This window comes from Acinetobacter baumannii (assembly GCF_009759685.1).
Taxonomy (GTDB): Bacteria; Pseudomonadota; Gammaproteobacteria; order Pseudomonadales; family Moraxellaceae; genus Acinetobacter; species Acinetobacter baumannii.
The window spans coordinates 2,650,825-2,708,495 of the sequence record NZ_CP046654.1 but is presented as its reverse complement, the minus strand read 5'-3'; the positions used below and the strand labels follow the sequence as shown (position 1 = coordinate 2,708,495).

Below are 57,671 nucleotides of genomic sequence, written 5' to 3'. Positions count from 1 at the left end.
ATCAAAGTCTTCGACTAAAGCTAGTGAGTATTGTCCGTCAGCACTTTTCCATAGTTTATTATTAATTTTTTCTCCGACTGAAAGAGCTATATCATCTATTTTTATTTGACCATTCCCATCTAGATCATAAATAGAATCTTTTCCAAAATTTCCATTAAAAATATAGGTATCATTACCTTTTTCATCGACTAAATTATCATCACCCTCTCCACCATCTAAAATATCATTCCCCACTCCACCATTCAGGTAGTCATTGTCTTCAGCACCATTTAACGAATCATCATCGCTCCCACCATATAAGGCATCAGAATATTTTGTTCCAGTAATTGAATCATCACCATCACCAGAAACAATAGAAATACCTTTTTGAGTTAATAAACTCTTCGCCAAATTTATAAGGTCAATTAATTGTTCATTTAAATTTAATGAAGAAGGTAAATTGGCTATACTCAATAGAATTGATTTTTGTAAAACTAAATTCGTTAACTCTCCATCGCCCAAATTATCTTGTTTACTTGAGCCGTAAATGATTGCACGTCCAGAATTATCTACATAACTAATAATATCATTTTTAATTAAAGTTTCTAATGCTTCTAAAAGCTTTCCAGCATCTGGAATAGGTATATTATTAGGTAAAGATGATGAATAATCTTTAGCTTCCGTAATTAAACCTTGCAAATAATTTTCTTGTTTTATTAGAGATGGTAAATCACTTTTATCAAGATCAATTTTCTGCAATTTGTCTTTATCATCAAATATTATATTTACAGTCTTTCCTATATGATAGGGATCAATCGCACCTTTTGTAAGTAAGTTCGTTAATTGAGCAACACCGTTACCAGATTTATAATCAAAGTTATCATCTATAGGAATTATCGAAATATTTTTAATTTGAAAAGATCCATCTTTTCCAACAATAAACTGTGCATCTGGATTAATAGTAAAGGACATTGAACCGAACACGTAAGATCTATCAACATAATCATTACTATTTGTATCAAGACCATAATTTAAAACACTAAGCTGAGTTTTTCCATTATTAGGATAATCTTTATAACCAAGCGCATCAAAAAGTTCACTTGTATAATAAACTTTTCCAACTATTAGTTTATCAGCATACTCACCAGCTAAAAATTTTCTTACTGCTGTAACATTGCCTAAACCTACATAACGTCCAGCTCCAGTGGCCATAAATTCTATTGAATTTATATGGACTTCAGTTGCCAAGTTATCACGATCAGAAGAAATAATTTTATCATCAAGTAAATTTTCTGGTTTTTCGCGCTGCCCATATAAATAATAACTGATCATTTCAAACATATTAATAATAGAACTCATACACACCCCTTAACTAAAAATAATCATATTTTAAAAACATTGCTTAAAAAATTAAAAAAAATCAAAAGATCACTTCAACACCCCTACTATAAAAAAATATTTGAATTAAAAAATTAACCTAAAAGTAAAACAAATCATCTATATATTTTATAAAATCAATATTATCAATATACTGTTTAAAACAAATAAATTTTAAATTAATATAGTTTATTTCTTTTTCTTAATGAGATATCTTCACCACTTTGAGTTTCACTAGAGTTAAATACTTGCTCTTCTTCTGAAATAGTGCCACATGCAGTTACCAATATTCTCCTCACAAATGGATATATATCTTTTCTTAGAGAAGCCACACTCATACGTACCCCATATCTTTGGATTTGTTCTGGCTCATTAAGTGCTAAATTTTCATATAACTTCATAATATAAACAGCATCAATATCTTCACCATTAATTTGATTTAAATTCAACTTAGGTTCTTTTGTGCTATATAATTTTTCACCTCCTTTCATTCTTTTCCAATTTCCTACTATTTTTAAATCTGTTGCTTTAATTTCTTTTGAAATTTCTTTATTATCACAACAAAGCTTGTTAAATGAATATGCTTCTATACTATAATTACCATTACTTATTTTTTTTAAACTTGAAAGTGGAAAAATTATTCCACCAGAAGTTATTACAGAATAGTTCATTGGCAAGTTTTTTACATAATCAATATCCACACGATTATCTTTTGTCCATAAACTTTTTAAATTATTCTTATTTTCGCTTAAGTCTTTGCATCTTCTTTTATCTTTCTTACAATCTTTATTATCATAATATTCCTGCATTGTTGCCACTGCCACAATACCCATATTATCTTCGAATGTTTTATCTAATTTTGAAGTACTTATCACTTTAATAACTTTCCCCTTATTATTAAAATTAAATTTAGAAATATACATTGCATTATCATACACATTAAATCCTTCACGACCCTCTCTAATCCAATGTTCCATTTGTATAGCCAAAAAATCTGCTTTTAAATTTATTAACTTTTCTTCATCCGTAAGATATTTATTCTCACTTGTACAAAAGCCTTTTTCTTCATTTTCATTAATTATATATTTTTGATATTTATTATTTAAAAACTTAAATATCAAAAAAAACACAAAAACAGCTAAAAAAAATATTTTATATTTCTTCACTTGCAACCTCTTTTATTTTCAAGTAGTCTATTTGGCCTTATTTTCTCTACTTCATTAAACAAACTAAATGTCTGATTCATATAATTGACAACACCAGATATTTGTTCAATATAATGCATAAGCTCCGGAGTTTTTTCTGCTTGAATTAACTTAACTGATCGTGATGGATCAAAACCATCAAACTGACAGTAAAATAAAGGATCACCACGTTTTAATATTAAATCCTTTGATGTGTCGTGCCATTCAAACGCCCACATTAATGGTCTAGGCCAAATATGAATTGGAAACCGTCCACTAAAAATAGTTCCAGGTAAGGGATTTTTACGATAATGTCCAAATGCATCGAGTTGGGTTAAATACACGACTTCATCAGCTATAAAACAGTAAGGTAATCTAAGTTGAAGAATTGGCACTTGGGGTGTCCGCCATTCATTTTCATTTACCAACGTTAGCAACTCACGTAATTTATTGGCTCGAACAGGTGACTGGTCGCCTAATACATTAACTAAAGTCGGTTTTCCGTTTGCATCTCGGGCGAATCTTAAATGAAAATCAAAAGGACAATTCACCACGAAGTAGCGACTTTCAAGTTGTAATACTGCAGGACAGCGACTCGCTGACTTCGCATGCTTGGTTTCAGATTTTGAACGCATTCGATAAGGTGGTTCATAAAGTAATGCAGACTTATCATCTACCAGAAACCAACCTACCTGGATTACGCCTTCCCCTATGATCTTATCTTGATCATCAATTGTAAAATTAAGATACATTCAGAATTCATATTTTCATTTTCAATACATTATTTTAACACTTACTATACAAAACTGTCTGTATACTTTCACCTCAAAAGAATAATAAATATCAGAAAAATTATGTTCTTATAGCTAGTATTTGTTCTGGTATCTTTTTTATTATTAAATCTTAAAAAATTAAAGAATCTGTATTACATTCAATTTACTTAAACTCACGAAAAGTTAGAAAACAATATGTTAAAAATCTTAGGGCGTGATAATTCTATTAATGTTCGCAAAGTCTTATGGCTATGTGACGAATTAAATCTTACATATGAGAGAGAAGATTGGGGAATAGGTTTCCGCTCCGCTCAATCTCCTGAATTTTTGCAATTAAATCCTAATGGTCAAATTCCAGTGATTTTAGATGGCGACTTAGTCCTTTGGCAGTCGAATAGCATTATACGTTATCTAGCAAATGCTTATGATAAAGACCATATACTCTACCCAACTCAAGCTAAGCAAAGAGCTATTATTGACCAGTGGATTGATTGGCAAGCTATAGAACTGAATAACAGTTGGACTTATGCATTTATGTCGCTCATTCGACATTCAGCCCTTCATCAAGATCCGAATTTGTTACAACAAGGTATTGATCAGTGGAATAAACAGATGCAGATTCTCGATCAACAACTTGCAAAAACTCAAGCCTATGTTGCAGGTACTGAGTTTACCCTAGCCGATATACCAATTGGGCTGTCTGTGCAACGCTGGAAAGCAACTCCTTTTGACCATCCAGCGCTTAAACATGTCGACCAATATTTTGAACGTTTAAATCAGCGTAAAGGCTTTTTAAAATGGGGCAATAACGGTCAACCTTAACCTCTTAAAATTAAGATGAGTGATGGCGCTTTACGATGCCATCACTTAAAAGTTGATAAACCTGTTTTAAATCATCTCGATTTGCTTGGGCTAATAAGCTTTGATGCATTACCAAGATATTCTGATCTCCTCGCATTGCAGGTCCTGTTTGCATTTGCTTTGGATCATTTTCAGTAGCTTTTTTTGCTGTTTCCAGAATTAATGGGTAAAGAAAGCCAAAGTCGACCTGCTCCGCATCTACAACTTGCTTTGCCATATCAAAACAATAATTACTAAAATTACAGGCAAACACGGCTGCCAAATGCAAAGTTAAACGCTGTTTGGAGGTGTATTGATACACTCGCTTACTTAGGCTATTTGCTAAATCAGAAAGTATGACTAAATCGTCTTTATTGGTCGCCTCTACAAATAATGGTGTGGCTTGCCAATCAACGTCTCTTTCAAGACTGAATGTTTGCAGAGGATAAAACACCCCTGCTTTTTCATGAATATTACTGATGACTTGAATGTCTGTGCTACCCGAGGTATGGACCATAAGCGTTTCTGGGAATATCTCATGTACCTGCTTTGCAAGCTCAGCAATAGCACTGTCTGAAACTGCCAGAATAATTAAATCAGTAGGTTGAAATTCATGAAGAGACTGACAAGCCTTTGATTTAATCTGTTTAGAAAATTTTTGGGTTTTCTCAAAATCACGCGCATAAACTTGTGCGATGTGATGACCTTGAGCCAACAGTACCTTTGCCAAATGAAAGGCAACACGCCCACTCCCTAACAAACTAATTTTCATGCCAACCTAACAATATTTATTTCTATAAAAAAAGCTTCTCAAAATGAGAAGCTTTTTTCAAATTAGAATTCAATAAAATCTGTTTTTTATTGAGCTACTGAAAACTCAATACGACGGTTTTTAAAGCGTCCTTCTTCGGTCGTATTGTCTGCAACTGGCTGTTCTGAACCATGGCCTTTAGCAACCAGTTTAGAAGCATCCACTCCTTTAGAAACTAAATAATCTACTACTGCTTGAGCACGTCGTTGAGAAAGCGCTTTATTAGCAGCGGCATTCCCTGTTGAGTCGGTGTGACCGCCTACATCTAATTTAACACCAGACACTTTATTTAAAAGGGTTGCTGCTTGATCAAGAATAGCTTTGTTATCTGCAGGAATGTCACTTGAGCCACTCGCAAAGTTAATAATTTGTAAATTAAGTGCTTTAACTAGTGCGTTTACATCTACATTATTCGGGTCAATTGCAGTTAAGGCTGTTTGCGAAGCACTTAAACTGTTGCTTACAGACTGTTCAGCTGTTTCTGGTGCTGAGGCAACAACTTCAGTATGTGGAACAAGTGCTTTTACTTTAGCAGTTAACGCTTCTAACGCTGCAGCATCACCTGCTTTCAATGTAATCTTGTCACCCACCCATTCTAAAGAAGCGTTTGGAATACCTTTTAATGCACCTAACACTCCTGCTAAAGCATCCTTATCGGTAAAAGCAGCCGCATAAGTTTGACTTGTATCAACATCACAATCTTTAGTAGCTGAAAAGACTTGTTTAACTTGAGTTTGTAAAGTCGCCAAGAAACCTTGATCGCCAATTCCAGCCTGACACTGGCTCACGGCACCTTTATCATCGGTACTTAAAGTTAAAGTAGCTGGAGCAGCCGCAGCCTCTACACCGCTTGCAGCTTTAGTTTCAGGTACAGGTGTAGCTTCTTTATGCTGGCAAGAGCGCCACAACCAAGCAATTAATAACCCAAGAATAATGAGCGCAATAATGGGTAAAAAACCACGAGATTTGCCCGTAGTCTCTGTTGCTGCTGCAAGTGGCGGTGCTGTCGATGAAGTTACAGAAGATAAACCAGCTCCAATACCTAATGGAGCTAATAAGCCCACGGCCCATCCTGGTAAATATGAACGGATCGTTTCAGCATGCTGACGTAAATAGTTCACAATACTTTGTTGATCATTTCCGGCTACGTCAGAAATAGCATTAAGGCTCGGTTTTAATGCGCTATTGAGGGTATTTTCGATTTCATTATTTGGTGCTGTACCGCTTAAATGGGTAAGCACAGTATTCTTAATTTGCTCATTATGAGAAAAAAGATCGGATAATGACGGAGCCAAACTGTTTTTCAATTGTCCTATAAGATCAGGTTTAGCAGCTAATAATGAAAGTAGAATTGGATAAAACTTAGATAAAGCGTTTGTTTTTTCGCCGAGGTATCCATCCTGATTATTTAATATTGTTGAAGATACTTTTTCTTTAAGCAGTTCTATAGGGTTTATCGACATTGGTTATTCTCCCGAATCTTATACGTCGTAACCAGCAACTTTTTGATTATTCAAATACTTCTCTTTGCTGATAGTTTTTTATTCTAATGCGCTCGAAATCTTTTGTTGTTTTTTAAATAATTTATATACAATTTTCCATCTAGTATTTACAAAACAGGCAGATCATTATGATCTACCTGTTTATATTTTATATTGGCATTTTGCGGCTTAAAATTAAACAGCAAAAGTTTGTAAGACTTTACCTGTAAGCTTTTGACCCAGTAAAGGGGTGTTTTTCCCTTGAGATAAAATAGTGTCTTTACTTACAGTCCAGCTTAACTTAGGATCTACTAACACCCACCCTGCTTCAGCTTGCCAACGTGCTGTCATATTTGCTACCTGGGCAGGAGCACTTGTCACTTTAGTTACCCATTCTAAAGGTTCAAATAGACCTTCATTAATGAGCTGAATACCTAAAGCCACATAAGTATCAAATGCAGTAATACCCGGTTGGGTCTCTGCAAATGGAGCCATTTTGGCTGAACTGCTTAAAGGCTCATGGTGGGTACAGATTGCATCAATTACACCCTGTTTTAAACCTTGGCGTAAAAGCTCTTTATCTTGCTCAGAACGTAATGGTGGACGAACATGTGCAAGTGAATTAAAGCCATCAATTAGTTGCTCAGTTAAATGTAACTGATGCATCGCTACATCGGCAGTAACCGGTAAACCTTTTGCCTTTGCAGCACGAATTAATTCGACCGAAGCACCACAAGACAATAAACCAAAGTGAGCTTTAACACCTGTCGCTTCAATCATAAGTAGATATTTTGCAATCGCTACGGTTTCTGCAATTGCAGGAATCATTGGTAAACCTTGACGTGATGCAATAAAACCTTCATGAGCACAGCCATCTTTAGCAAGTTGTGGCTCTTCAGCATAGAAAACGACGGTTAAACCAAGACCCGCAGCGTACTCTAATGTACGAACAACGACATCGTCATTTTCAAAAGCAGCATTCGCATTTGAAACAGCAGTACAGCCACCCTTTTTTAGGCCTGCCATATTTGCTGGTTGCTTACCATTTAGACCTTGAGTCTGGGCACCGATGATATGCATGTGAATACCACCATCATGCCAAGCTTTTTCAATTAAGCCGTGAATGAGCGCACCGTTGTCTTGTACAATCGGCTTTGAGTCTGGCGGCGTAATGACGTGCAAAATACCGTTAGCACGTGCAGCTTTACCTTCTGATTTCAACGTTCCATGCTGCTGTTGACCCGGTTCACGCAAACGTGCGCACAAATCAACCATAGTTGGCATTAACCATTTACCCTGACCATCAATAGTTTGTTCAACTTGGTCGACTGGAGCAACGAGTTTACCGTCTTGAAGATATACAGTTTGTACGCTATCTGTTTTTTGGATTGGGTCTAACACACGTACATTTTCAATTTTTACAATACTCATGTGATCCATTCCTTACAACGCAATCGCTTCAATTAAACCTTGTTCTTGGAGTTGCCCTTGCATAGACAACGCCAGCACAGCCATACGAACTGCAATACCGTTAGTGACCTGTTTTAAAATCACTGACTGTTCGCCATCAGCAATACTCGAATCAATTTCTACACCACGGTTCATTGGTCCCGGATGCATAACAATACAGTCCGGTTTAGCCAAGCTAAGGCGCTCTTTGTTTAAACCGTACATTCTGTAAAATTCAGATTGCGAAGATAATGCTGGTGAATCGATACGTTCATTTTGAATACGTAAAGCAATAATCACATCACAACCGGTAATGCCTTCATCCATGTTATTGAACAAACGAACATGGTCGCCATATTCTGAAAAACCAACTGGTAATAAGGTGTTCGGCGCAATCACACGGATATCTTTACATCCGAGTGTTTGAAGTGCAGCTACATCTGAACGCGCAACGCGAGAGTGTTTAATGTCACCAATAATGGCAACACTCAAGTCTTCAAATGGTTTTTTCGTCTCACGGCGAATAGTGAGCATATCGAGCATCGCTTGCGTTGGATGGGCATGACGTCCATCTCCGGCATTAATAATTGCGACTTTCGGACATACATCTTTAGCAATAAAATGTGCAGCACCTGAAGATGAATGACGTACAACAAAAATATCGGCAGCCATTGCTTCGAGGTTCCAAAGCGTATCTCGTAAAGTCTCACCTTTTGACGTGCTTGAACGTGCAATATCAATGTTCAATACATTGGCAGACAAACGTTTTGCTGCTGCTTCAAAAGTAGTACGAGTACGGGTGGAGTTTTCAAAGAAGAGATTCATAACCGTCCGACCTTCTAAAAGCGGGCGGTTAATTAAATTATTATTATCATCTAAAAAGCTTTGCGCGGTATCTAAAATCTTAGTGAGGTTTTCTTTTGAAAGGCCCTCAATCGTTAAAAAATGTTTTAAATTTCCGTCTTGATTGAGCTGAACCTGGCTCGGTTGATGCAACGCTGCAATATGCATAATGGATTCCTATGGGTCGAATCGCGAAAACGTGCATAGTGTAGCTGAATTCCGTTCTTTTCGCAGAAGAACTTTACAGAATAAGGCCCTAAATTGACCAGAAAATTTAGAGCCGTGCTCATATTACCTTAAAGCACCAATATAATGATGTGGAACTTGTGCCCGATAAATGTCTTCGGCTGTGATTTCTGATTCTTCACTAGTTTGAATACTTACTGTCATTTCTTTTTGAGACTGCTCTGGTATTGAATCCGTCAATACCATTAATCGTTCAACACAGCGTTTTAATTCATCATCTTCTGCTTCTAGTGCCAGTGCAATTACATATTTCGCATAGTCTTTATTTTGAACAACATACATTGCATCTATCACCCGCCCCGTTACTCTGCGCATACGCACATAAATTTGAGTAGCTAAGGTGAAAGCTTCTGCATCCGCTATAAAACCATTCCCCATCACATCTTTCATTTATATTCCCCTATGTTTTCAAATCATGAAATTGGTTAAAAACCATCAATAATGATTAATTAAATAAGTTTTATTTCGAAAGATTTAGCAAAATACATACCAGTTTTTATATTTTAAGCTTTAAAAATCAATTTATTGGTTGCCAAGTGATAGGTTGCAATAATTTAAAAACTTTTAGACACCAAAATACGTTAAACTTTGCATCGTTAATATTTATATGTTTTGGTCAATCGAGTTTATGAATACCTCTTTACGTTTAAACCACTATTGGATTACTTGTGCTGATGGTTTAGAAACCCTCTTACAAGAAGAAATAGAACAGCTTGGCACCAAAGTGACAGAACGTAAAGCAGGACGTTTAATCATTGAAGGAACGCTTGAACATGCTTACCGTATTTGCATGTGGTCACGTCTTGCTTCACGTGTTTTACTTCCAATTCATACTTATGAACTTGAACGTACCCACGATGCGCGTGATGTAGCAGAAGAGCTTTATGAAGGTGCAATTAGTTTTGATTGGTCACTTATTTTTGCACCACAAAGTACCTTTGCAATTCGCTTACATGCAGAGCGTGAAATTAAGGTAAATACGCAGTTTGCAACCCTTCGTGTAAAAGACGGTGTTGTTGATTCCTTTATGGAAGCTGTAGGTCGCCGCCCAAGTATTGATACCAAACAACCAGAAATTACATTATATGTGCTTGCGGGCAAAACCGAGCATACCTACTGTCTAGATTTATCTGGTGATTCATTACATAAACGCGGCTACCGTCGTTTCATGACAGATGCGCCAATTAAAGAAAACCTCGCAGCGGCAATTTTACAAAAAGCCAAGCTTCAGGAACGTAACCCGGAAATTGTACTTGACCCAATGTGTGGTTCAGGCACATTTATTATTGAAGCATTAATGATTTTAACTGATCGTGCGCCGGGTCTTGTACGTCGTTTTGGTTTTAATGGCTGGCATGGTCATGACCGTGAACTTTGGCTTTCACTCAAAGCCGAAGCAGCAGAGCGTCATGAAAAAGCACTTGAACAACCGTTACCTAAGTTTTATGCATACGATGCTGACTGGGAAGCTGTAAAAGCAACACGCGAAAACATTATTGCAGCAGGTTTTGAAAAGCTACTAGGCGATATTCAAATTGAAGAGCGCACTTTAGCAGACTGGCCAGATTTCGGTGCTGAAAATAAAACTGCTTTTATCGTTACCAACCCTCCATATGGTGAGCGCTTAGGTGACAAAGCTTCTAACCGTTCTCTTTACTTAGGCTTATCTGCCCTCTTACAAAAGAACTTCCCAAATCAATATGCAGCAATCATTGCCGCACAAATTGAACAAGCGGATGTTTTAGCATTTGAAGCACCAGAAACATTACGCTTAATGAATGGTAAATTACCGATTTATGTTCGTTTCGGTACAGTTAAACCTGAAAAAGTCACTCAACCATTCTTGGCAAACTGGCAAGCTCAACCTGTCGAAATGGAAGAAGCTCAAGACTTTGCTAACCGTTTGCAAAAGAACATGACTGCCTTGAAAAAATGGGCAACCAAAGAAAATATCTATTGCTTACGTTTATACGATGCAGACCTCCCTGACTTTAACCTTGCTGTAGACTTATATGGCGACCGTTTACATGTTCAGGAATATGCACCACCTAAAAAGATTGATCCTGAAAAAGCAAAAAAACGTTTTAACTTAGCGCTTGCTGCTATTCGTGCGGTAACAGGATTAAATCGCGATGCAATCTTTATTAAAACACGTGCGCGTCAAACTGGTACCAATCAGTACACCAAACAAAGTACAGCCAATAAACGTTTCATCGTGCAAGAAGGTAAAGCTAAAATTTTAGTGAACCTGACTGACTACCTTGATACTGGTTTGTTCCTTGACCACCGTCAAATGCGTTTACGTATTGCTCAAGAAGCACGTGGTAAGCACTTCTTAAATCTTTATAGTTATACCTCGACAGCCAGCTTACACGCGGCCTTAGGCGGCGCTGCAAGTACAACCAGTGTAGATTTATCTAATACTTACTTGAGCTGGTCAAAAGAAAACTTCGTTTTAAACGGTTTAACGGTAGATCATGCAGACGAACAGCATATGTTCTTTGCAAGTGACTGTTTTGAATGGTTAAAAGAAGGTCATGAACAATATGATCTTATTTTTATTGATCCGCCAACATTCTCTAACTCTAAAAAGTTCCACGGTACTTTTGATGTGCAGCGCGATCACGTCTCTTTAATTAAACGTGCAATGAACCGCTTAACAAGTGAAGGTACACTTTACTTCTCAAATAACTATCGTGGTTTTGAGATGGATGAAGAGATCGAGGCTTTATATGACGTTGAAGAAATTACTTCTGAAACGATTGGACCCGATTTTAAACGTAATCAAAAAATCCACCGTGCATGGAAAATTCAGCATCCTGGATTAAATTAATCTGAATTTGAAAAAGGAAGTTATCATTACTTCACGGTAATGATAACTTCACCATGTACATTCTTTGACTCAAAATCATAACGTGTAAATCGATCAGCTCTTTCTGGCAGAGCAACCATTTCTAACTTTTTCTTCTCTTTTCCATCAATGACCTGATTTTGCTTTTGTTCTTGATAAGGTGATAACACACTTGTACGCAGTGAATTCCATCGAACCTGCTGTAAATAGTTATCCCCTAGTGTTTGCCGAACTTGACGTTGCTCTATTTCTGGCTTCTTCGCATCATCTTGAGCTTTCTCAATAATTACGGGTAGAGCTGCCGTTACTGCTCCTGTTTGAGTTGCAAGCGCACTTTCATTCATAGGCTGTGCGGCCCATAGATTCGTCGGTAATACCGCTATACAACTTAAAATTCCCAGCACACACCCTTGCTTATTGTTCATCATGTTCATCCTAAAATTGTTATTGTTTGTTATATCGAATCAAACTAACAAGTTTTTAACCTTGTCGCAATGTTATAAAGAAACTTCCCGATAATTAGCATTGATCATTTTAAAACCTGAAATTCTTCACAGGCTTTTTGTGAATATTCAAATAGTTTTATAGATTTTTATCTTAGACTTGAACCATACCCTTAGATCACTTAACGTGATTTTATAATTTATTTGTAGTTAGATTTATTCATAAATAAACACCATACGAGGTGGAATAATGCTTCAGCAATGCTGTCAGTTATTAGAAGACCGTTTACTTAAAGTCGCATTTATTGAAAGTGCCAGTTCAGGTTACTTAACCAGTCAGTTTTCGATTCATAAAAATAGTGGTGCTGATATTTTACTGGGTGGATTAGTCAGTTATGACCCCAGTATTAAAATCAGTGTTTTAAAAGTTGATCCAAAGTTAATTGAAACCTACACAGCAGAATCGCCACAAGTAACTGAAGAAATGTGCAGGCTTGGTCAAACCCTATTTCAACAAGCTGACATTGTTGTGAGCTGCACAGGTTTATTAAAACCTGGCGGAAGTGAAACCACGGAAAAACCTGTAGGTACTTTCTTTATTTGTATTTCTTATCTAGGACGTATTTATCATTATCATTATTTTTTATCAGGTCATGCCGAACAAAAACTTAAAACTCTCACACAGAAAGTAGCAGATTCAATTATTGCGCTTATATCTTCAAATCAGCATAAAAGTTAAATATAAAAAAAGAGAATATGTTTCCATATTCTCTTTTCGGTTTTAGCAGAAAAAAACTTAGCTGAGTTTCAGCTTATCAAACACTAAGTGACCATTTTCGCCTTTAACTAAAATGGTATCACCCGCAACAAAGTCACCTGACAAGATTTTTTGAGCTAGTGTATTTTCAACCTGTTGTTGAATTGCACGTTTCAATGGACGCGCTCCGTATACAGGATCAAAACCAGCGTCAATCAATAAGTCAAATGCACTGTCATCTACAGTTAAACTCATATCACGATCAACAAGTCGTGAGCGTAAGCGGTCCAACTGAATATCGGCAATGCCACGAATTTGTGCTTTTTTGAGTGAATGGAAAATCACCAGCTCATCAATCCGGTTAATAAACTCCGGACGGAAATGCTGACTTACCGCATTCATTACAATAGTACGCACTTCATCATCAGTTGCACCTTCACCAAGTTCACGTACATCTTGTGAACCCAAGTTCGATGTCATCACAATAACCGTGTTTTTAAAGTCCACTACACGACCTTGTGAGTCGGTTAAGCGTCCATCGTCTAACACTTGCAGCAAGATATTGAAGACATCTGGATGCGCTTTTTCAACCTCATCAAACAACACTACGCTATATGGTTTACGGCGAACAGCTTCGGTTAAAACACCGCCCTCTTCGTAACCTACGTAACCCGGAGGCGCACCAACTAAACGGCTGACAGAATGTTTCTCCATGAATTCACTCATGTCGATACGAATCATGGCATCATCACTGTCAAACAAGAAGTTAGCTAAAGCTTTAGTCAACTCAGTTTTACCAACACCTGTTGGTCCTAAGAACAAGAATGATCCGCTAGGACGATTCGGGTCAGACAAACCGGCACGTGAACGGCGAACAGCATTCGATACCGCAACAACTGCTTCATCTTGCCCTACAACACGGTCATGTAAAAACTCTTCCATATGAAGGAGTTTTTCACGCTCGCCTTGCATCATTTTAGCAACCGGAATACCTGTTGCAGCACTAACGACTTCAGCAATTTCATTTTCAGTTACTTTTGTACGAATGAGTTTTGGCTCTTCGTTTTCTTCAGCAACTTCATCTTGCTCCAATTGTTTTTGAAGCTCTGGAATTACGCCATATTGCAAACGTGCTGCTTCTGCCAAATCGCCTTCGCGCTGAGCTTTTTCAAAAGCAATACGTGCTTTATCAAGTTCAACCTGAGCTTGTTTAGTGCCTTCTACCAGTGTTTTCTCAGCTTTCCACACTTCTTCCAGATCGTTGTATTCTTTCTCGACTTCAGCGATCTGTTTTTCAAGATGAGTAACTTCGGCCTTACTGCCTGCGTCTTCATCTTTTTTCACCGCTTCCAATTGCATTTTCAACTGGATTAAACGGCGGTCAAGTTTATCAAGTGCTTCTGGCTTAGAATCGATTTCCATCTTAATACGAGAAGCGGCTTCATCAATCAGGTCAATCGCCTTGTCCGGTAATTGACGGTCTGTAATATAACGATGAGACATTTTCGCCGCAGCAATAATCGCTGAGTCTAAAATCTGTACGCCATGGTGAGTCGCATACTTTTCTTTCAGACCACGTAAAATCGCAATGGTATCTTCTACACTTGGTTCATCGACCAGTACTTTTTGGAAACGACGCTCCAAGGCTGCATCTTTTTCAATGTATTGGCGATATTCATCTAAGGTTGTTGCACCCACACAGCGCAACTCACCACGAGCCAACGCAGGTTTTAACATATTACCTGCATCCATCGCGCCGTCACCTTTACCAGCACCAACGAGTGTATGTAACTCGTCAATGAACAAGATGATTTCGCCTTCGTGTTTCGCCAAATCTTTTAAAACAGCTTTTAAACGTTCTTCAAACTCACCACGATACTTAGCACCAGCAAGCAATGAACCTAAATCTAACGATAAAACACGTTTATTCTTTAAGCCTTCTGGTACTTCACCATTGACAATACGTTGTGCCAAACCTTCAACAATAGCGGTTTTACCTACCCCAGGTTCACCAATGAGTACTGGGTTATTTTTAGTACGGCGTGACAAGACCTGAATGGTACGGCGAATCTCATCATCACGCCCAATCACCGGATCAAGTTTCCCCGATAAAGCCCGCTCGGTTAAATCAATCGTATATTTATTAAGTGAGTCACGTTGGTCTTCGTGATTATTACTCATGACTTTGTCACTACCTCGAATATTTTCAATTACTTTGCGTAAGCTGTCGGGAGTTACACCTACGGCACTTAAAATATTTTTTGTTTCACCAGTTTCTGCCAAGCCCAATAAAACCCAGTCAGTTGACAAAAATTCATCGCCAGCTTTTTGCGCGTATCGATCTGCCAAGTTGAGTGCTTTAACTGCTTCTGGGTTTAAATTGACATCGCCCGTCGGGTTAGCAATAGTCGGAGCATCTTTTAAAGCCTGCTCTAGCTTTTGTTTAAGTTCAGGTAACCGTGCACCTGCTTGTTGCAACAAACTAATATTGGACGGCTCTTCCAATAAAGTACTCAAAATATGAATACCTGCTATAGCTGTATGGTCTTTACCCATCGCTAAGGATTGAGCATCTGAGAGGGCTTGCTGCAAGCGGTTCGTAAATTTTTCAAATCGCATTCTTGTTATTCCTCACAACAAATTCGTACTTGTGTAATAGATGGGAACACTTTTTCGGATTTCAAATAAATTTTTATATATTTTTCATTAAGTTATAAAAAATACTGCGAGTAAAACTCGATTATAATATGGGTTTGTTTTGTATATATTTCAAGTACACTTCGGCTACATTTTATTAAATATCTTGAATATTTATATTTACTCTCATCTATTTTATGGTCTTCACAAAGACTTCATTGAGAATTCCCAAATTAAGAATTAATTTATCTTGCCAATTCCATCCTGTTTTTGAAATTAAAAATGCGCTTAAAACATATTATATTAACAACTTGTCTTTTTAGCTCGACTCTAGCAATGGCGGAGTTACCCCAAGACTCAAGAAGACCCGGTGGTATTGCAGTTATTCCTTTAACGTCGGATATTACTCAGGTCACTTTTCAACACAAACCGGTTTTAATTAGCCAAGAAGGACAGCAGCGTTATGCAGTTTTCGGTATTCCGTTATCTACTCCACTTGGTAGTGTTCAACTCGATACCAATAAAGCCCCTATTCAAATAGAAGTTAAATCTTATCCATATGCTGAGCAACGCCTTAAAGTTACCAATCAAGACTATGTAAATCCCAATCAAAGTCAATTAGATCGTTACGCTCAAGAAGCTAAAGAACAAAATGATGTTTATAGTTCATTTACGCAAAGTTCGTGGCAAGCCTTACCAAAATTTATACGCCCAACTTCGGGAAAATTTACCAATTCTTTTGGTAAAAAACGCTTTTTTAATGGTGAAGAACGTGCTCCACACTCAGGTCTAGATATTCCAGCACCAATAGGCCAAAAAGTAGTTGCTCCAGCAGACGGTGTAGTCGTTCAAACAGGTCATTATTTTTTTAATGGGCAAACTGTATTAATCGATCACGGTCAAGGCTTAATTAGTATGTTTTGTCATTTAAGCGAGATAAAAGTAGAAAAAGGCCAACATATTCGTCAAGGGGAAACTTTAGGTCTCGTCGGTAAAACAGGACGTGTCACAGGCCCCCATTTACATTGGGGAATGAGCCTTAACAATGCACGGGTAGACCCTCAACTTTTTTTAAATACGACTCATTAATTTAAAACTTTACGAAAGTACTTTGGCGCTTCGACATAGCCTTCTCTTAGGTAAAATTGATGTGCCAAAGGTCTTTGTATCCCCGAATGAAGTTCCATTCGGTCACAACCACGTTGCTTCGCTAACCGTTCTGCTTCTTGTACAAGCAAATGCCCCACTCCTTTACTACGCATCTTCTCGTCAACACATAGATAACATATTTTGGCAAAGTCACCTTGTAAGGCAATTTGTGGAATAAAATAAAGCGATAAAACTCCATACACTTTTAAATCGTCAGCTGCGACCAACGTAATCGCATTAGGATCTTTACTTAGTATTTGAAATTGTTCCTGAACTACTTTTAAAGGCTGTGAATATCCCATTTGTTTAAGTAAATAACATATGGTTTCGGTATCATCCCATTGTGCTAAACGGATATTCACTTAACTCTCTCCTTTTATTTTTTAATTATTCTTATCATAAAAAAAAGCCAACATGACTGTTAGCTTTTTATTTTTTAGGCATTCACAAATAAAATTACGCTGCTTCAATAATCTCAAAATCGTGAGTAATTTCTACGCCACCATCTGAAAGCATTTTACTTGCTGAACAATATTTTTCAGCTGATAGCTCTACTGCTTTTGCGACCTGTTTTTCTTTTACAGCTTTACCTGTCACTACAAAGTGTAAATGGATCTTGGTGAAAACTGCCGGAATTGCATCTGCTCTCTCAGCTTTAAGCTGACATACGACATTCGTCACATCTTGACGGGATTTCTTTAAAATAGTCACAATATCAAACGAAGCACACCCACCAAGTCCCATTAATATCAACTCCATAGGACGTGGTCCACGGTTTTCACCACCGTACTCAGGTGAGCCATCCATCACTACACTATGACCGCTCTCTGATTTCGCTTCAAAAGCAACATTCTCTAGCCAATGTACACTTGTTTGCATTGCAACTACCCAAAAAAAATTATAAATTTAAGCAGGGTCTGTTGACATTTCATCTATGGATTGCGTAATAGCTAAAAATTAATCCAAATAAAACGCAAAACACAGACAAGGGCAATCCTTTGTCCAGTTTTGTAATAAAGTTTGTTAAATTTCAGCCGGAATCTGAGGTGCAATTAAAGCATCTTTGATGCAGCGCAAGGCCAGATTTTTTTGTTCGTTTCGTTGTTAAGCTCTATTGATTTAGAATGACTAAATTCCCTAGTTCTTGCTTCGTAACGTCCAGAAAAATTGTCTTATGTCGCAACCATCTGTGAAATGTCAACAGACCCTTGTTTTGTACACTAACATAAAATGAGTTGATAAGGAATTTCATCTCTTCTGTGTAATAGCTCATCTCGAGCTTGTGTGAATTGTTTACCCTATTCGGAACATATCAAGCATGACTTCAAATTTTTCACAACTCAGCACAGATGCTTTATCTCCGGGGCAACTACCTGAATCCGTTAAAGCATTGTTAAAACGTGCTCACATCAACAGATATCCAAAACGAACCACAATTGTTGATGCCGGAACAGAGTCAAAATCTTTATATTTAATTTTAAAAGGCTCAGTTTCAATTATTTTACGTGAAGACGATGAACGTGAAATTGTTGTGGCATATTTGAATCCTGGTGACTTCTTTGGGGAAATGGGGCTTTTCGAACCGAACCCTCAACGTACAGCTGAAGTTCGTACCCGTGATGTCTGTGAAATTGCAGAAATTTCATATGACAACTTCCACGAACTGAGCAAACAGTATCCAGATCTCAGCTATGCCGTTTTCGCGCAACTCGTTCGTCGTTTAAAAAATACAACTCGTAAAATGACCGATCTTGCATTTATTGATGTGTCAGGTCGTATTGCGCGTTGCTTAATCGACCTATCTTCACAACCAGAAGCAATGATCTTGCCGAATGGCCGTCAAATTCGTATTACTCGACAAGAGATTGGACGCATTGTCGGGTGTTCACGAGAAATGGTTGGCCGTGTATTAAAGACCTTAGAAGATCAAGGTATGATTCAAACTGACGGTAAAGCTATTCTAATTTTTGATACTTCATTAGAAGAAACCCCAGTCACTGACGAAGACTATGATGACGAAGAATAATTACTCGTAATTATTGAATAAAGAGCAAACTTCGGTTTGCTTTTTTTATATGCAACAATGAGTTAATACACAAAGCTTACAAACTATTCTGTTTTTATGATTTAAGTTGAATACATATTCTCCGTTAGGCTAACTTAAAATTTCTTAAGGATTTCGCAGTATGCAATTTAAACCACTTGGTCACACTGGCATTAACCTTCCTGAAATTTGCTTAGGTACCATGACATTTGGTGAGCAAAATACTCAACAAGAAGCTTTCGAACAACTCAATTACGCTTTAGAACACGGTTTATATTTTTGGGATACGGCAGAGATGTATTCCGTGCCTCCTAAACCAGAAACATATGGAGCAACCGAAACCATCTTAGGCAATTGGTTTGCACAGCATGGTCAGCGCGATAAAGTATTCCTTGCTTCAAAAATTGCAGGTCCCGGCTTTGGTGGAACACATATTCGAGAAGGCCATACCAAGTTTAATAGTGAACATATTACACAAGCGATTGATGGCTCTCTCAAACGCTTACAAACTGATTATATTGATCTTTATCAATTACATTGGCCTGAACGCCATACCAACTTCTTTGGAACGCTCGCTTATGGTAATCAGCAAGCCCAAAATGATTACGATACTACTCCCTTAGAAGAAACATTACTCGCTCTCCAAAAAGAGATTAATCGAGGCCGCATTCGTTATATCGGCTTATCTAATGAAACACCGTGGGGCACCATGAAGTTCCTTCAGCTTGCCGAAAATTTAGGTGTGAGTAAATTTGTGAGTGTGCAAAATCCGTATAGTCTGCTTAATCGCACCTATGAAATCGGTATGTCAGAAATTGCCAAATATGAGGGTGTAGGTTTACTTGCATACTCTCCTCTTGCTTTTGGTTATTTAACTGGCAAATTTAGAAATGGGGCTCGACCAGCCAATGCCCGCGTTACACTTTTCCCTCGCTTTAGCAGATACAGCAACCCGCAAAGTGAATGGGCAACTGAACAATATGCACAGCTTGCTGAAAAGCATGGTTTAAGCCTGACTCAATTGGCTCTAGCTTTTATTAAGCAGCAATTTTTTGTGACGAGTACGATTATTGGTGCAACCAATTTAGATCAGCTCAAAGAAAATATCCAAGCTTTTGAAATCGAGCTTTCACCAGAGATTTTACAAGGCATTGAGGCTATTCATATACAACAGCCTAATCCTGCTCCTTAAAAACAAAAACGGATGCTCAAGCATCCGTTTTTAACATTAGTTCTATTAGTGTTAAAACTTACTTACGACCATTATAAATAGCTAATGCCGCAGGTAAATTCTTACGCATGTCATTAATACGTTGAGCGTTTGATGGGTGAGTAGACAAGAAAGATGATCCACTGCCTTCAAGCTTGTTCATTTTTTCCCAAAGCGTAATCGCTGCATTTGGGTTATAACCTGCACGCGCCATTAGCATTAAACCACCTTGGTCAGCACGGCTTTCCAAACTACGAGAATATGGCAGACCCACACCTACTTGCGTGCCTAACTGAGCCGCAGCCGCGCCTAGTTGACTCACATTACCACCATTAATCTGACTTAAACCAATATTTAACGCTAAATCAGTTAAAGCTTGTGCGCCAATTTTACTTTTTGCATGCTCTTCCAAGGCGTGAGTCATTTCATGGCCCATAACTGCTGCAATTTCAGCATCAGTCAAGTTCAGTTTATTTACAATACCTGTGTAAAACACAACCTTGCCACCAGGCGCAACGTAAGCGTTAATCGTATCTGACTTCAATACAGCCAATTGCCAACTAAATGGCTGGCCTGTCTGATTCATTTGATTCGCATAAGGTTTTAAACGGTTAAAAACCGCATTAATACGGTTATAGGTACTTGAGCTTGTATCTAAAGCACCTTTACCACGCGCTTCCTGCACCATTTTATTGAAACTTTGTGCAGATTGAGCATTTAAAGTCGCGGTATCTGCACCTGCCATATCAGCCATTGTGGCACAACCAGAAATTGTTACTGCACCTGCTGCGCACAAGCTTAGAACGAACTTTTTATTCATTAACATGGGTCACCTAAATCGTTAAAAAACTGTTTATTCTTTTGCACTTATTATAAGAAATACCACTCACGCTTTAAATCTCTCATTTCTTCACGATCATAGTATTTATGTAACGGTCAATTAGATAAAGTCATCAAATAAATCCAGAATATTAAACATATTATGTTTAAACCAAGATAAACATGACTTAAAGTCTTAACTTTCTCTTCAAGATTAGGATTTTTCCTCTTCCAGAGTAAATAACTGTTTTGTATGAGAACAACAGGAATGAGGACACAAGCAATCAGGACAGAAAGACTCATAAATGCCGTCATGAAGAAGTCCGGATTATAATTTTGACCATAAATAATCAGCATTGCTAATGTGGGTGAACCACCTATAGCAAATAAAAAAGAATAAAAAATGGTTTTTGAAATAGTGGGTTGCAGCTTCATCCTGAGCCTATGATTTCTGATCTATATATCATGTTTTAATCTGAATCGAACCAAACCAAAACTGCACTTTAGTAGGGTATAAAAAAGCCCCCTTTTAGGAGGCTATTTTTATCTTTGCGAATTACGCAGAGAATGGATGACGTAAAATGATTGTTTCTGCACGGTCTGGACCAGTTGAAACGATATCAATCGGACATTCGATTAATTGTTCAATACGTTTTACATAAGCCAAAGCATTTGCAGGTAATTGGTCAATGCTCGTTAAACCAACAGTTGACTCGCTCCAACCTGGCATAGTTTCATAAATTGGTTTCAAGCATTCGAAAGAAACCGCATCAGAAGAACCTACACAACCTGAATCTGTATTTTCATAACCCACACAGATTTTCACTTCTTCTAAACCATCTAAAACGTCAAGTTTAGTTAAGCAAATACCTGAAAGTGAGTTTACATCTACAGAACGGCGTAAGATTTCAGCATCAAACCAACCACAACGACGTTGACGACCAGTAGAAGCACCGAACTCATGACCTACAGTACCCAAATGTTTACCAATTGGGTCACCAGAATCACTCGCAGCATCGTAAACCAATTCAGTTGGGAACGGACCAGCACCTACACGTGTTGTATAAGCTTTCGTAATACCTAATACATAATCAAGATGTAAAGGACCCATACCTGAACCAGAACTTACACCACCAGCAGTTGTATTTGAGCTGGTAACATACGGATAAGTACCGTGGTCGATGTCTAGAAGTGAACCTTGAGCGCCTTCAAACATTACAGCCTTACTTTCTTTGCGGTAGTCATGTAATACTTTAGTTACGTCAATCACTAATGGAGCAAGAACTTCACGCCATTGGTTGCAAAGAGCCAATACGTCTTCAAATTTAACCGCTTCTACACCGTAGAACTGAGTCAATTGGAAGTTATGTAACTCTAGCATTTCGGCTAGTTTTTCTTCTAACGCTGCACCACCACGAACTAGGTCAGCAACACGCACTGCACGGCGCGCAACTTTATCTTCGTACGCAGGACCGATACCACGACCTGTAGTACCGATTTTAGCGTTACCACGTTTCTTCTCACGTGCCTGATCAAGAGCAATGTGGTTAGGCAAAATAAGTGGACAGTTTGGAGAAATGCGTAGACGCTCCTTAACCGGAACACCCTCAGCTTCCAAAATTCCCATTTCTTCAATTAATGCTGCTGGTGAAAGCACCACGCCATTGCCAATTAAGCACAATACGTTTTCACGTAAAATGCCTGATGGAATGAGGTGTAATACAGTCTTTTTACCACCTACGACAAGAGTATGACCTGCGTTATGTCCGCCTTGATAACGTACTACCGCAGCCGCCTGATCTGTGAGCAGGTCGACGATTTTACCTTTACCTTCGTCGCCCCATTGGGTACCAAGTACCACAACATTTTTGCCCATAATAGCCTCATTACATCATGCTGTTAAAATTGGAAACCATCAGTAAAAAACTTACTGCTGGCGTTTAAATCTTTTCAATATTCCATTGTCCGTTTTGCAATACCAATTGATGTGTTGCATAAGGAATAGAACTTAAATCATCATTACCTAACAATTGAACTACACGTAAACCCTCTGAACGCGCATTCGCAATTGCTTTAAGTAAATCAGCTTCTGTACCTTTAGGTGCCACTACAGTTTCGATTTCGGCAAACTGGTTCGCACCTAAAGCATATAAATCACAACTAAAACCGGTAGCCGGACGTGCACGACCGAAGTGTTCCCCAATACCATCATAACGGCCACCTTGCGCTAAAGGTGCGGCACGATTTGGTGCATAAACTGCATACATCAAACCAGTGTGGTAGTGGTAACTGCGAAGTTCAACCACGTCAATTCCAACATTAAGTGCTGGCCAACGGTTTTTAATCTGTTCGAGAGTGGTTTTAAGTGCATTTAATGCAGCATCAAATTCAGCATCTTTTAAAATATCTGCACTTAAATGCGCTTGTAAGGCATCTAAATCACTTGCATAACGGCCAAGTGCATAGAAATCTGAACCCATATTTAAATTTTGGGTAAATTCAGCTAACTCAGGCAATGCTTTTCTTTGATAAAGATCAGATAACTCATGCTCTTCATTTTTAGAAAGACCCGCATATTTTACTAAGCTACGAAATAGGCCTACATGCCCTAAGTCTAAATGTGCGCCTTGCAAAGTATAGGCATTTTCAATCAAACCAAGCATCACGTCGACCATTTCGACATCAGCTTCAATACTATCATGCCCATATAACTCTGCGCCTAATTGTAAAGGTGCGCGAGTCGCATTGAAATTTTGTGGTTTTGTATGTAATACAGTCCCTGCGTAACAGTAACGTGCAACACCTTCAACAGGTCTTACATGTGCATCAATACGTGCAACTTGCGGTGTCATATCAGCACGGATACCGAGTAAACGGCCTGAAAGCTGGTCAATCACCTTAAAAGTTACTAAATCCAGGTCTTGATTTGATTCTGATAATGAAGACAACGATTCGATGTATTCGATAAATGGTGTATATACCAGTTGATAACCTCGTACTGCGAGGAAATCTATAGCTTCACGGCGAAGTTTTTCAATGACTTGCGCCTGTTCCGGCAATACATCTGCTACCCCGTCAGGCAGCAACCATGTCTCTGAAATGGTCATATTTCAAGCCTAAAATCTGATCAACGTGGAACGACCCCACATAAAAAAATCGGGAACACACCCGATTTCTCTTAGTGTAGCATGATACTTTGTGCCATGCACCTGACAATTTGCATAAATCTTTCTTAATAAACTCTAAAGTCAAAAAGTAGACTCTATGAATTAAAAATAATATTCAAAGACTTATTGTTTTTGACTTCTATTATCAATAAAAGTTCTTAGACCAAAGAATGGGGCAATAACTGAACTATCACCCGGTTTCCAATTAACCAAATTTAACTTTTGAAAGAATCGCATAAATCCAATAAACGATTTGCATAGCCCCATTCATTATCATACCAAGCAAATACTTTGGCTTGATGTCCAACAACCATGGTCTGAGTTAAATCAACAATAAGTGAATAAGGCGAATGATTAAAATCACTTGAAACTAATGGTTCATCTGTTACAGCCATAATTTCTGCATAATCTGTTTGAGATGCTTTAATTAGCAATTCATTAATATGATGAACCGTAATTGGAGATTGCGCGATAAACGTTAAATCAATTGCCGCTACATTAATAGTAGGTACCCGAATTGAGTAACCATCAATACGATTTTCCATTTTTGGCATTACACGCTTTAAAGCACCGAGCGCACTAGAAGTAGTCGGGATAATGTTTTGCCCAGAAGCTCGAGCACGACGCAAATCACGATGCGCATGATCAAGCACCGACTGATCTGCTGTTACCGCATGAATTTCGGTCATAAGCGCTGTTTCTATGCCAAATGCATCATCAATGATTTTAACCAGTGGAACTAAAGCCTGTGTCGTACATGACACACTCGATATAATCTGATCAGTCGCTTTCACATCAGCATGGTTAACACCATAAACAATTGCAGCATCAACATGATCAAAAGGCGCAGCGCCAATAATGACCCTTTTAGCCCCTGCTTCTAAATGGCGGGTAGCATCAGCATGGGAGCGGAATAAACCTGTACACTCAAGTACAACATCAATTTTTAAACTTGCCCATGGTAAAAGTTCCGGCTGTTTTTGCTGCAAAACTTCAACCTTTAAGAGTCTCTGGTTAGATTGAATATTTAAATAAATCTTTTCATTTTCAATGGTGATATCAACTTTGCCATTAAAACGACCATGCGTTGAGTCATATTTGAATAAATGTACCAGTGTATGTACATCTGCTATATCGTTAATCGCCACGATTTCAAAATGAAATTGTTTCGGGCTCTCAAACCAGGCACGTAAAACATTACGTCCAATCCGGCCAAACCCATTAATGGCGATACGTTGCATGACCTATCCTTATCTACAAATCGAGAAGCGAAAGAAGGCATATAGTAAAACACGTCATGGCTAATTGAATATAGATTTTTAGCCAAATCACAGTTTTGTAAGATATTCCCTCTAAAATCGTTGGTTCGGTGGGGTTTTTCCGTTACAATTTAGCGTTTTTTAAAAATAAGCCCCGTATCACATGCGAGTTTTGTGAACAAATAAACTTGTGGTGATGCTTTTAGCCAAATTCGAAAATATGGAGTGACTTGGTTGTGAGTACTCGTTTAATGACATCTGCTGAAATTCGTGAAGCATTTTTGCGCTACTTTGAAACGCAAGGGCATACACGTGTTGCATCGAGTTCTCTTGTTCCTGCCAACGACCCAACTTTATTATTTACAAATGCTGGGATGAACCAGTTTAAAGACTGTTTTTTAGGTCTTGAAAAACGTGATTATGTACGTGCAACAACATCACAAAAATGTGTACGTGCAGGTGGTAAACATAACGATTTAGATAATGTTGGTTATACAGCTCGTCACCATACATTCTTTGAAATGTTGGGTAACTTCTCATTTGGTGACTATTTCAAACGTGATGCTCTCAAGTTCGCATGGGAATTTTTAACTAGCGAACAATGGCTTGCTTTACCAAAAGATAAACTTTATGTCACGGTTTACCATACTGATGACGAAGCTTATGACATCTGGAATAAAGAAATCGGCCTAGCACCAGAACGTATTATCCGTATTGGTGATAACAAAGGCGAAAAATACGCATCAGATAACTTCTGGGCAATGGGTGATACAGGTCCTTGCGGTCCATGTTCAGAAATTTTCTTCGACCACGGTGAACACATTTGGGGTGGTTTACCTGGTTCACCTGAAGAAGACGGTGACCGTTTCATTGAAATCTGGAACAACGTTTTCATGCAGTTTAACCGTACTGCTGATGGCGTACTTCACCCACTCCCTGCTCCATCTGTAGATACCGGTATGGGCTTAGAGCGTATTTCTGCCGTATTGCAACATGTTAATTCAAACTATGACATTGACCTGTTCCAACACTTATTAAAAGCTGCTGCAAACATCATTGGTATTGAAGATGAAGGTCAGCCTTCTTTACGTGTAGTTGCAGACCATGCACGTTCTTGCTGCTTCTTAATTGCTGATGGTGTAAACCCAAGTAATGAAGGACGTGGTTATGTATTACGTCGTATTATCCGCCGTGCTGTCCGTCACGGTAACAAGCTTGGCGCAACAGGTACGTTCTTCTACAAAATGTTGCAACCATTAATTGAAGTGATGGGACAGGCTTATCCTGAGTTAGAAGCTCGCCGTGAAGTCATTGAAGCAACCTTAATTCGTGAAGAAGAACAGTTTGCTAAAACCTTAGAGCAAGGTTTAAAACTTCTTGAAGGTGAACTTGCTCAGTTAAAAGATAAAACTATTCCGGGTGCGACTGTATTTAAACTTTACGACACTTACGGTTTCCCAACAGATTTAACTGCTGATATTGCACGTGAACGTGGCTTTATTATTGATGAAGCAGGTTTTGAAGTTGAAATGGCTGCACAGCGTCAACGTGCGCGTGATGCTGGTAAATTTGCTGTTGACTATAACAACATTGTAAAAGTTGAAGGCGAAACTCAATTCGACGGTTATACCAACACAACCGGTCAAGGCCAGATTGTAGCGATCTATAAAGATGGCGTACAAGTTGATGAAGTTTCTGAAGGCGACGAAGCACTTATCGTTTTAAACCAAACTCCTTTCTATGCTGAAAGCGGTGGTCAGATTGGTGATACTGGTATCTTCAAAAACGAAACAGGTATTTTTGAAGTTCAGGATACGAAAAAGTCTGGTGGCGCCTTTGTTCATCAAGGTATTGTGACTGTTGGTAACCTTAAAACCAGTCAAAATGTAGAAGCGATTGTTAAAGCAGACATTCGTGAAGCTACTGCGCGTAACCACTCAGCAACTCACTTGTTGCATGCTGCCCTTCGTCAAATTTTAGGTTCACATGTACAACAAAAAGGCTCTTTGGTTGCAAGTGATATCTTACGTTTTGACTTTGCAAATGACCAACCTGTGTCATTTGAACAACTACAACAAGTTGAACGTCTCGTAAATGCTGAAATCATTGCAAATACTGCTGTAACAACTGAACTACTCGACATTGAAACTGCGAAAGCAAAAGGCGCAATGATGTTGTTCGGTGAAAAATACGGTGATGAAGTTCGTGTACTCTCTATGGGCTCAGTCATTGACGAGAAAAACTTCTCAATCGAACTTTGTGGTGGTATTCACGTAAAACGTACAGGTGATATTGGTTTATTCAAAATCACTTCTGAAGGTGGCGTAGCTGCAGGCGTACGTCGTATTGAAGCAGTGACTGGTACTAAAGCATTAGAAGTAGTACAAAAAGCTGATCATGATATCCAGCACATTAATAGCTTATTAAAAGCACAGAAAGACCAAACGGTTGAGCGTGTACAAGCCAATGTAGAATTGGTTTCTGCATTACAAAAGCAGATTGAACAACTCAACCAAAAATTGGCAAACTTCCAAGCGGCTGATTTGATTGACCAAGTTCAAACTATTGCTGGTCGTCAAACGCTTATTACTACTGTTCAGGGTGTTGATGCCAAAGCGCTTCGCAACTTACATGACAGTGTAAAATCAAAATTAGAGAACGCAGTGATTGTGTTAGCAGGTGTAGAGGGTGACAAAGTCAGCCTGATTGCATCAGTCGCGTCGCAATACACTGCAAATCTAAAAGCAGGTGACATCATCAAACATTTAGCGACCGAGTTAGGTGGTAAAGGTGGTGGTAAACCTGACTTAGCACAAGGTGGCGCGCCACTTAACGAGAAGTTTGGACAAGTTATGGCAGCATTACCTGCTTGGCTTGAACAAAAATAAGACTTCACTTTTTGTGTAACTGACCCTGACAAGCCTCTCAGGGTCATGGCTTATATGGAACAACTATGGCATTAATCGTTCAAAAGAATTAATGCCATTTAGCCACTCCAAGACACACTAAGACAAAAACTACAATAAAAGCCTTATTTCTCAATATTTCCCCCATTTTTAATATAGACACACTAAGACATTTTAGGACAGAATAAGCCTCATCAATTATGTACACATACGTGTACATATTCGCACTTATCTCTTAATTGACTAAAAATATGTACACAGGTGGACTATGGCTTTAACTGAAGTGTGGCTGAAAGCTAATAACGGCAAGGCACGTGATAAAGTTGAAGAAATAGCAGATCGGGACTCAATGAGTGTCAGGATCTCACCTAAAGGGAAAATTGTTTTTCAGCTTCGGTACCGTTTTGCTGGAAAAGCCGAACGCTTAGATCTGGGCACCTACCCTCATATGTCACTCAAAGATGCACGCATGAAAGCTGGCGAAATGCGGTCACTTTTAGATAAAGGAATGAATCCTAAAGTTGAGGTTCGTGTACAGCAGCAAAAATACATTGATGCCAGCACATTTGAAGAAGTTTTTAATGACTGGTATGAAAGTTATTGCCTGAAGAAGAAAACTTCTGCCCAGCAAATTAGGAATACCTTTGAGCAGCATGTAATTCCTGAAGTTGGCGATTTACCAGTTGATCGCATTACTTTACAGCAATGGTTGGCCTTACTTGAAGAGTTGGCGGATGATGTGCCTTCAATTGCAGATCGCGTATTAACGAATGCAAAACAGGTTCTGAAGTGGGCCAAAAAAAGACAACTACTTGAAGTAAATGTTCTATCTGATATCTATGCTAAGGAAGATCTAGGTATAGAGCGAAACAGAGGAACAAGATTTCTTTCTGATGAAGAAATTAAGATGGTTTTGATGGCTATTGAAGAATCAAATATTTTGCCTAAAAACAAAATTTTCTTAAAACTATGTTTAATGTTTGGCTGCCGTAATGGTGAGCTTAGAAAAGCTAAAAAGACAGATTTTGATTTAAATAGAAAGGTCTGGATTGTACCGGTGATTAACAACAAGACTGGTAAGAAAACTGGTCGTGAAATCATTCGCCCTATTTTGCCTGAAATGGAGGCATTAATTGTTGAAGCTTTTGAATATAGCTCATGTGAGTATTTCTTAACGAATGATAGTGAAGAAACACCTATGAGTCATGGATCCTCTAATTCATTACCTGGTTACTTAATGGAGCGACTCAGAAGACATCATGACTATCATATGAAGCATTGGTCTCTTCATGACCTAAGAAGAACAGCACGTACTAATTTCAGTGCTTTTACATCGCGTGATGTAGCACAACTCATGATTGGCCATGTAATGTCAGGTGAACAAGGTACTTATGATTATTATGAATATTTACCTCAGCAAACAGAAGCATATGCAAAGTGGTTGGATAAATTAAAGTCTCTAACCAATAATTAGGGTTTACCCTTTTAGAATTGCAGAATTTCCGACCAAATGCGCCAGATACTGCGTCAATTTTTGACTTCTATTTGTTTATCCACAGCTTTTTAAATTTGAATTTAAGCTCATCTCTAGAATATCATCTTGAATATGTTACAAAATCAAGCTAGGGGAAACTTATGAGCGAAATTGCACCTTCCATTATCAAGATAAAGCCATTCCTTCAAAAAAGTTTTGTTTTATCTGAGGTTATGTCTATCAAGCTAGTTGTACCATCAACTCACATGCTTGTCCCTTATGCTTTAGAAAAGATTTCCGCTGGCTTCCCCTCTCCAGCACAAGATTATGTCGATAAAGCGCTCGATATGAATGAGCACTTAATCAAAAACGCAACTTCAACGTTTATTGTCAAAGTTGCATCACTATCAATGCTCAATGCGGGTATAGATATTGATGATGAATTGATTGTGGATCGTAGTCTTGATGCAAAGCACGGCGATATCGTTATTGCACTAATTGACAATGAATTCACAGTTAAACGTTTAATGATCGATGAAAAAGGCCAATGGCTTAAAGCAGAAAATCCTGAATATAAAAATATTTATTTAGCGGACGGCCAAGAACTGATTATCTGGGGCGTTGTCACTCATATCATTAAAATGACACGGCATTAAGTCATGAAACATGAGAACAAAGTATTTTTTCTCATCGATGTAAATAACATGTACGTTTCATGTGAGCGAGTCTTTGACCCGTCTTTGAATGATAGACCAGTTATTGTTTTGTCAAATAACGATGGGTGCGCTGTGGCGCGTAGCAACGAGGCAAAATCCTTAAATATAAAAATGGGTGTGCCACTTTTTCAAATTATAGATATTGTTCAGCAACATAAGGTGCTCGTACTTTCAAGCAACTACGCAATGTATGCAGAAATGTCACGGCGCTTTCATACGATCCTTGCCTCTTACGTAACTGCAGAAGAAGTTGAACCGTACTCGATTGATGAGTGCTTTATTGATTTCTCAGCTTATGAAAAGAACTTTGATTTAGAGAAGGTTGGCCAAGAGATGCGCCAACAAATCTGGAAGTGGTTAGGCCTGCCTGTTTGTGTCGGAATCGGCAGAAGTAAAACAGAAGCAAAGATCGCAAATCACATTGCAAAGAAAAATCCTGGCTTTAACAGCGTTTGTGATTTAGTGAATATGGATCCGTGCAATAAAGAATACTACTTTGCTCAAATAGATGTGAGTGAAGTCTGGGGCGTTGGTCGTAAGCATGCAAAGAAGTTGTATTCTATGGGGGTCAAATCAGTATTGGATCTAGCTTGTACTGAGGCACGTGAAATGCAGCGGCAGTTTTCTATCGTCATGGCTCGTACAATTAATGAACTACAAGGCATCTCATGTATTGAGATTGAAGACACCCCAGCATCAAAAAAACAAATTATTAAATCATGTTCCTTTGGGGCAAAAGTAACTGAGCTAGATGATTTGAAAGAAGCTATAGCAATGCATGCACAAGAAGCATGTAAACGGTTGCGTGATGAAGAGTCACTATGTGGTTGTCTACTTGTATTTGTTCAATCAAGCCCATTTGATGAAAGTGCGCCATTTTATAATAAGTCTATTACTGGCGCATTTTCTGAACCCACAGATTGCTCAACAGATTTCGTAAGAGCAGCAGTAAAAATGGTGTCAGAAATCTTTAAAGAAGGCATCAAGTATAAAAAATGCGGTGTCATATTAACAGGCTTAGAACCTAAGGCAGGCCATACCTATGACCTGCTCACAGATTTTGAAGTAATAGAAAAGAAAGAACAATTGATGAAAACACTAGATAACGTGCACACAAAATTCGGAAAGAAAAAGCTCGGTGTTGGTCCATGTTATGTGCCGGGTCGAACTTGGTCGATGTCGAGAGATAAGTTGAGTAGAAATCCGTTCAGATGGGAAGAATTACTAACTATTAAAAATTGAATATTTTTTATAAACTTACAATATATTTTAATTGCAGAAAATCTATGAAAATTAAAGACCATGTGCAAACAGTTTTTTTAGTTTGTTGTGTAATTTCAATTATTCTTTTTGGTTTTATTTACTCATTAATGATTAAGGATATTAATAATTTAGGTGGGGCAGTTAAAGAATCCTTTTCCTTGACAGCTAGTTTTTTTGGTGGGATTACAACATTAGCAGCTGCTTATATAGCATTAGTAATATATGAAAATTGGAAAGTTGAATATAATAAAAATATAGAAAAAGATTTTTTAATGAAAGCTCTTAGTTCTTTAGAAAATTGTCACTTCAATTTAATACCTAATATAAATGAACTTGAAGATATCGTTTTGGCTAGTCAACAAGGTACTACTATTATCAAAACAACAATAGAACCATGCATTATAGATATAAACCTAATGGAAATTACTTCACAAAATATAAAGCATCTACAGCAGGTTATTCTAAGAGAAGAAATAACGGATTTTTTTAAGTGTTATAAAGAATCGTATGAATTACTTAAAAAGCAAACAGTCCATTTTCATACAATGTATTTAAAAGATATCCGAGAATTCAACTCTACTGGGCAAAGCGATTTTGGATCAGTATCTTTTTTTAGAATCAACTGTCAAGAAAGCCTCAACCCATATCCTAAGAAAATATCAAATTATAAAGAAAGTTATGAAAATCTTTCCAATAAGTTAATTGAACTTATAAAGGCATAAAAATTCACAATTACAACTCACTATTATAAAAATGGATGTATTCTATTAACTACACATCATGTTAATAGAATACATAGCTGTAAAAGCTTAAATATCGATTGGTATCATGTCGACTGTTTGCCCAGCCAATTCATGATGACAGTCGGATAAAAATTGAATCTTTCCGCCGGTCAAAAACAAATGACAGCGGCTTGCAGGGTAATGATCATTAACAAGTAAAGAAGGTGTAAATGTTGGACTATCTATATCTCCGTTAAAATCCCAAGTACTGCCATTGTGATGTGCACCCTCTTTAACATGGAATGGATGCAAATATTTACAACCAGGGCACTTAAACATATAGATGCCGCTGCTCCAATATTCTAAATATGGCGTAAGCTCAGTTACTGTTTCTGATTGATTCATTTAGATCACCACTCGATTAGCAATCCAGCCGTAGAAGAATTGCTCTTGGCTAGGATTACGTTCACAGATTTCGATGTAACGCTGGCCTTGCATGATATTAAGTACTCGTACCAAGACTTTCTCTCCATCTTTTCCACGTTTGGCCAAATATGTTTTTAGAGCTCTCAGCGTTTCAGAGCCATAAACACCATCAATAACAAGATCAGGAAAACCAGCTTTACCTTGGTTGTTAAGCAAGTTCAAAGAACGTTGTAAAAGTGGCTTTGCAAATCCAGTACCACAATTCACACCAGTATCTAAAAGCTCTTCAGCCACTGCCGAGCTGATTGTATTTACTTGATCGAATCGCGGAGCTGTCCAGTACTGCTTTTTATAAATGGCTTTGGCCACATCAAGCGGTAAATCTTTCATGTTGCCCTTAAAACCATTTGTACGTGCTACTGCTTCAGTAATGCCGTACTTTGTTGCCCCTCCTCGATCCGCAGGATTATTTACATACCCGCCTTCGCGCTTAATCAACTCATCAAGATATTGTTCAATATTCATTTCAGTTTCCTTAGATAATAAAAAACCGCCCGAAGGCGGCATTAACTGTTTTCGATATCTTTTCTGGCTTTCTTAAATTCTTTAATCACTTCAACAATCGTTTTCCCTTCCTGTTTATCTATGAAATTAAAAATCCAACGGACCAAAGCCCAACCGGGTAAACCACAAACAAAGAAGAACCCACCTAGAGCAATCATCCCCCATACATCAGTAACCCATTCATGAAGCCCCCACTTCACAATAATGAATGAGCCGCCAGCAAGACTTGATACAACCGTACAGATCAAGCCTACAGCCCACTCTTGAGGTGAGCGCGGCATACGTGTCATCAATACAACTGCTGCAACTAAAGCGACCGCTAAAGTCACCATAATTGCTGCACCATAAAATTTTAAAATTGCTGTTAAACCGCTTGTAGAAACTGGTTCCATGCCTTTTACTCCAGAATTAGGCAATAAAAAAGCACCCGCATGGGTGCTATAAATTAATTAAATTTAAGCTTCAGAAGTACTCTGAGTAATCTGATTTGTGTAGTTCCAGACTGTGTTTTCCCACACATCACGTGCAGCAACACGAATGTAATAAGGGGTAGTTGGTTGAAGTCCTCCAAAAGTTGTTGTGGTTTCTGTACCAGTCCATGAAGGTGGCATTTGAGTTGGGTCAAAATTAGAGGTTGGACTTAACCATACTGCATAGTCTTTTAGATCCGGAACTTCACTAGGTATCCAATTCACAGTAATCGAATCTACAGTAGCAGCTGTATAAACATTGAGAAGTACTGGCGGTACCGGATTACTTATACTTAACTCAGCATAGGTACTAACTTGGTCGCCGTTCTTGCTGGCCACTCGAATTGTATAAGCTCGGCCTAAACCGTCTTGTTTGGCTTCTTCGATCGAATAACTATAATCCGTATTAGTTGTATCAACTTGACGAATCATTGTCCCATTAGACCAGACCTGAACACGATAGCCATCTGCACCAGTTGAGCTTTGCCATTGAACCTTGAAAGTGGTACCAACAAACGGTGATTGGAGGGAAAGACCTTTAACACCTGCTGGACGGCCGCCACTTAGAGTATAGCTATACGCCGTAACCTCATCTAAGGTTTGCTCCTTACGTTCCAAACCATTAAAGCTTGTGAACTTTAAAAAGATTTGTTTTTCTACTAGACCCTCATTGTACGGATATTTGAATATAGCTTTATCCAAACGAACAAATGGCTCACCAGCGTTGTGGCTTTGTGCATCATCAAAACGTCCACGTAAAACATCACTTAAGGTATAAAGACCAGATCCGTTTAAGGTGGCTACCTGATAATTAAAATACTCATCCCCCACTTTACAAAGTGTTTGGTCAGCTTGAGCATCTTCTAATGTTCCGCTGAAGATCTGGCTTGCTGTATTTAGCTCAACTTGTAATGTCGTATCATCTGCATCAATTGTTGTAACAAGCTGCCCATAACGTGCCGATCCATAAATTGTGCCAATCATTTCATATGTCGTATTATCAAGGCTCACCCAAACATTACATCCACCCCAATTAGCCCCGCCCGAGACAGCAACCCAAACTTGATTCTTGCCATCCGTAAGATCCAGCGGTGGCTCAAATATAGATGGTGCATTCACATTACCCGGCTCTTCATTTCCGCCCTGATAACCATTTGACACTTGAGAGTCATACTCAATGGCAGACCTTGAACCGATAGATAATTCTTCTGCAGTAACGGTTAACATGCCGCTTTCATCTTCCTCTATACGTGTAATACGAACAGGGAATTTATCAAGCCCCAATCCCGATTCAGTCAACGTAAGAATGTCCATTGGCTCTAATCGGCAGTACTTCCATCCCAAATCAAATTCATACTCATTGCGAACATATAGCAGTCGTTGTAAGCGAAGTTGTGCAGCATGGCGAGCTATTTTTGGCTCACAGAAATAATGACATTCCACGGGGTCCTCGGTACGCAAGCCAAACATTTCAATATTTGCTTGGTCCTTGGCTTCTGTTGTTTCGGTGTTGTACTGGTTATAGCGATTAATATATTCAATCTGCACATGATTATAGGCATCTGTGTCACGACTACGGCGCACACGTACAGGCTCATCATCGCCAATAAAGTCATCATCAGTTAAGTGGTAAACCGGTGTGAGATCAGGTGTAAAGGTAACACCGTTACCCGTTATTGCAGAGTCCCCAAAAGAACGGATCTTTAAGCCATCTGGGCTTGGTACCACAGCACAGTTAACCGCCTCGACAATCTCATTGATAGTTTCATAAGCTGGGCGTTGCTCTGTGAATGCAGGGCTAATCAAGAGATTAGCTGCCCGGCAATAGGTTCTAAACTCTTCCAGATCTGCAATGTTAAGATTTGGGGCCGCACCATGACGTGGATGAGTAATAAAATCTTCAATAACATCTGCCGGGTTAGCATCATCAATTGTGTCAGATAGCGTGATAGTACTGATCACTTCAAAATTATGATTTGAAAGGCTGGCGCTATTACCCATCTCATAATTAGCTACAGCTACATACCCCAAATACGGATAGTTAATTGCCTGTTCTGGATGCTTTGATACTAACCATCCCCACGGCGGATTATTATTTCCATCGAATAATTCAAATTTTAACTGGTCGATGGGATCTAAAATAATAGATCCTTCTTGTTTAGGTACATATTGCTCTTTGTCTACCCAAATCAGGCCAATCTTTTTAATCTGGTTTTCACATAAACCGAGCATGAGAGAGGCGCTATAACTAAAGGTGGTATTACTGGTTTTTGTACCCCCACCCTTACCACCAGACTTTTGAACTGTTGTATGAGGTGTAGCTGTAAAATCTCCATACCAAAACATATTAGCCGCAACACGGGTTTTACCATAAACCAATGGCTGGCAAAGCCCATAAGCTGACTGCTGGATCCGCATAGAGTTAATACGGGTATCCGTTGTACTAATTGTAGTACTACCAAATAATCCACCCATTTATTTAAGCCTCTTCATACGAAAAAACCCGGCAATTCGCCGGGCTAAACTTCCTTTTGTTCCATCTTGGATAATGACTCCCTGATGGAGGTAACTATGAATGACCTGTGGCCATTCGATAACAATTGCACCATGACTGATGCATTTGCCAAAATGATATAAAACAATGTCGCCCGGTTGCGGTGGCCCTTCCACTGGATCACATACACCTAAAATGAGTTCTAAATAACGCTGTCCCATCTGGTGTAAGTGCCAGTCAGGTGGATATGGCCGCGGGTCTAAATGGTCCATGAGTCCAACTTTTTCATAGACTTCACAGATCAAAGTACCACAGTCCACACCAACTCCCTTAACACGCCCTTGATGGTGATAAGGTGTGCCGAGCCATGTAAGAGCTTCTTTAACTGCTTCTAAATTTTTCATTTAAAAACTTATATTCCTATTCGCCATACGATCTTTAGAGCGTAATGCTACATTTTGAATCTCAGCCAAAGTTAAAGCGTTATCAAAAATGATTGCTTCAGAATAAGTAGCTGTATTACTAGAGCCTGTATAAGCCACGTTTCCTATACCGATTTTATTAGCTGAAGATTCATAGCTAACAGCGGTATATGACGATTCATTACTAGACTCAACGCCTAATTGTTGAAGATAGATGATTCCTTTTTTTGTATTCTTATCAACGCTTGTTGCAATAAAAAAGTTGGATGTCTGTACAATTGATGATGGAGGCGTTAAAGATGAAATACCCCCTGGTCCACCTGCAGTAGCAGGCTTAACAGTCAGATACCCCTTCCCTGCCGATGCAAAAGCAGCTAGACCGCTACTTAATGTAGATGAACTCGGAACTAGATTGCCCAGTAAAATGGCCAGAGACGTTGTACTACACTTTACTACTGAACATAAAGTCATACTCTGTGCAGAAGAATCAACCAAATCTGTCAAAAGCGCATTGCCGATGGCTGTGGATAGCGTAATTGTTTTATCGCCATATACTGGCTGAACTGTTGCCCCATTTTGAAGCGTCAATATTCTTCCATTTACAACATCTACCAATGAAGAAGGACCTCCTCCAAACAACCAGTGACCATATGCATTATTCTCATATTGCGGAATTAAATCTGAAACATCTTTAAGTTGAGGCAATGAATGGGCGCTTGAGAAATCTTTTGTCTTAAAAAATAAAAAACTCATTGATTAAATTCCTTTATCTATAAATGCAGTCAATTCAAAATGCGGGCATACGTGATAAAGTGGCTTTAACACTCCATCAATTAAAATTTCATCTGCAGTAGAGTCCCTGAGATTTCCAGATGCTCCACCAGTTAGACTGATGCCAGCCCCAAGATGGTCCAATGCATATCGAACCTTGACCACCCCCGTTGGCGGCTCAGATAATTTAAGAACAACTTTATCGTCTTGAACTGTAACACTCACAATTGTTGTTGCGTCTCCATCAACAAGAACTTTAAATCCATGATCTGTCGTTAAAGCTAAAGTTGTTGTATCAAGTACAAGAGGGACCTTCGGCACGTCAAAGTTGATATGAATTTCATCACCGATTAGTTGAGCTACTTTGGGATTGATAAAATCAGGCTTTCGGTTATCAACAACCAATTGTTTATATGCGCGCCCGAAATAAGCACTGAGCCACTTGTAACCAACATTTGTAAGGTGAATATTGTCAATGGCATACGGCATGTGATACATCGGCGTAGCCATCAAAAACTTATCTGATTGCTGACAAAGATGCAGTTGAACAAGCGCTTGTTTTTCCCACGTTCTTGCTGCATACGACATTTGATAAGTAATAAATTTCACTTCATCCGTTTGACCAGTAATCGCTTTAATATCTGCACTGGCATCTGACTGAAGTTTTAAAAGTTTTTGTCGATAAACTTCATAACTTGTTTGTACTGAACTTACTGCATCATTTTCACCTTGCACCCAGCACACGACTTGTACTTTGTAATCTTCGCCATTTAGACGCTTTGCTTCGGACACATGCTCGATAAAAAAGTTATACCAGTCCGTACCTTTTTCAAGCTGATCGATGCGATACCCCCCATGTCCTGCGGTAGATGCAAAAATTACATGGTCCTTTGGATCAATACCATTCTCTAGCATCATTGCTCGACTTGCGTAATTTGCTGCACCAGAGCAACAAGTCTCACCGCGATTATCATAGCCATCTGAACTTGGATTATTAAATTGCTCAATCAGTGGAATGACTGAATTTGCAGCTGAGTCTTTGCGTGGGCCCGTGTCGAATGTCACATTAAAATAAGGCTGCGATGTACTTAGAATCGTGGTTGCTGTTGCTCCGACTGATAGAGATTGACCATAAAACAGAATGTGATTAACGGCCTTCACGAGAGGTCTTTGATTTGGTAACTCTAGCCCCGCTATGATCGCTTGGTCTTTCTCCGTATCATAACCAATCAAGATTTTGTGCGTTGAGTCTGTTAGAACAGCAATTTTCCCAATGTCTTCCGATTTTTTTAAGTTAGGTAAATTTTCTAAAACCTGCTCTTGCAATCTCCCTGCGGCAATCTGGTCTTTCTCTGTGTCATAACCAATTAAAGTCTTATTATCTTTATCAACCAAGACTGGAATAACAGAAGTGGATTCACTACTGGTAGAAAGTTTAATTTTTTCAAATTTCTCCTTAACATCTGCAGAAACTTTACCTACTTCTTCACTTGTAAATTGTCTCGATTTATCAACAGGATCATAAGGACTTTTAACTAATTCCGTACCGTTCCACGTGTAATCACCATTCTTTGTTTCATCGGGATCACTGGTCACAGTTATCTTGTAATCAATTGGCATTAAGGTGGTTTTAGAATCAGCAATTGCTTTTGTGGCAAAGGTATTAACTAATTTTTCATTAGTTGGAACTTCATCACCTAGAAATTGAATCAGTTGAGTTTGGGCTTGCTTAAAGCCCGATTCAGTCACATTTTGACCAACGAACTGGTCGGCATTAGGTAAAGGCATTTCTACCCCCAAATAAAAAGCCCTGCATTTGCAGGGCTTGGGTTAAATTTAAAAAATTAAATTGATGTTTCAGGAACGGGTACGAATGGTGCACCACGAAATCGAGCACGGTTGTTAAAACGATTAGTACATGTATCGAGACGTTTATCACAACCCGGATAAACACGAATCGCCTCTCCTATCTCTGGCATTTTTAAAAGCGGCAAAGTTAGGATTAGCGAACCAGCTTCATGCAAGCGTACGGTTCGTTTAATACCAATATTTGCACCTTCTAAAAACTCCACAACTCCTTGAGTAAACCAACCTTGTGGCTGACTTAAATCGCAAAGTATGCGGTTAGGCGTACTATTGGTACCAATAGTAGTATTTACCGCAAAATCCGCGCTTAAAAGCCCACATGCACTATCAAATAAAGTGTTTAAGCATCCTGGTGTGTATAAATTCCTTGGCATTTGAAGCTTTAAATTATCAACATCAGAGACCACACTTGCGTTGATTTCATATCGATTAAGCTCAGGCTCAACAATACGCCCTTCAAATAAGACTAAAGTGCCGGCACTGGTATCTGTAGGAGTATTCATATCCATGAAAATTCGTTCTAGCTTAAACCGAGCGCCGTCTAAAATTCCGTTATGGAAAGCTTGAGCTATGGGTACATCGCCGAACTTTGTATTTTCGGTTGCCTCAATAGTGATAGATAAGTTATCCACTTCAATGCCTAAAGAAAGGCTAGTCCCTTCTCGGCTGATAATTGGTCCATCAGCTCGAAACTCCTTGCCTTGCACCGTCAAATTGACGTCATAGCTTGTATAGCGATACTCAATGCCCTGAATAGTTGTAATGGTGTAAAGATCGGCCATGATGAACTGATCGGCATCTAACAAGGCTATAAGTTTTGGAGAGGCCTGTCTCATATCTTATTCCCCAAAGAACCAATTAATTCAACCTTCCCTGCTTTCCAAAGCTTATGCATAAAGTTGACATATTGCTGTGTGTCATCTTTAAAACGGCAACGGTAGTAAAAAGTACCCGTCACAGTTACCTCTACACCCTCCTCGATCGGCTGTGAAAGTACATATTTACCGTCACTCGTTATCTGAGCAGTTGCGTTATTCCACATAAGCTTTTCTTGGTCTGTGTTCCACATTGTTTTGGCTGGTGTTTGATTCCACATGTTGGGATCTACTTCACCTACAATCTGCTCCTCTGTATTACCTAGAGGCAATTGGCTTGTGTACATATCCTTGTATAGCTGGAAAGTTGTAGTAGTTCCATCACCAATAAATGTGCAACTAAACTCATTGTCATCAGGCATCTTATAAAGAAATGAATCAAATGCCCCACGGCGCTCTAAATAAAATCCTTGAAGTTGCTGCAATTCCTTTCTCCCCTTATTTTCGCGCAAGAATGCGTAAGACAACGAGATTTCATATTTAGGTGAGGCCTGAAAGCTTGCTCGAAGCTCCCGGCCATTAATGGAGGTCATGATTTTGGTGTTAAACATGGGAGTAATAGATGTATCCCATTCAAGACCGGGTAATTCTGGAAATAATACGTTTGACACTTACACCTCCTTATTTACCGTTTTTACCAAATCCACGGGCATAACTTTGCAAACCACTAGCAACTGCACGGCCATTGCTCTTCAAGAGCCGTTGAATACTCTTGGCATCAATAGCACTAATATTAATGGTTACTCCCGCACCTCCACCTTCAGCAACTGCAGCTGCTCCGAAACTTGCACCGTTACGTAAGGCTTTACCCATTTCACGGATGGTATTTGCATGTTGCGAAGGTAATACCATTTCATCTTCATGCAGTTGAGTAACAGGATTTACACCGGATGGAATGTCGTAACCGCCTCGAGCAGATTTAATCTTGCCCGCAAGACCAGCAACCAAACCAAAAGCAGCTGCACCAGCACCAACGGCTAAAATTGGACCAACATATGGAATTGCAACCATGGCTTTAAAAGCTCCGGCCATGGCTTCCCATGCCGACATCATGATTCCTTTGATCGCTTCAGCTGCTTTTAAGCCTAAACGTGCCAAACCACCTGCTGCAGTAACGCTGGTACGTGTTGCTTCACCTGCAATGGTTGCCCCTGTTTGAGCAGCTTGGCCAGAAGCTTCTGCTGCTGTTTCAGCACCCACAAAGCCAAGTTTACGAGCCAACTTAATGGCTTGGATTCTTAGCCATCCTTGCAACTCTTTAGTAGCTGTTTGCAAGGCAAATGCTCCCATGTCAGCAAGCACTGCTTTAGTTGCGTTACTCCAAGTGAGGGTACCATTCATAAGAGACTGAATGCCCTGATCCCAAAGGTTAGAAAGTCGAGAAGTAAAGCCACCAAACTTAGCTTCAAAGTCTTTCATTTCCGCATCACTGATTAAGCCCATAGACTTAGTGTCAGCAACTTTCTGATCCGTCTCTAAATCAGAAATATTGTTTGTGATTTGGTTTTGATTACCTTGCTTACCCGTAATGTTTGTCTGTTCATTTTCCAAAGCCAAACGCTCTAAAAGACCTTGTCGCTTAATTTCGCGCAACTGATCTTCTAGCTGTTTTTCCAACTGAACTTTACGAACATTTGAAATTTTCTTGGCATCAAACTCAGCCTGAATTCGTGCCGCTTCAATTTCATATAGGCGTTGTGCTTGCTGTTGATAATTGTCTATCTGTTCTTCACGAGCTTTTTTGTATTCCTCAAACTCTTTTAAACGAATAGCAATGATCTTGTCGGATGCATCCTTTTCGGCTTTGACTTTCGCAGCAGCTTTTTCATCTGCAGTCATCTTGGATTTTTCAATCTCATCTAATGCCTTTTGCAGATCTAAAGCGACTTTCTTTTCTTCGGATGCATATTTATACCGAATATCCGCAAGTGCTTTAGCAGCCTGTTCAGCTTGGCGCTGACGCTCTTTAGCTTCCTGCTCGGCTTTAGATTTAGCTGATGACTTAGACCCACCTTTGTCGTCTTTTTCACCAGTACCAATACCCAACTTAGGATTCGGCGGTGCAGTACCTAAACCAAGCTTAGGAGGTTTAGGCGGCTCAATTGGTTTTGTCGGGTCCTTAAATACATAGTTTGTAATCTTCTGATTACCCGCTGTTGTAACCTCAAGAATTCGCTTACCTGCTGTGACAAGTGAATTTGCTGCTGTAGTGGCTCCTGCATTCCAAGAGTTTTTCAGCTCAGCCATGCGGCCCTTCATTTGATTAGTGTATCGATCAGTAATACTACCAAGCTGAGATAAACCACCCTCCCATGCAGCTTTTGCGCCTGAGAAGTTAAAATGGAGGATATTATTTACAACGCTACCAAATGTTTGAAACTTAACTTGTAGTACATCCAAACCATACTGAATAGTACTTCGTACCATATCAAAGCCAGCCATAAGGCCATTAAATGCAATGATTAATGCTTGGCAGACCGTAACAACAACGGCACGAATGATTGCAAAAGCAGATTGAACGCCTACCTGAAAGCCGGTAACTACAACACCTAATGCTCGTAGTACTACAGATATAGCATCCATAAAGCCAATCTGTTTATTCGCATCGTCTCCAATGCTTCCAGTCAAGTCACTCCAGATTGCTCCAATCGTTGTGAACTGCTCACTTAGAATGCTAAACAAGCTTTCAAAAATGCCAATAATCGATTTAATTGAATCATCAATGGCATCCTTGGAATCAACCGCAAAAGTTAAAAATTGATTAGCTAATTCAGTAAGGGATGGAGCTGCTTGTGCTGCAATACGGGTTAATACACCTTGAAGTGTTGTTTGGACAGTCTCAAGGGACGTATTAAATTCTTTGGTAGCAGCTATGGCATCTTCACTCATGATTACGCCTAAATCATGAGCCTGTTTAGCGTACTCTTTTAATTTTTGACTGTTGTTATCCAATAATGGTGCTAATAATGTTGCATCGTTCGCAATGGCTTCCATATAGAAAGTCATTTCAGCCTGTGACACATTAGCTTTTTGCAAAGTCTGGTAGTACTTTTCTAGGATTTGCGGACCAGATAAACCTTTAAATTGTTGGGCAGTGACACCGACTTTTGGCGCGATTTTCTCAAAGAAATCGGCCATTTCACCACCACCAGTTTGCATGAAGTCACCAAACTTATCGTTTACATCTTTCATGATGTCCGATAGCTTGTCCTGCTCCACGTTTACTTTTTTGGCAGCAAATGCCCATTCTTGAAATTCCAAAGTATTCGAGTTTGCTAATCGGGCTTGAATTTCTAACTCTTTTGAAGCCTTACCCACTGCAGATACAAGATCAGGAATTGCTGCAACCGCTTCCGCTGCACTTCTAGCAATCTCTTGGCCAATACCAAGAAAAAAACCACCTCGGACCAAAGATAGACCATTAGTCAGCGAGCTCTTAATATCATTGCCTACCGTCTTGAACTTATCTGAAAGATTTGAGGCAAAGCCATTTAGCTCTGACCGTAGATTAGAAAGATCAAGTTTAAAATCAATGTTATGCCCAGTACTTTCAATCTTCTTGGCGGAATCTGAAACTATTTTTTCTGCATCTTGCATACCTTCCTTTAACTCGGAAGTTTTAGCACCAACATGCACTTCGACACGGTTATTATTTGCCATACACACCTCATAGGCATAAAAAAACCTTGCCGATGCAAGGTAAATTTGAAAAATAAAAAACCCCGTGTGAACGGGGTTATTTTCTAAAGAATATTTATTGAATTACAACTAAGTCAGTTATTCCACAACCTGACGATGCAGCTTGAGAATGTATAAATCCCATATTAAATTGTTTGACTGTTTTAGTTTCACCAGCTTTAACAATCTCATAAATTACTCGGCTATTGCTGTCGATCTTTGTTTTACTATTAGAATAGTGCTCACACTCTACAGTGATATCTTTAATATCATATTTACTATTATTTTTGATTTTAAAATCAACCAACATGACACTATCAAAACCACCTTTTGACCAATCATAATCAAGTACAGTATTTTTTAATGCATCTTCTTTAGGTGACAATTCTCTAGTGCTACTTGATGAAGAAGATCCCTCTCCACCACCAGCAATAATACCAATAATAAATAGAATAACAAATCCTAGAAAGATCCATTTTAATAAGGAGCGTTTTTTAACTTTTGCTCCACAACTTGGACAATTTTTAGCTTGAGTACTAACTTGTGCCCCACACTCTTTACAATTTGTTAAAGCCATTGATTTATCCTTATAAAGTTTAATCAACAAACTTTAACCAACGCTTACAAATAATGCAAACAGGGCAGCCTCAACCACCCTGTGGAAAATTCGACAAAACTTCCAGCATATCGTCCTCGTCATCATCTGAAACGGTGATAGCTTGCGGAGTTTCATCAATTCCCATAAATGCTTCCAAAATACGGCAAAGCCGTTGTATCCCAATATGCGCGGGAGGATTACTTTGCTGATACGCACTTAATGCTCTTAATCTAGGCAGGTCCATTTCATTACGTACATAGTCGTAATCTTTACCCATCGTTAACACTAAATGCGTGTACAGCTCCTCCCAGTTTATTCCCCCGAGCTTTCACCTGCGGGTTTACCTGTATATTCCAAACCGGATGTTTTAGTTACTAGGGCTAAAACTTCTTCCATGTTACCCATATCTAAGAGCTCATCAGAAACATATTCACGGGTAATATCCGGGTAATTCCGTTTTAAACAAACATGAGCCATGTCCACAATTACAGATGCTGGAACATTGTTTGAGCTTAATTGTTCTTGGAAACGCTCAATCGTACCCAATGGTGCTGGAGCAAAAATCCAAGTCTGACCAGCAATTTCTTTACTATTACCACGTGGGTTATCAACTTGCTTAAATTGCATTTGGCATTACTCCGATAAATCGATTTTGAAAACACGGTTAAGATCGTCAGCCATAGGCTGGAATTCAAACTCAGGAATATCGTAATCGTCCTGTTTTGAACTGAATCCAAGTTTGTTACTGGTACAACGGAAGAAATTCATGTGCATGAACTTACCTTTGTAGTCACGTTGAAGGTCAACGGCAAACTCTGGCGTATAACCCATATCTAGGTTAGATACAGTGATTGACTTAGCACCCGCCACCATTGCTGAATAACGGAAGTTAATAAATACCGTTTTACCTGCATCTGCAGCAGCAAATGTATAAGCACCGGTTGCCGCATCTACACTGTATTGCCCTGTTGCTGGCGCTGAAGCTACACGTTTAAGTGGGATTGCCTTAGCATCTGTTACGCCTAGATCCTTTACGTACGTACCGCTATTAGGAACAACCGGTGTAACAGTACCACCAGCCGGAATCACTTCACCATTAATGGTTTGGGAAACTGTTTCAATTCCACCTTCAGCAACAACTCCACCGAAGAAGATGGAATTTAACAAGGTACCGTTAATACGCCCGAAAGAAGCTTTACATTTAATGGTACCTTTACCGCGTGCAGCATCTACGGCGAACTGTCCACGACCGAAAAGTTCTTTTAAGTCATAGCTAATATCTACACCAACGGATTGCATTACCCCCACTTCAACTGGTGTGGGATTACTAATCGGTTGCCCGTATACATCTTGAATCGGTGTAGCAAAGATCTTGCCGGCACCAAATAAATATTGAGCCATTTATTTTGACCTCTCTAAAATGACAAAACCGCCATCGAGGCGGTCATAAAATGAATGTTTTGTTAATTGGTTGTGAGGATCCGGATAGGAATAATGGCAATCGCCTGATCATCCAGCATGTTTTCTACAGCTTCATATACTTCGATTGTGCCCTCGATCCAGCAATGCTCGACCAAACCACCTAAGGTTTGATATTCACTGAAATCCGGATGGTCTGGCTGAATAGCTTCACGTACACGATCGATGAATATATTCATCTGCGATGATGGTGGCTTTGTAGTGTCCGATTCATGAATATAGAGATAAACCTCAGCAGCTAGTTCAACTTTTGAATCTAAACCATGTACCGGGACTTCTTGCTGATTGCCTTGTGTAATAAACATGGCTGGGCGCTGTTCTGGTGTTACATGGTTAAAGTGACGTAAACGGCGACTTACCGTAATCAATCCTTCTACCCTTGTGCTTAACCTTTCAAACAACGCCTGATAGATTGCTTCGCTATCCACCTGCTATACCTCGCTCAATTGCTGCATCAATATTTTTCGGCACAATCTTGGCCACGATATCCAGTGAATCACGCATGAACCGCAATTCTCTAAACCGAACATTCCTAGAATGGGCCTTAATATTGACCTGAACAGGTGAAATAGGTCGGCCAAACGCCTGTTTAATTGTCCTTAGGTGTGCTTTAACACCCAAAGCACCATTTAGACCAAACTCATGTGCAGGTGCATAAGGCACCAAAGCACCGCCAGCTCCCACGGTTCCCTCAATGGAATCCTTATCCTCATCCACCTTTGATGAAACGGATCCACGCAAGCGGCCTGACTGAACTTTAAGTCGTTGGCCACTTAACATGTCTTCCTGAACAATCCGCTGTAAGCGCAAAGTAAGAGCGTTAATCGTGCGTCTTATTTCAAACCTAACGCGATTATTCATCTCATCAAAATTGACCTGAGCATCAACACGATAATCGCTCATAGCTTAATTACTCTTTAGCAGAGGCTGTCGATTTCTTTGGCTCAACAACTTCAACGTAACGCTCAAAACCTAAGGGCTTTAAAATATGGATAATGTCACTATCAGATTCTAAAACGCCGTTTTTGATATCTAGGTTTTGCCCGGCAATAACGAGTTTTGTTGGCTTATAACCTTCTGGTGCCTGATATTTAAAAGGCATGGGATTCTCCTATACAACAAAGGCACCAACGCCTAAACGATTAGGGTTTGTGCCTTCATCATCGATTGGAATGGAATTTTTTAACGCAAGATAGCGCTGGCCATACATGCTGAGATCATAGAAAGCTTCTTTCGATGATCGTGAATAACTCACACTTTGGCCCGCAATTGTCATACTTGAGGCAGTACCAAAAGCAGCACCATTGCCGCTTGAGATACCTACTTTAAGGATATGTGCTGCATATAGACCTACAGCACGTTCCTTTAATGCCCCGAACTCAATTTGAGAAACAATCAGATCCGCTTCTTCTAAAGCATCCTGAATTTTTGCATCTGGCAAAGACATTAAACTCGAATCAGTCGAGAACTTTTCACGAAACGTTTGTACGTCCATAGACTCACCTTATTCTTTAGCCTGAGCTAACTTAGCTTGTAACTGCTCAAGTGTTTCATCATCACTGAACGTTACTTCAAGCGCTGTTAATTCAGCTTTCACGGCGGCCAAAGCAGCTTCTTCTGCAGTTTTTGCCGCATCACCTGCTGAATCGTTTTGTTTACCGCCTTTACCACCACGACCACCTGTTTTACCCGTAGTTTTTGGCTCATCATCTGGGATTTCCTGAACTTCAAGTTCACCGATATCAATAAGATGTTTAGCAAACTTATTTTTACTGAGCTTCTTGTGTGCTTCTTCATCCACAAGAGTTGGGGAACCTGTAGGTAAAACAGCAATACCAGAAAAAACAAAAGCGGCCTGTAAGCCGCTATAAATATAAGAATATTTCATACTGTTTTAATCCTTACACGTGATCCAAGTAACGGAGAGAATCAACACGCTTCAACCATACGCCCTGATATTTGTAGTGACCAGGCACTTTAATATCCACACCAACTGGTTGAGCTGCCAAGAAAGTGACGTCATCACATTTCATTTGGATGCATGACGGGTCACGGCGGTAAATAATAGAACGGTCAGCACCTGCCGTACCTTTACCATTTGAACGACCTAAACCACGAATGGTTAACGGCTTACCTTGTGATGCGAAGATGTTATTTTCTTCAATGAATTTTAAGAATGTCTTTCCGCCAGAATCAGCAACTACACGAGTAGAAAGGTGTAAGTATTGATTTGATGCCATCAAATAAGTATCTGGCTGTACGGACACATCCCCATCAACAAGATCTTCAGCATCTGCCAAGCTTGCATTGAAGTCACTTAGTACTTCTTCAATGGTTGCGGTGGCCCAGTTATGTTGGGCTGTAACTATGGTTACACCCGTCTGATTTAAGAAGCCTTTAACTCCGGTAAGAGCATTGCCATACCAAGCAATGTTACTTAAGTGTTTTTCTGCAGCTAGACGAGCGGCCTCTACTTTATCTGCTTCAAGTGCTAAATTTAATTTTTGGGCTGCTTGTAACTCAAACACTGAATACATATAACTGATCGTGCCGACCTTCACTGGCAATTGAACAGTATCATATTCAACTTCAGCCACGGGAATATCATTACCAGTTCCTGAATGATCTTTACCCATACCCACACCCTTCTTACGGCTTAGGATCTCTCCTCCTCCATATACGGCATTGACAGGTTTAACAGGAATGTATTTAGCGTAATCCATCACTTGCTGAAGCTGAGGACCCATTTCGTTAAATTCTTCCAATTTAACGAATAACTGAGCTAATGCATCAATATTAAATGCATCCCCAATATTTGCCTGAACCATTTGAGCTACTGGTGTTAGACGTAGCTTCATTGCTGCCAATTTACTCATAATTATTATGCCCCACGTAAGCGAACAGCAGCTAAGCCCTGCTCATTTGAAATTGTTTCCCAAGATGCGTTCGGTAACTCTGTACCGTCTGTTGCTGTTGGGGATAAAGAACCTAACGGCGCTGCTGTGGTGCCGTTAGCTGTTTTGACATAAACCTTTGCGTTGATATCGGTGACTGGTGCGGTGACCTTCACGTAAATCGAGCCTATCGTCATAACCGGTGCTACATCAGTAGCCTTATAGGCTTCTTTGCCATCTGCCGTTTTGCCTGTCTTACCTACGCCGTGACGTACGATAATTCCAAACTTGGTATTAGTTGCGCCGGTTACTGCAGAAAATGTTTTTCCGTCTGTACTACGTACAACCACGTCACCATCGTTCACCAAACCGGTACCAGCCATAGGCAGGGATAAAATATCCTCTGGTCCGATGAGGTGAAACTTCATACCGGGTACAGCATCGTATTGCTTAACCATGATTTACTTCCCCTTAGATTGTTTTGTATGCGTTTTCTTTACTGTAGGTCTTTTCATCCCCACCGCCTGCTGGGTCACCATCGCCAGCTTTAACACTTTGTTGCTGGTGAAGTGCATCACCTACAGGGTTAGAAGGTTGAGTACCCTTCACAGCACAGAGGGCACGGAAAGTTGTATCGATCTGCTCAGGCTTTGCATCGCCTACCGACACGTTACCCATCAAAGCTGTTACTAATGCATCACCCGCTTTAGCAGCAATAACATCACGCTTGATTTGCTCACATGTACAGCCTTCAGTTTTAACTGTTGGTACTAATGCCTTAGCATCGGCAATCACAGCAGCACGTTCAGCCGCAGCTTGCTCAAGCTTTTCAGGAGTCATCTGGTTCTTTTCCAGATCACCTACTTTTTGCTCCAGAGCTGTTTTTTCAGCATGTAACTGATCTACGACTGCTTGAATTGCTCCAAGCTCATCACCGATTGAAAATTGCTTATCACCCACTTTAAGTTTTGCAGCCTTCATGTTTTCAAGCTGCTCTTGTTGCTGCTTTAATGCATCGGCCAGAGGCGTGTTATCGCCGATGTTAAAACGGATACCGTTTACAATTACTTCCATTGATTTATTCCCCTTTGGTGGAGTTTGCTGTTTGTCACCGATGCGGCAATCACCACCACAACGGCCATATTTAACGAGTGCTACGTGATTGCCAATAAAATTGATAAATCTGGCTTGATACGGCGTGCCATCTGGCGCAGTACCCTGCTCAACGATTAATAAGGCTCCATAGCCAAGCGACATTTCTAGCCGTTCGTTGCTTTGGATCAAATCAATGCTGATCTTGTCTTTAATGAGCAAATCACCCACCAGATAATCGCCTTCCTGTCGAACGTTCTCACAATAGCCAATGTGATAATCCTTCCAGTTAGATGCGTTAATTTCATTCTTAGGCGGGTGATAGTCTGTAGCGTCTACACCATTGAAGCTTTGAATAGCCTCAGGCTTGAAAAGCTCTTCTGCAGGCGTGTAGACATTAATGACTTGATCAGCGGTATAACCTTCCAGTGATGGAAACTCATACGCATAGTACTGACGTACTTGAGGCGCTTTAGCTAAGCGAACATTGACGCATTTCAGATACCCCTCTTTGGTAAATGAGCGTGTCGATTCGCTTGGCGCAAAGTCACCAATTTTGAGTTGGTAAATGTGCTTAGTCATTAGGTACCTTCTGAGGTATTAAGAACTCGACTGTAATTTTCGTATACCGAAGTCCCTTATCTTCATAAGACTCAACGGTAGTTCTTTGCTGGCGACTAAATGGGATGCCGGTCTCAACATCTACCAACTGAAGTAAATTAGTCCCCTTTACAAAATCAACTTTGACGTCACGGCGTATCTTTTCTGACATAAGTTTTTCTCACAAAAAAACCACCCGAAGGTGGCTTTATTAATTTTCAAAATTACGTTCTTGAATAGGTAACAGAAAAGTCTTTAGCAGAACCGAAATCTACACCATCAATAAAAATATTAGTTTTAATGGGTTTGATATTCGGCGGCTGCAATCCTTTTAAACTTTCCACCACCTCTTGAAACTTTTCAGCAGCCTTACCCGCCGCCTTAGCCAAGTTAGGAAACCCGTCACAGCAAGACATTAACCACAGTGGAGTGAAGTCGCCACCAGTTACAAACCCGCCTTTAGCAAATTTCTGTGCTTGTAAACGGCGATAAAACCGTTTTTTACTAAACTTTTTACGTTTCATAAATTTCATCCAAATAAAAACCACCTGTTTAGGTGGTTCTTTAAAAGAGTAAGAATTAAACTACGGTAAAAACAATTTGGTTAATAAAATGAATCATCTTAATTATTTATGGGCATTAATCGGAGCTAATTCAGGCCAATTACAAACACTTCTTGCTGTGATAGGTTTAATTTTTGCAGTTATTGCAGCTTTATATGCGAAAAAACAAATTAAGCTCTCTCAGGATCAAAGACTTTTTGAGTTAAAACTTTCAATACTAAGTGCCGCTTATGAATGTAAGGATTTAATTTATGAGATTAAACACAAGAATAACGCTCTTAAATCTGAATTTTCGAAAATGCTACAAGCTCAAAATTTAACTCTCGAAGATAAACTGGATGGCTTCGACTACAACTATCACGAATACTTTAAAAAACAATTAGATCTATTAACAACACCCGAGCAAGTTATTAATGAACTAATTACAGGGTTAAGTGATGAAAAACAAAATCCTTCTTTAGAGGAATTGGAGCGATACCTAAAACATTTAACAACTTCTAAAGGAAGAATTTATTATGCCCACAATGGATATTTAAGAAGAATAGAAGAACTAAAGCAAAAAAACGATATCTTTAGTCAATTAAAATATCCTCATAGTTAGGCAACGCTGTACAACGACAACGGATAGGCTGGCCCGGATGTCCCCCTTCTGGCGGTGAATCCCATCTAAATGTCTTGCCCTGCTTATGTTGATGATCTGGCCTTACACGCTCATCTTTCGCCGTTTGCCATGTGTATGTCTCAACACCCATTGAAAGCTGTCGGGCTTGGTTAATTTGGCCGTTAATCTTGCCCATCTGATCACTAGCAATAAGACGTGCACGATAATCAGTAGATAATCCTAATTGCTTAATAGCTTTGGCCAACTCTTCATTAGTTTGTCCAGTCTGCAAAGCATTGGTGATTAATACCTCAAGCTTATCGGCATATTGCTGCGGAATAGACTTAATCAAACTGACATTTGCCGTAATGTTTAGATCTACCTCGTCTTGGATATCAGCAGCTCGATAAAACGGCGTAAGATCCACACCAATAATTGTTTTGGTGTGCTCTGCAATTTGCTTGTCCACTTCCTTTTGGGTGTCAGTCACAACCTTTGTGGCCAACGGACGGGAAACCTCAACAACATACTTTGTGAGCTTTTCCCTAAACGCCGCCATCATGTCAGAGAACCATGCATCTCCGATGTTCTGGCCTACTGTAGGAATAACTAAATCCTTAGTTTGTTCCTGACAATATTTTGAGATAGCCAGTAATTGCCGTGTGTAATATAGCTCTACACGGCGATTTACGTGCACGGCTCTCGGCTTAGATGCTCTACGCCCTTTCTTACGTTTCTTCGCCTGCTGGAGGTGTGGTTTCAGGATCTGAATTATCGTTGTCATTAAGCTTCACCATTGTCTCAAGCTCTTTGATATGAGCTTCATCGATCACTGAATAAACACCGTCAATAACAAGCTGTTTTGCTATCTGTGGCTCGGTAATGATGCCCATTTCTAAATACTTGGAATCCCGTTCAGCGTTAGCTTTCTCAACCTCAGAACGCACCTTAGCGTCTAATTGCCATAACGGGTTAAATACAACGTCTAAGCTTGGAATCTGACGACCAAACGTAGTTTGAACAATCACTCTTAAAAGCTTCATCATGAATGGCTTTAAGGACCATGTTTGCTTAGTTGCGATACTGTCATAATAGTTCCGTGTGTCGTGCTCACCAGTTGCGTTCATGCCTGCAGGTGATTGCCCGAATAAAATCGTATATGGCATATCGGCAGCACCAGCAGCTTGGATAGAGAATTCACGCATAAGGTCAGGCAGACCGCCAAAGCTATAAGATTTAGAGTCATACTCCTCCTCTTTATCCAAGACGATCATGCCATTCAAGCCCTTAAGCAATCCGACACTAAGAAAGCGTTCTGCTACGGATTTCATGTCCTCTTTGATCTTATCGACCAAGTTAGGTGTTCTAATCACGTCAATTTTTGATTCATGCACGAGACTAGCTGAGGCTTTCTTAACGGCGGCATGATCAAGCAGATCTTCATAAACTTCCTGCAAAACACTTACAGGTTCTTCATTAACCACATCGGCATGGCCAAACTTATATAAGCGTGTATGGTGGATCTTTTGCGTTGATTTCCCGTCCAGCTTTAACTTATAAAATTCAGGCTGCTTTAAAAGTCCACCTGCCTCCTTAGGCGATAAGTATTTACTGGTATCAGCTTCAATGTACTTTTTCTTAAGCACAGTGAAAAACTCTAAACGACCAACGCCTAACTTGTTTAAATCGAACGGTTGATCTAGGTTGCCGCCGTCTACAGTCCCTAGAAGCACATAACAAACGCCATATAAGCGAGAAAGGACCAAACTAGATAAGAGCACCCCATCTAAGTTAAATGCCTTACATGCCTCTTTAAGCTTCAATAAATCGTTATCTTGAATCCCTTCAAAAAACCATCCAGCTCGGAGCATGTCACTTGCCGGGCGGTTGACGATTCGCTTAGCTAACCAATGTTGATACACAGCTTCTAATTGTTCATCAGGAATTACTTTCTTAACGAAAGAACCGTGTGAGGCTTTGTCACGTTCGGTACCAATATTTGAGACAAAGTTTGTATATGCCCCTGCATCGCCAATTGCATCGGGCTTTTTAGTTTCAGCCATAATTTCCTCTAATCAAATACAGTTGGCTTTTTGGCTAATGAATCATTAATCGCATCAATGGTCGGGTCCCACTGGTCGTCATGGTCATGTGACCAATCAGCAGTAAGGCCTTCAATTTCTTCAATGTAGTTCAAAAGCCACGGTGCATTAACTGGTAGCCAGACACGGCGCTCTTCAACATAAAGAATGACATCCATAGTCCTTGATAGCTTGTCAGTACTTCGCTGAATCGCACGTATTGGTAATGTGGTCTGTTTAGAAATGGACTGAATTAATCCGGTACCACTCGCTTTATCTTCTACGGCCATATAACGAAGCTTGCCAATCTTTGTGTTGCTATCCTTGTGTTTGTTGATAAATGACTTCGCTTCTTTTAAAAGTTCTGGTGCTTCCCATTTGCCACGCTTCACATCAATGATGTACAGGTTATTGTCATAGCCAAGTCCAGCACATAGGAACACAGAGAAGTCGTTATGCTCTTTTGTCTTTTGCGCCGTATCTGCCCAAATCGCACGCCATTTAAGAACAGGTAAGTCTAGGTAACGTGGGAACCATTCAGCTTTAACAAGATCACCACCCAGCTTTTTAGGGTTCTGCATATATTGGCTTGCAAATGTATAGCGTGACACTGTGGCGCCGTCTTTATCTTCCCCGCCTTTCTCCAGCTGCAGCAATGAAAGTAAAGACTCTTTTAATGGCCAGTAGCTTTGTCTGCCTTTTTCATCACGCTCAACATCACGTGGAATTTTGCGCTGTATGTGCTCTGGTAACTTACTGATGTATTCATCATCGATAAGCGCGGGAATACTGATCTGCTCCCACTCACCAGGTACATTACCCGTCAACACAAAGTTAGTCGGATCTTCAACGTGCAAACGCTGCATGATCAGAATAATTGGCGTGTCAGATTTAGCTTTACGCGAGTTGACCGTGTTTAAGATCTTACGATTAGCTTTACGTCTAGCTGTCTGGCTAAATGCATCTTCCGGCTTTAATGGGTCATCCAGAATAATCGCACCAGTAAAGCCCTCACTAGCTAATGTACCGGCACGGCGACCAGTGACCTGCCCACCCATCGAAGCAGAATAAACATGACCAGCATCGTAACCATCAACGGTAGTTTTCCAGCTCGACTTAGCATCCGTACTGGTAGAAATCTTTACTGGCCATAAACTCTGAAAGTCTTCCGACTTAACAATGTTTCTTGCTGTTGCCGATACATCCTCTACAAGTGATTGCGAGAAAGACAAATATAAAAAACGGGAACGAGCATTACGCGCTATGCCACGGGCAATAAGATTTGTGAGTAGTTCAGTCTTACCGCTTCCGGGTGGAACGTTAATAACTAGGTTTTTAACCTTTCCAGCAATTACCTCGTCAATCTTGTCAGCGATATATTCATGATGCCAATTGACCGAAAACTTAAAGCCCATTCGAGGCAAGAAAAAAGCACGCGTGAAAAATAAATGTTCTTTCTCACATTTAATCCGTTTAGCTTTGGCTTTAACAGGATCAATATTCGTTCTCGAGTTCATCTATCGCCTGCCTTACCTGCTCATCGGTAGCAGTCACATAGGTAATGTTTTCGCTTTGTAATGGACCGCCGCCAGCGCCTGTAATTTCAGTCTTATTCGTGTACTTGCCGCCCATGTCCTCAGCAGCTTGTTTAAGAATGCTTAGAGCTGCTACACGGTTTCTACTATGCTTTTGATATTGGCTTTCATATCGCTGTAAACGCACCGCTAAGTTTGCAATTGGGATTGCCTCAGGCTTACCCAAAAACATTTCGCGAGTCTTTTCAAAATCTTTTCTTAACTCTTCGCTTAGGTTCTCACCTGCCCGTTTAGTTGGGTCGTATTTCTCACACTGCTGTTTAGTAACTTTTACCCCGTATTCTTGGTTGACGAGCTCAGCAGTTTCTGTGGGTGTATTAAATACGGCAAGTGAGCGAACTATAAAGAGTTTTACCTCCTTTTTTAGAGCCGCCATATCCTCAATCCTGTCAACCTACGTCAACCTAAATAGCCAAAAAAAAGAGCCTCAAGGCTCAGGTAATTACGCAGTTTCCACAGCATTTAGAAATATCTAAATCAGAAACAAACGGCGGGTTTTTAGCGACTTCAATAAGCCGCTTAACGTTTTCATTTGCACCCCAGCGTTTAACAACACCGATGAACTCTTCCACATCGTGACCAGCTAAATAGTGCTTAGGTAGGCCAGTATGATCACTGTAAATAATCTCACCGTCCGAGTCTCTCTCTACACCGATGTGATAAAGCTCATGTTCAAGCAATGCACAAAACTCGCTATCGTTAGCCTTTTCACAAAAGCTTGCATCGATTGTGATTAAGTAAACTGGAACAAGTCCGAACCAATCACGCATTTGCTGCTCTTGTCGGGCTTTTTTCCAGCCGCCCTGTTGAAACATAACCTTTTCACATTGGCCGAGCACCATACGCTTAGCTCTCGCATAAGCAGTAGAAGCCCATGCAAAAGCCAAAAATCCCTCATTGTCATGAAGCATCTCAGCAATATGGTCATGATCTGGATTATGTAAAGGTCCACCAAGCGTAAGAAAATTAGCAACTACCCAGTTTTTTAAATCAGGGGCAGGTATTAAACGGAGTGCTTCCTCTTCTTCTGCCTGATCCATAAAATCAGTTGGAGGAAATGGTCTGATCTGATCCATTGAATATTTGCCTCTTTAAATTTTTAAGCCACTGACTAGCGTATTCAGTACGTAACTGCAAAGGTCCAGACTCATCAATGCGACATCTAGAAGCCGTCTCTATGCGAACTACTGTATATCTCATTTCTTCAGCAACATCATAACGGTCCATACTCCACGCCTTTGTAGACAGCTTACCCTTGCGTCCACCCGACCAAGGTCCACCAGCAATTTCAACTAATATGCGATGTTCAATTAAATGAAAATCAAACCGCCAATGCTTTGTGGATTTAAACTGGAATTTCTTTTCGTATTTAATTCCCAGATTATCCAAAGCTTGAGTAAATTCTTCTTCAGCTTCTAAGTACTTTTGGGTAGCTTTAGGCAATGGTCTGCTTTTAGGTTTTGTTTTAGGTTCTTTTTTCCGTGTAAGCCAGAAGTATTCTTTATCATCCATATTTCACCCATAAAAAAACCACTGCAAAAGTGGTTTTTATTACTATCACTTTTAATCAGAATCTTTGTAGGCTGTAACCTCCATACTGTTTAACAAATCAAACCAATTATCTAGCAATGCAATCAAGTCTTCCTTGCTACTTGTTACTCCAATAATCTTTTGAAGATGGTATTCATCCTTTTCATCTACTGAATTAATATCTCTAACAAATCCAGCATCTTTAAGTTGTTGTCTCACACTATTGGTGTCGTTACAGTCTAGGCAGATAATTTCAAAGTCATTTTCATTGATAAACTTCAATTTATAACCTGTCTTTCTTTCGAATGGCATATTTTCACCAATTAAATTAATTAATGTTTATTTATTATACTAATTTATAGGCCAATCATCAAATATATTTTATTTTTCAAATACTTAGTTCTCAATAGTAAATTATTTACTATCGGGAACTAAATCATCAAATTAATAAAAGAAAAAGCCCCGCCAATAATCGATATTTAGCGGGGCCATTTGCGCCGTAATACGTCCGGCTAATTAACTCGAATTGTGCTACCGCGAGTGTGGATTGAAATTATTGGTTTGTGTTCTTTACAAAGATCTGTTTTCTGATAACTATGTACTTTCTAAATATCAAAGAGATAAATATGAATAATAGCAGTTTTCCAAACTACACCACACCTTCAATACATA

Annotated in this window: 60 protein-coding genes and 1 pseudogene (2 of these 61 only partly in view); 13 read left to right on the top strand and 48 right to left on the bottom strand. The window is 39.5% G+C overall.

What is annotated here, in order from left to right; translation table 11 throughout:
• The 3 genes from GO593_RS13010 to GO593_RS13000 all read right to left on the bottom strand — a co-directional run.
• Positions 1-1,338, bottom strand: partial view of a putative Ig domain-containing protein gene (locus GO593_RS13010; RefSeq protein WP_002134769.1) — the start only. The gene continues 7,329 nt to the left of window position 1, outside the view; 1,338 of the gene's 8,667 nt are visible here — the first part of the coding sequence; the start codon lies at positions 1,336-1,338; its stop codon lies beyond the left edge, outside the window.
• Between the two features lie 197 nt (positions 1,339-1,535).
• Complete coding sequence (locus GO593_RS13005) at positions 1,536-2,522, bottom strand: hypothetical protein (protein ID WP_000760107.1); 987 nt, start codon at positions 2,520-2,522, stop codon at positions 1,536-1,538.
• Positions 2,519-3,292, bottom strand: coding sequence for a hypothetical protein (locus GO593_RS13000; RefSeq protein WP_000281118.1), 774 nt, complete (start codon positions 3,290-3,292; stop codon positions 2,519-2,521). The genes GO593_RS13005 and GO593_RS13000 overlap by 4 nt, the downstream gene beginning before the upstream one ends.
• A gap of 216 nt (positions 3,293-3,508) precedes the next feature.
• Between GO593_RS13000 and GO593_RS12995 the strand changes: the two genes are divergently transcribed.
• On the top strand, positions 3,509-4,135 hold the full coding sequence (locus GO593_RS12995) for a glutathione S-transferase family protein (protein WP_000912925.1): 627 nt from the start codon (positions 3,509-3,511) through the stop codon (positions 4,133-4,135).
• Positions 4,136-4,145: 10 nt separating this feature from the next.
• Here GO593_RS12995 and GO593_RS12990 read toward each other — a convergent pair whose 3' ends face one another.
• From GO593_RS12990 to GO593_RS12970, 5 genes are all read right to left on the bottom strand, one after another.
• Positions 4,146-4,925, bottom strand: a complete 780-nt coding sequence (locus tag GO593_RS12990) for a Rossmann-like and DUF2520 domain-containing protein (RefSeq protein WP_000703560.1) — start codon at positions 4,923-4,925, stop codon at positions 4,146-4,148.
• 86 nt (positions 4,926-5,011) lie between these two features.
• Complete coding sequence (locus tag GO593_RS12985) at positions 5,012-6,427, bottom strand: OmpA family protein (protein ID WP_000026491.1); 1,416 nt, start codon at positions 6,425-6,427, stop codon at positions 5,012-5,014.
• A 213-nt stretch (positions 6,428-6,640) separates the two neighbouring features.
• Positions 6,641-7,876, bottom strand: coding sequence for a dihydroorotase (locus GO593_RS12980; protein WP_000029360.1), 1,236 nt, complete (start codon positions 7,874-7,876; stop codon positions 6,641-6,643).
• Between the two features lie 12 nt (positions 7,877-7,888).
• A complete protein-coding gene (locus tag GO593_RS12975) occupies positions 7,889-8,905 on the bottom strand; it encodes an aspartate carbamoyltransferase catalytic subunit (protein ID WP_000546639.1) in 1,017 nt (338 codons plus the stop codon).
• A 123-nt stretch (positions 8,906-9,028) separates the two neighbouring features.
• Positions 9,029-9,373, bottom strand: a complete 345-nt coding sequence (locus GO593_RS12970) for a hypothetical protein (RefSeq protein WP_000655896.1) — start codon at positions 9,371-9,373, stop codon at positions 9,029-9,031.
• A gap of 238 nt (positions 9,374-9,611) precedes the next feature.
• Here GO593_RS12970 and rlmKL point away from each other — a divergent pair, with 238 nt between their 5' ends.
• Entirely contained in the window at positions 9,612-11,816 is a 2,205-nt protein-coding gene (gene rlmKL / locus GO593_RS12965) for a bifunctional 23S rRNA (guanine(2069)-N(7))-methyltransferase RlmK/23S rRNA (guanine(2445)-N(2))-methyltransferase RlmL (protein WP_001098022.1), read from the top strand.
• A gap of 26 nt (positions 11,817-11,842) precedes the next feature.
• Here the strand turns inward: rlmKL and GO593_RS12960 are convergent, their stop codons facing one another.
• Positions 11,843-12,259 (bottom strand): hypothetical protein, encoded by a 417-nt coding sequence (locus tag GO593_RS12960; protein WP_001060740.1) that lies wholly within the window; start codon positions 12,257-12,259, stop codon positions 11,843-11,845.
• A gap of 268 nt (positions 12,260-12,527) precedes the next feature.
• Between GO593_RS12960 and GO593_RS12955 the strand changes: the two genes are divergently transcribed.
• Positions 12,528-13,016: a CinA family protein gene (locus tag GO593_RS12955; RefSeq protein WP_000941316.1), complete on the top strand. Its 489-nt coding sequence runs from the start codon at positions 12,528-12,530 to the stop codon at positions 13,014-13,016.
• 57 nt (positions 13,017-13,073) lie between these two features.
• On the opposite strand, the gene clpB is transcribed toward GO593_RS12955, so the two are convergent.
• Positions 13,074-15,653 carry an ATP-dependent chaperone ClpB gene (gene clpB, locus GO593_RS12950; protein ID WP_001210050.1) on the bottom strand — a complete coding sequence of 860 codons (2,580 nt, stop codon included), beginning with the start codon at positions 15,651-15,653 and terminating at the stop codon, positions 13,074-13,076.
• Positions 15,654-15,953: 300 nt separating this feature from the next.
• On the opposite strand from clpB, the gene GO593_RS12945 reads away from it, so the two are divergent.
• On the top strand, positions 15,954-16,760 hold the full coding sequence (locus GO593_RS12945) for a peptidoglycan DD-metalloendopeptidase family protein (protein WP_001237340.1): 807 nt from the start codon (positions 15,954-15,956) through the stop codon (positions 16,758-16,760).
• On the opposite strand, the gene GO593_RS12940 is transcribed toward GO593_RS12945, so the two are convergent.
• From GO593_RS12940 to GO593_RS19175, 3 genes and pseudogenes are all read right to left on the bottom strand, one after another.
• Positions 16,757-17,182, bottom strand: a complete 426-nt coding sequence (locus tag GO593_RS12940; protein WP_001026227.1) for a GNAT family N-acetyltransferase — start codon at positions 17,180-17,182, stop codon at positions 16,757-16,759. The genes GO593_RS12945 and GO593_RS12940 overlap by 4 nt on opposite strands.
• Before the next feature lie 94 nt (positions 17,183-17,276).
• Positions 17,277-17,699: an OsmC family protein gene (locus tag GO593_RS12935; protein ID WP_001195082.1), complete on the bottom strand. Its 423-nt coding sequence runs from the start codon at positions 17,697-17,699 to the stop codon at positions 17,277-17,279.
• 78 nt (positions 17,700-17,777) lie between these two features.
• Positions 17,778-17,897: pseudogene (locus GO593_RS19175) on the bottom strand (hypothetical protein).
• Between the two features lie 241 nt (positions 17,898-18,138).
• Here GO593_RS19175 and crp point away from each other — a divergent pair.
• On the top strand, positions 18,139-18,846 hold the full coding sequence (crp, locus tag GO593_RS12930) for a cAMP-activated global transcriptional regulator CRP (protein WP_000203217.1): 708 nt from the start codon (positions 18,139-18,141) through the stop codon (positions 18,844-18,846).
• Between the two features lie 160 nt (positions 18,847-19,006).
• Positions 19,007-20,056: an NADP(H)-dependent aldo-keto reductase gene (locus GO593_RS12925; protein ID WP_001159810.1), complete on the top strand. Its 1,050-nt coding sequence runs from the start codon at positions 19,007-19,009 to the stop codon at positions 20,054-20,056.
• Positions 20,057-20,114: 58 nt separating this feature from the next.
• Here the strand turns inward: GO593_RS12925 and GO593_RS12920 are convergent, their stop codons facing one another.
• The 5 genes from GO593_RS12920 to gap form a co-directional block, all read right to left on the bottom strand.
• Entirely contained in the window at positions 20,115-20,894 is a 780-nt protein-coding gene (locus tag GO593_RS12920) for a M48 family metallopeptidase (RefSeq protein WP_001034598.1), read from the bottom strand.
• Positions 20,895-21,010: 116 nt separating this feature from the next.
• Positions 21,011-21,328, bottom strand: a complete 318-nt coding sequence (locus GO593_RS12915; protein ID WP_000776215.1) for a hypothetical protein — start codon at positions 21,326-21,328, stop codon at positions 21,011-21,013.
• A 121-nt stretch (positions 21,329-21,449) separates the two neighbouring features.
• Positions 21,450-22,769 (bottom strand): adenylosuccinate synthase, encoded by a 1,320-nt coding sequence (locus tag GO593_RS12910; RefSeq protein ID WP_000517793.1) that lies wholly within the window; start codon positions 22,767-22,769, stop codon positions 21,450-21,452.
• A gap of 64 nt (positions 22,770-22,833) precedes the next feature.
• Positions 22,834-24,000, bottom strand: a complete 1,167-nt coding sequence (locus GO593_RS12905) for an ATP phosphoribosyltransferase regulatory subunit (RefSeq protein ID WP_000155680.1) — start codon at positions 23,998-24,000, stop codon at positions 22,834-22,836.
• Positions 24,001-24,275: 275 nt separating this feature from the next.
• Positions 24,276-25,301: a type I glyceraldehyde-3-phosphate dehydrogenase gene (gene gap, locus GO593_RS12900; protein ID WP_001188826.1), complete on the bottom strand. Its 1,026-nt coding sequence runs from the start codon at positions 25,299-25,301 to the stop codon at positions 24,276-24,278.
• 269 nt (positions 25,302-25,570) lie between these two features.
• On the opposite strand from gap, the gene alaS reads away from it, so the two are divergent.
• The 5 genes from alaS to GO593_RS12875 all read left to right on the top strand — a co-directional run bounded on the left by alaS (position 25,571) and on the right by GO593_RS12875 (position 32,400).
• Positions 25,571-28,207 (top strand): alanine--tRNA ligase, encoded by a 2,637-nt coding sequence (gene alaS / locus GO593_RS12895; RefSeq protein ID WP_000199456.1) that lies wholly within the window; start codon positions 25,571-25,573, stop codon positions 28,205-28,207.
• A gap of 286 nt (positions 28,208-28,493) precedes the next feature.
• Entirely contained in the window at positions 28,494-29,699 is a 1,206-nt protein-coding gene (locus GO593_RS12890) for a tyrosine-type recombinase/integrase (protein ID WP_001229158.1), read from the top strand.
• Between the two features lie 161 nt (positions 29,700-29,860).
• Positions 29,861-30,355, top strand: coding sequence for a LexA family protein (locus GO593_RS12885; RefSeq protein ID WP_001289322.1), 495 nt, complete (start codon positions 29,861-29,863; stop codon positions 30,353-30,355).
• A 3-nt stretch (positions 30,356-30,358) separates the two neighbouring features.
• The gene (locus tag GO593_RS12880) at positions 30,359-31,657 is read left to right on the top strand and encodes a Y-family DNA polymerase (protein WP_000679991.1); all 1,299 of its coding nucleotides are present in this window, start codon (positions 30,359-30,361) and stop codon (positions 31,655-31,657) included.
• Positions 31,658-31,701: 44 nt separating this feature from the next.
• A complete protein-coding gene (locus GO593_RS12875) occupies positions 31,702-32,400 on the top strand; it encodes a hypothetical protein (protein ID WP_000692787.1) in 699 nt (232 codons plus the stop codon).
• Between the two features lie 87 nt (positions 32,401-32,487).
• Here the strand turns inward: GO593_RS12875 and GO593_RS12870 are convergent, their stop codons facing one another.
• The 23 genes from GO593_RS12870 to GO593_RS12760 form a co-directional block, all read right to left on the bottom strand.
• Entirely contained in the window at positions 32,488-32,805 is a 318-nt protein-coding gene (locus GO593_RS12870) for a DUF6527 family protein (protein WP_001076408.1), read from the bottom strand.
• Entirely contained in the window at positions 32,806-33,351 is a 546-nt protein-coding gene (locus GO593_RS12865) for a glycoside hydrolase family 108 protein (protein ID WP_001984959.1), read from the bottom strand.
• Positions 33,352-33,392: 41 nt separating this feature from the next.
• Positions 33,393-33,782 (bottom strand): hypothetical protein, encoded by a 390-nt coding sequence (locus tag GO593_RS12860; protein WP_000433918.1) that lies wholly within the window; start codon positions 33,780-33,782, stop codon positions 33,393-33,395.
• 63 nt (positions 33,783-33,845) lie between these two features.
• Positions 33,846-36,335 carry a phage tail protein gene (locus tag GO593_RS12855; protein ID WP_000509186.1) on the bottom strand — a complete coding sequence of 830 codons (2,490 nt, stop codon included), beginning with the start codon at positions 36,333-36,335 and terminating at the stop codon, positions 33,846-33,848.
• Positions 36,336-36,758: a C40 family peptidase gene (locus GO593_RS12850; RefSeq protein WP_000792723.1), complete on the bottom strand. Its 423-nt coding sequence runs from the start codon at positions 36,756-36,758 to the stop codon at positions 36,336-36,338. It lies immediately after the preceding gene.
• Entirely contained in the window at positions 36,759-37,529 is a 771-nt protein-coding gene (locus tag GO593_RS12845; RefSeq protein ID WP_000008889.1) for a hypothetical protein, read from the bottom strand.
• Between the two features lie 3 nt (positions 37,530-37,532).
• Positions 37,533-39,335 (bottom strand): sialate O-acetylesterase, encoded by a 1,803-nt coding sequence (locus tag GO593_RS12840; protein ID WP_001130838.1) that lies wholly within the window; start codon positions 39,333-39,335, stop codon positions 37,533-37,535.
• Positions 39,336-39,391: 56 nt separating this feature from the next.
• Positions 39,392-40,249, bottom strand: coding sequence for a DUF2163 domain-containing protein (locus GO593_RS12835; RefSeq protein ID WP_001248150.1), 858 nt, complete (start codon positions 40,247-40,249; stop codon positions 39,392-39,394).
• Entirely contained in the window at positions 40,246-40,899 is a 654-nt protein-coding gene (locus tag GO593_RS12830) for a DUF2460 domain-containing protein (protein ID WP_000073188.1), read from the bottom strand. The genes GO593_RS12835 and GO593_RS12830 overlap by 4 nt, the downstream gene beginning before the upstream one ends.
• A gap of 10 nt (positions 40,900-40,909) precedes the next feature.
• Positions 40,910-43,948, bottom strand: coding sequence for a hypothetical protein (locus tag GO593_RS12825; RefSeq protein WP_000002828.1), 3,039 nt, complete (start codon positions 43,946-43,948; stop codon positions 40,910-40,912).
• A gap of 94 nt (positions 43,949-44,042) precedes the next feature.
• A complete protein-coding gene (locus tag GO593_RS12820; RefSeq protein WP_001229359.1) occupies positions 44,043-44,543 on the bottom strand; it encodes a zinc ribbon domain-containing protein in 501 nt (166 codons plus the stop codon).
• Between the two features lie 70 nt (positions 44,544-44,613).
• Complete coding sequence (locus GO593_RS12815) at positions 44,614-44,841, bottom strand: hypothetical protein (RefSeq protein WP_000513918.1); 228 nt, start codon at positions 44,839-44,841, stop codon at positions 44,614-44,616.
• A gap of 35 nt (positions 44,842-44,876) precedes the next feature.
• Positions 44,877-45,191 (bottom strand): hypothetical protein, encoded by a 315-nt coding sequence (locus GO593_RS12810; RefSeq protein WP_001159813.1) that lies wholly within the window; start codon positions 45,189-45,191, stop codon positions 44,877-44,879.
• A 6-nt stretch (positions 45,192-45,197) separates the two neighbouring features.
• Complete coding sequence (locus tag GO593_RS12805) at positions 45,198-45,965, bottom strand: hypothetical protein (RefSeq protein WP_000090027.1); 768 nt, start codon at positions 45,963-45,965, stop codon at positions 45,198-45,200.
• Positions 45,966-46,027: 62 nt separating this feature from the next.
• Positions 46,028-46,471 carry a hypothetical protein gene (locus tag GO593_RS12800; RefSeq protein ID WP_000376614.1) on the bottom strand — a complete coding sequence of 148 codons (444 nt, stop codon included), beginning with the start codon at positions 46,469-46,471 and terminating at the stop codon, positions 46,028-46,030.
• The gene (locus GO593_RS12795; RefSeq protein WP_001287055.1) at positions 46,464-46,946 is read right to left on the bottom strand and encodes a hypothetical protein; all 483 of its coding nucleotides are present in this window, start codon (positions 46,944-46,946) and stop codon (positions 46,464-46,466) included. Before GO593_RS12795 ends, GO593_RS12800 begins: the two co-directional genes overlap by 8 nt.
• A 7-nt stretch (positions 46,947-46,953) precedes the next feature.
• Positions 46,954-47,145 (bottom strand): hypothetical protein, encoded by a 192-nt coding sequence (locus GO593_RS12790; RefSeq protein ID WP_001116150.1) that lies wholly within the window; start codon positions 47,143-47,145, stop codon positions 46,954-46,956.
• Between the two features lie 9 nt (positions 47,146-47,154).
• Entirely contained in the window at positions 47,155-47,538 is a 384-nt protein-coding gene (locus GO593_RS12785; protein WP_000383137.1) for a DUF4054 domain-containing protein, read from the bottom strand.
• Positions 47,539-47,547: 9 nt separating this feature from the next.
• Positions 47,548-47,931, bottom strand: coding sequence for a hypothetical protein (locus tag GO593_RS12780; RefSeq protein ID WP_000877802.1), 384 nt, complete (start codon positions 47,929-47,931; stop codon positions 47,548-47,550).
• A 13-nt stretch (positions 47,932-47,944) separates the two neighbouring features.
• Positions 47,945-48,919: a DUF2184 domain-containing protein gene (locus GO593_RS12775; RefSeq protein ID WP_000039808.1), complete on the bottom strand. Its 975-nt coding sequence runs from the start codon at positions 48,917-48,919 to the stop codon at positions 47,945-47,947.
• A gap of 5 nt (positions 48,920-48,924) precedes the next feature.
• Positions 48,925-49,395, bottom strand: a complete 471-nt coding sequence (locus GO593_RS12770) for a structural cement protein Gp24 (protein WP_000240726.1) — start codon at positions 49,393-49,395, stop codon at positions 48,925-48,927.
• A gap of 13 nt (positions 49,396-49,408) precedes the next feature.
• Positions 49,409-50,611 carry a DUF2213 domain-containing protein gene (locus tag GO593_RS12765; RefSeq protein ID WP_000160522.1) on the bottom strand — a complete coding sequence of 401 codons (1,203 nt, stop codon included), beginning with the start codon at positions 50,609-50,611 and terminating at the stop codon, positions 49,409-49,411.
• A gap of 242 nt (positions 50,612-50,853) precedes the next feature.
• Positions 50,854-51,153, bottom strand: coding sequence for a hypothetical protein (locus GO593_RS12760; protein WP_000823404.1), 300 nt, complete (start codon positions 51,151-51,153; stop codon positions 50,854-50,856).
• 88 nt (positions 51,154-51,241) lie between these two features.
• Here GO593_RS12760 and GO593_RS12755 point away from each other — a divergent pair, with 88 nt between their 5' ends.
• Positions 51,242-51,793 (top strand): hypothetical protein, encoded by a 552-nt coding sequence (locus GO593_RS12755; protein ID WP_001016202.1) that lies wholly within the window; start codon positions 51,242-51,244, stop codon positions 51,791-51,793.
• Here the strand turns inward: GO593_RS12755 and GO593_RS12750 are convergent.
• The 7 genes from GO593_RS12750 to GO593_RS12720 are packed head-to-tail and all read right to left on the bottom strand — an operon-like array spanning position 51,765 to position 57,311.
• Entirely contained in the window at positions 51,765-52,577 is an 813-nt protein-coding gene (locus tag GO593_RS12750; protein WP_000207481.1) for a phage head morphogenesis protein, read from the bottom strand. The two genes, GO593_RS12755 and GO593_RS12750, sit on opposite strands and share 29 nt — an antisense overlap.
• A complete protein-coding gene (locus tag GO593_RS12745; RefSeq protein ID WP_000852320.1) occupies positions 52,522-53,856 on the bottom strand; it encodes a DUF1073 domain-containing protein in 1,335 nt (444 codons plus the stop codon). Before GO593_RS12745 ends, GO593_RS12750 begins: the two co-directional genes overlap by 56 nt.
• Positions 53,857-53,864: 8 nt before the next feature.
• On the bottom strand, positions 53,865-55,391 hold the full coding sequence (gene terL / locus GO593_RS12740) for a phage terminase large subunit (RefSeq protein ID WP_001088666.1): 1,527 nt from the start codon (positions 55,389-55,391) through the stop codon (positions 53,865-53,867).
• Complete coding sequence (locus GO593_RS12735) at positions 55,369-55,845, bottom strand: DUF2280 domain-containing protein (RefSeq protein ID WP_000729395.1); 477 nt, start codon at positions 55,843-55,845, stop codon at positions 55,369-55,371. Before GO593_RS12735 ends, terL begins: the two co-directional genes overlap by 23 nt.
• Positions 55,846-55,903: 58 nt before the next feature.
• A complete protein-coding gene (locus tag GO593_RS12730) occupies positions 55,904-56,545 on the bottom strand; it encodes a putative metallopeptidase (RefSeq protein ID WP_001984948.1) in 642 nt (213 codons plus the stop codon).
• Positions 56,514-56,981 carry a hypothetical protein gene (locus GO593_RS12725; RefSeq protein ID WP_000341079.1) on the bottom strand — a complete coding sequence of 156 codons (468 nt, stop codon included), beginning with the start codon at positions 56,979-56,981 and terminating at the stop codon, positions 56,514-56,516. The genes GO593_RS12730 and GO593_RS12725 overlap by 32 nt, the downstream gene beginning before the upstream one ends.
• A 51-nt stretch (positions 56,982-57,032) precedes the next feature.
• A complete protein-coding gene (locus GO593_RS12720; protein ID WP_001115719.1) occupies positions 57,033-57,311 on the bottom strand; it encodes a hypothetical protein in 279 nt (92 codons plus the stop codon).
• A gap of 314 nt (positions 57,312-57,625) precedes the next feature.
• On the opposite strand from GO593_RS12720, the gene GO593_RS12715 reads away from it, so the two are divergent.
• Positions 57,626-57,671: the start of a hypothetical protein gene (locus tag GO593_RS12715; protein WP_001066067.1), read on the top strand. It continues 629 nt past the right edge of the window; 46 of the gene's 675 nt are visible here — the first part of the coding sequence; the start codon lies at positions 57,626-57,628; the stop codon falls past the right edge of the window.

Excerpts from the sequence above, each read along its gene's own strand:
- GO593_RS13000 (WP_000281118.1), bottom strand. The coding sequence starts at position 3,292 with ATGTATCTTAATTTTACAATTGATGATCAAGATAAGATCATAGGGGAA.
- GO593_RS12995 (WP_000912925.1), top strand. The coding sequence starts at position 3,509 with ATGTTAAAAATCTTAGGGCGTGATAATTCTATTAATGTTCGCAAAGTC.
- GO593_RS12990 (WP_000703560.1), bottom strand. The coding sequence starts at position 4,925 with ATGAAAATTAGTTTGTTAGGGAGTGGGCGTGTTGCCTTTCATTTGGCA.
- GO593_RS12985 (WP_000026491.1), bottom strand. The coding sequence starts at position 6,427 with ATGTCGATAAACCCTATAGAACTGCTTAAAGAAAAAGTATCTTCAACA.
- GO593_RS12980 (WP_000029360.1), bottom strand. The coding sequence starts at position 7,876 with ATGAGTATTGTAAAAATTGAAAATGTACGTGTGTTAGACCCAATCCAA.
- GO593_RS12975 (WP_000546639.1), bottom strand. The coding sequence starts at position 8,905 with ATGCATATTGCAGCGTTGCATCAACCGAGCCAGGTTCAGCTCAATCAA.
- GO593_RS12970 (WP_000655896.1), bottom strand. The coding sequence starts at position 9,373 with ATGAAAGATGTGATGGGGAATGGTTTTATAGCGGATGCAGAAGCTTTC.
- rlmKL (WP_001098022.1), top strand. The coding sequence starts at position 9,612 with ATGAATACCTCTTTACGTTTAAACCACTATTGGATTACTTGTGCTGAT.
- GO593_RS12960 (WP_001060740.1), bottom strand. The coding sequence starts at position 12,259 with ATGAACAATAAGCAAGGGTGTGTGCTGGGAATTTTAAGTTGTATAGCG.
- GO593_RS12955 (WP_000941316.1), top strand. The coding sequence starts at position 12,528 with ATGCTTCAGCAATGCTGTCAGTTATTAGAAGACCGTTTACTTAAAGTC.
- clpB (WP_001210050.1), bottom strand. The coding sequence starts at position 15,653 with ATGCGATTTGAAAAATTTACGAACCGCTTGCAGCAAGCCCTCTCAGAT.
- GO593_RS12945 (WP_001237340.1), top strand. The coding sequence starts at position 15,954 with ATGCGCTTAAAACATATTATATTAACAACTTGTCTTTTTAGCTCGACT.
- GO593_RS12935 (WP_001195082.1), bottom strand. The coding sequence starts at position 17,699 with ATGCAAACAAGTGTACATTGGCTAGAGAATGTTGCTTTTGAAGCGAAA.
- crp (WP_000203217.1), top strand. The coding sequence starts at position 18,139 with ATGACTTCAAATTTTTCACAACTCAGCACAGATGCTTTATCTCCGGGG.
- GO593_RS12925 (WP_001159810.1), top strand. The coding sequence starts at position 19,007 with ATGCAATTTAAACCACTTGGTCACACTGGCATTAACCTTCCTGAAATT.
- GO593_RS12920 (WP_001034598.1), bottom strand. The coding sequence starts at position 20,894 with ATGAATAAAAAGTTCGTTCTAAGCTTGTGCGCAGCAGGTGCAGTAACA.
- GO593_RS12915 (WP_000776215.1), bottom strand. The coding sequence starts at position 21,328 with ATGAAGCTGCAACCCACTATTTCAAAAACCATTTTTTATTCTTTTTTA.
- GO593_RS12910 (WP_000517793.1), bottom strand. The coding sequence starts at position 22,769 with ATGGGCAAAAATGTTGTGGTACTTGGTACCCAATGGGGCGACGAAGGT.
- GO593_RS12905 (WP_000155680.1), bottom strand. The coding sequence starts at position 24,000 with ATGACCATTTCAGAGACATGGTTGCTGCCTGACGGGGTAGCAGATGTA.
- gap (WP_001188826.1), bottom strand. The coding sequence starts at position 25,301 with ATGCAACGTATCGCCATTAATGGGTTTGGCCGGATTGGACGTAATGTT.
- alaS (WP_000199456.1), top strand. The coding sequence starts at position 25,571 with ATGACATCTGCTGAAATTCGTGAAGCATTTTTGCGCTACTTTGAAACG.
- GO593_RS12890 (WP_001229158.1), top strand. The coding sequence starts at position 28,494 with ATGGCTTTAACTGAAGTGTGGCTGAAAGCTAATAACGGCAAGGCACGT.
- GO593_RS12885 (WP_001289322.1), top strand. The coding sequence starts at position 29,861 with ATGAGCGAAATTGCACCTTCCATTATCAAGATAAAGCCATTCCTTCAA.
- GO593_RS12880 (WP_000679991.1), top strand. The coding sequence starts at position 30,359 with ATGAAACATGAGAACAAAGTATTTTTTCTCATCGATGTAAATAACATG.
- GO593_RS12875 (WP_000692787.1), top strand. The coding sequence starts at position 31,702 with ATGAAAATTAAAGACCATGTGCAAACAGTTTTTTTAGTTTGTTGTGTA.
- GO593_RS12870 (WP_001076408.1), bottom strand. The coding sequence starts at position 32,805 with ATGAATCAATCAGAAACAGTAACTGAGCTTACGCCATATTTAGAATAT.
- GO593_RS12865 (WP_001984959.1), bottom strand. The coding sequence starts at position 33,351 with ATGAATATTGAACAATATCTTGATGAGTTGATTAAGCGCGAAGGCGGG.
- GO593_RS12860 (WP_000433918.1), bottom strand. The coding sequence starts at position 33,782 with ATGGAACCAGTTTCTACAAGCGGTTTAACAGCAATTTTAAAATTTTAT.
- GO593_RS12855 (WP_000509186.1), bottom strand. The coding sequence starts at position 36,335 with ATGGGTGGATTATTTGGTAGTACTACAATTAGTACAACGGATACCCGT.
- GO593_RS12850 (WP_000792723.1), bottom strand. The coding sequence starts at position 36,758 with ATGAAAAATTTAGAAGCAGTTAAAGAAGCTCTTACATGGCTCGGCACA.
- GO593_RS12845 (WP_000008889.1), bottom strand. The coding sequence starts at position 37,529 with ATGAGTTTTTTATTTTTTAAGACAAAAGATTTCTCAAGCGCCCATTCA.
- GO593_RS12840 (WP_001130838.1), bottom strand. The coding sequence starts at position 39,335 with ATGCCTTTACCTAATGCCGACCAGTTCGTTGGTCAAAATGTGACTGAA.
- GO593_RS12835 (WP_001248150.1), bottom strand. The coding sequence starts at position 40,249 with ATGAGACAGGCCTCTCCAAAACTTATAGCCTTGTTAGATGCCGATCAG.
- GO593_RS12825 (WP_000002828.1), bottom strand. The coding sequence starts at position 43,948 with ATGGCAAATAATAACCGTGTCGAAGTGCATGTTGGTGCTAAAACTTCC.
- GO593_RS12820 (WP_001229359.1), bottom strand. The coding sequence starts at position 44,543 with ATGGCTTTAACAAATTGTAAAGAGTGTGGGGCACAAGTTAGTACTCAA.
- GO593_RS12815 (WP_000513918.1), bottom strand. The coding sequence starts at position 44,841 with ATGGGTAAAGATTACGACTATGTACGTAATGAAATGGACCTGCCTAGA.
- GO593_RS12810 (WP_001159813.1), bottom strand. The coding sequence starts at position 45,191 with ATGCAATTTAAGCAAGTTGATAACCCACGTGGTAATAGTAAAGAAATT.
- GO593_RS12805 (WP_000090027.1), bottom strand. The coding sequence starts at position 45,965 with ATGGCTCAATATTTATTTGGTGCCGGCAAGATCTTTGCTACACCGATT.
- GO593_RS12795 (WP_001287055.1), bottom strand. The coding sequence starts at position 46,946 with ATGAGCGATTATCGTGTTGATGCTCAGGTCAATTTTGATGAGATGAAT.
- GO593_RS12790 (WP_001116150.1), bottom strand. The coding sequence starts at position 47,145 with ATGCCTTTTAAATATCAGGCACCAGAAGGTTATAAGCCAACAAAACTC.
- GO593_RS12785 (WP_000383137.1), bottom strand. The coding sequence starts at position 47,538 with ATGGACGTACAAACGTTTCGTGAAAAGTTCTCGACTGATTCGAGTTTA.
- GO593_RS12780 (WP_000877802.1), bottom strand. The coding sequence starts at position 47,931 with ATGAAATATTCTTATATTTATAGCGGCTTACAGGCCGCTTTTGTTTTT.
- GO593_RS12775 (WP_000039808.1), bottom strand. The coding sequence starts at position 48,919 with ATGAGTAAATTGGCAGCAATGAAGCTACGTCTAACACCAGTAGCTCAA.
- GO593_RS12770 (WP_000240726.1), bottom strand. The coding sequence starts at position 49,395 with ATGGTTAAGCAATACGATGCTGTACCCGGTATGAAGTTTCACCTCATC.
- GO593_RS12765 (WP_000160522.1), bottom strand. The coding sequence starts at position 50,611 with ATGACTAAGCACATTTACCAACTCAAAATTGGTGACTTTGCGCCAAGC.
- GO593_RS12760 (WP_000823404.1), bottom strand. The coding sequence starts at position 51,153 with ATGAAACGTAAAAAGTTTAGTAAAAAACGGTTTTATCGCCGTTTACAA.
- GO593_RS12755 (WP_001016202.1), top strand. The coding sequence starts at position 51,242 with ATGAATCATCTTAATTATTTATGGGCATTAATCGGAGCTAATTCAGGC.
- GO593_RS12750 (WP_000207481.1), bottom strand. The coding sequence starts at position 52,577 with ATGACAACGATAATTCAGATCCTGAAACCACACCTCCAGCAGGCGAAG.
- GO593_RS12745 (WP_000852320.1), bottom strand. The coding sequence starts at position 53,856 with ATGGCTGAAACTAAAAAGCCCGATGCAATTGGCGATGCAGGGGCATAT.
- terL (WP_001088666.1), bottom strand. The coding sequence starts at position 55,391 with ATGAACTCGAGAACGAATATTGATCCTGTTAAAGCCAAAGCTAAACGG.
- GO593_RS12735 (WP_000729395.1), bottom strand. The coding sequence starts at position 55,845 with ATGGCGGCTCTAAAAAAGGAGGTAAAACTCTTTATAGTTCGCTCACTT.
- GO593_RS12730 (WP_001984948.1), bottom strand. The coding sequence starts at position 56,545 with ATGGATCAGATCAGACCATTTCCTCCAACTGATTTTATGGATCAGGCA.
- GO593_RS12725 (WP_000341079.1), bottom strand. The coding sequence starts at position 56,981 with ATGGATGATAAAGAATACTTCTGGCTTACACGGAAAAAAGAACCTAAA.
- GO593_RS12720 (WP_001115719.1), bottom strand. The coding sequence starts at position 57,311 with ATGCCATTCGAAAGAAAGACAGGTTATAAATTGAAGTTTATCAATGAA.